This window comes from Streptomyces sp. NPDC005151 (genome assembly GCF_053599875.1).
The window spans coordinates 1-57,671 of the sequence record NZ_JBSFYR010000013.1; the positions used below are offsets into that span (position 1 = coordinate 1).

Below are 57,671 nucleotides of genomic sequence, written 5' to 3' on the forward strand. Positions count from 1 at the left end.
TCAGGTGCGGGGCGATGGCGTCCAGGGCCCGGCCCAGACGGTCGTCGTTGAGCAGCTCCGGCTCGATCCCGAAGACTTCCTCCACGGCCCACTCCCGGGCCCAGCGATCCACCCGCCACAGGGGCGCGGGCGCGGTCAGCCGGTTGGCCACCAGCGCCTCGATGACCTGGCCGTGCGTCACATGGGCGATGTCGCGGCCCGGGCACAGCCGGTCGACGGTCCCGGCCACATCAAGCCGGCGCAGAAACTCGGCAGCGACAGGCAGAGCGCCCAGACGCTTCTCCACCACGGAGGTGACCACACATTCCATGCGCGGGCGCACCGTCCGCAGCCGCGGGGACCGGGAAGACTTCGTCACACCCGGTCAACACGACCACCCCCCAACCAGACACGGCCAGGCAGCAACTCCACCCGAACCAGCCACCCGCGAAGTACCGAGCTAGTGCCGTGACCGGCAGCGTTTGCCCCATGAGGAGCGTCGTCCGGTGCGTGCGATCGCAAGGCGGCCGGAAGTCTTTGTAGCGGGGCTACCAGGGCTTGTGGCCAACGCGGCGAGCGGGCGTGCTGGGCGGTGCGACGGGGCAAAGCTGCCGGGAGAGGCACTAAAGCTTCGCTCGAATGGGTGATCCGTTTCACGCTGAGCGAGAGCGGGACTCCGCCACGTGGTGGGGCCGGTAGCATCAAGCACCGGCCCGGAGGCGCGTCCGCACCTCCCCACCGCCGGTCGACGTTTGCCGGAGGTGCCCCCATGAGCGCAGAGGCCACCAACCCAGGTGCTCCCATCCGCAGACGAGGCCGTCCCCGGATCGATCTCCGCAGGCTCGGCCGCGTCGCCGTGCTCGGACCGGTCTCCCGTGACCGGCTGCCCGACGCGATCGGCCACGTCGCCGAGGCCCACCGGGCCCACTGCCCGGACGCCGACCTCAGCATCCTCCACAAGGCCTACGTCCTGGCAGAGTCCTCCCACCGGGGGCAGATGCGCAAGAGCGGCGAGCCCTACATCACGCATCCGCTCGCGGTCACGCTGATCCTTGCCGAGCTCGGGGCCGAGACCACGACACTGACCGCTTCGCTGCTCCACGACACGGTCGAGGACACCGAGGTGACCCTCGATCAGGTGCGGGAACAATTCGGCGACGAGGTCTGCTACCTCGTCGACGGCGTCACCAAACTGGAGAAGGTCGACTACGGGGCGGCGGCCGAACCCGAGACGTTCCGCAAGATGCTGGTCGCCACCGGGGACGACGTCCGGGTCATGTCGATCAAGCTCGCCGACCGGCTGCACAACATGCGCACCCTCGGCGTGATGCGCCCGGAGAAACAGGCGAGGATCGCCAGGGTCACCCGCGACGTGCTGATCCCGCTCGCCGAACGGCTCGGGGTGCAGGCACTCAAGACCGAGCTGGAGGATCTTGTCTTCGCGATCCTCCATCCCGAGGAGTACGCACACACCCGGGCACTGATCGCCGCGGCCTCGGCATCGGAATCCGGCTCCCCGGGCGCCACCGACGACCCCCTCTCCGTCATCGCCGAGAACGTCAGAACCGTGCTGCGGGACGCCGACATCCCCGCAGAAGTCCTCATCAGGCCCCGCCATTACGTCTCCGTGCACCGCGTCAGGATCAAACGCGGAGAGCTGCGCGGCACCGACTTCGGGCGGCTGCTTGTGCTCGTCGGCGAGGACGCCGACTGCTATGCCGTCCTCGGCGAGCTCCACACCTGCTTCACCCCCGTGATCTCCGAGTTCAAGGATTTCATCGCGGCTCCCAAGTTCAACCTGTACCAGTCGCTGCACACCGCTGTCGTGGGCGCGGAGGGCGCGGTCGCGGAAGTCCTCATCCGTACCCATCGGATGCACAAGGTCGCCGAGGCGGGCGTGATCGCCCTCGGCAACCCCTACGTCGCGGACGGCACCTCCGCGCTGCCGCAGGCCGAACCCGCGGACGGCGAGCGCGCCGACCCGACCCGGCCCGGCTGGCTCTCCCGGCTCCTCGCCTGGCAGCAGTCCGCCCCCGATCCGAACACCTTCTGGACCACCCTCCGCGCCGACCTCGCCGAGGACCGGGAGATCACGGTCTTCCGCACCGATGGCGGCACCCTCGGACTCCCCGCCGGCGCCAGTTGCGTCGACGCCGCCTACGCGCAGTACGGCGACGAGGCCCACAGCTGCATCGGGGCCCGGGTCAACGGCCGGCTCGCCACGCTCTCCACCGTGCTCAGCGACGGGGACACCGTGCAGCTGCTGCTTGCCGAGGACACCGCCTCCGGCCCCTCACCTGACTGGCTCGACCACGCCCGTACGCCCGCCGCGCGCATCGCGATCACCGGGTGGCTCGACGCCCATCCGGAGGGTGCCCAGGGGACGTACGGCAGCCAGCCCGCGGGCCGGAGGCCCGAGCGGCAGCCGGCGGACCTGTCGGACGCCGGAGTCAACCGGGCCGCACGCCGCGCCGCGACCGTCGTCGTGGGCATGCCGGACGCCACCGTACGGCTCGCAGGCTGCTGCACCCCCGTACCGCCCGACGACGTCACCGGATTCACCGTGCGCGGCGGCGTCGTCACCGTGCACCGGCGAGAGTGTCCCGGGGTGGCCCGGATGCAGGCAGGGGGCCGGACGCCCGTCACGGTGGGCTGGGGCGACGCGGCGGAATGCCGGGTCACCCTGGTCGCCGAGTCCTTCGGCCGGCCAGGGCTGCTCGCCGATCTCACCGAGGCCATCGCGTCGGCGGATGCGGCGATCATCTCCGCCACCGTGGAACCGCCCAGCGAACAACGTGTTCGGCACACCTACACCCTGCAGCTCCCGGATGCCGCCGGACTGCCCGCACTGATGCGCGCGATGCGGGATGTACCGGGGGTGTATGACGTGAACCGCGCCCAGCACCCGGCCGCCGCCGTCTGAACCAGTCCTTCGCGGCGCCCAGCTGTCCCGGCGACCTCGTTCGAGTGGCGCGGCGCGTGCCGCGCCCGTACCCGTGCGGGTCGCTGATAGCCGTAGTCCATGCCGTTCATCCCCCGCCGCCTGCGGGCCGCCCTGCTGGCCACCGCATCGGCCACCCTCGTTGCCGCCACCCTGCCCTCACCCGTGCCGCTCGGCATCGGAGATTCACTCTTCCCCACCCTCGGCAACCCGGGGTACGACGTCCTCTCGTACGACATCGGGTTCACCTACCACGGCAGCAACAGCAAACCCCTGGACGCCGTCACCACGATCGACGCGCGGACCACCGAGCCACTGGACCGGATCAACCTCGACTTCACCCGCGGCGCCGTCCGTTCCGTCGCGGTCAACGGCCTGCGCGCCGACTTCGCCGTCACGGGCGAGGACCTTGTCGTCGAACCCCTTGGCACGCTGCCCGCCGGAGTGCCGCTCCGAATCACCGTCCGGCACACCAGCGACCCCAGCGGCGACCAGGACAGCGGCGGCTGGCTGCGCACCTCCGACGGCCTGGCCATGGCCAACCAGGCCGACGCCGCGCATCGGGTCTTCCCCAGCAATGACCACCCCGCCGACAAGGCCTACTTCACCTTCCGGGTGACCGCCCCCAAGGACCTGACGGTGGTGGCCAACGGCCTGCCCGCCGGCACGGTCCGGCACGGCGCCTCGACCACCTGGACGTACCGGACCGAGCACCCCATGGCCACCGAACTGGCCCAGGTCTCCATCGGGCACTCGACCGTCCGGAAGCGGACCGGGCCGCACGGATTGCCGGTTCGTGATGTGGTGCCGGCCGCGGACGCCGCCCGCCTGGAGCCCTGGCTCAGGAAGACGCCCGGACAGCTGGAATGGATGGAGCGCCAGGTCGGCCGCTACCCCTTCGAGACATACGGACTGCTGGTCGCCGACACGGAGACCGGTTTCGAGCTGGAGACCCAGACACTCACACTCTTCGAACGGACCCTGTTCACCAACAAGGCATATCCCCAGTGGTACGTCGACTCGATCATGGTTCATGAGCTGGCCCACCACTGGTTCGGCGACAGCGTCTCCCCGCAGGCCTGGTCCGATCTCTGGCTCAGCGAAGGACATGCCAGCTGGTACGAGGCCCGCTACGCGGAGGAGCACGCCAAGAAGTCGCTGGAGAACCGGATGCGCGACGCCTACACCCGGTCCGACAGCTGGCGCGCAGTCGGAGGCCCGCCCGCCCGTCCTGCCGCGCCCTCGCCGGGACAGAAGATCAGCCTCTTCCGGCCCGTGGTGTACGACGGCAGCGCGCTGGTCCTCTACGCGCTGCGACAGGAGATCGGCAAGAGCGCCTTCGACCGGCTGGAACGCCGCTGGGTGCGGGCGCACCGGGACTCCACCGCGACCACGGCGGACTTCGTCCGGCTGGCGTCAGAGATTGCGGGACGCGACCTGACCGCATTCTTCGACGGCTGGCTGTACAGCGAGAAGACCCCGCCGATGCCCGGGCATCCGGACTGGCACAGCACGCAGCCCGCCGGACACCGGTAAACCCGGGTGACGGGGCCGTCCGGGCCGTGCCACTATCGACGGGTCGCCGCGGCAGCCGGACCGGAGATTCTCCCGAGCGGGAATCTTCCGGACAGGTCACGCGTTGTGACTGACGTAACGGACTTCCATCGACGTAAGGATCCAATGACCTCCTCTTCTTCCCTCCCCCAGGACGCGCAGAATGCGCAGAGTGCCACGGAGAACGTCACCGAGAGCCTCACCGAAAGCCTTCGGGCCAACGCCCTGATGGAAGAGGACGTCGCCTGGAGCCACGAGATCGACGGAGAGCGGGACGGCGAGCAGTTCGACCGCTCCGAGCGCGCGGCACTGCGGCGTGTGGCGGGCCTCTCCACAGAGCTTGAGGACGTCACCGAGGTCGAGTACCGACAGCTGCGCCTGGAGCGTGTGGTGCTGGTCGGCGTCTGGACCTCGGGGACCGTGCAGGACGCCGAGAACTCCCTCGCGGAGCTGGCGGCGCTCGCCGAGACGGCGGGTGCTCAGGTGCTGGACGCCGTCTTCCAGCGCCGCGACAAGCCCGACCCAGCCACCTACATCGGCTCGGGCAAGGCGCTGGAGCTGCGTGACATCGTCCTCGAATCAGGAGCCGACACCGTCGTCTGCGACGGTGAGCTCAGCCCCGGCCAGCTGATCCATCTGGAAGACGTCGTCAAGGTCAAGGTGGTCGACAGGACCGCCCTGATCCTCGACATCTTCGCGCAGCACGCCAAGTCCCGAGAGGGCAAGGCGCAGGTCTCGCTGGCACAGATGCAGTACATGCTGCCGCGCCTGCGCGGTTGGGGACAGTCGCTCTCCCGTCAGATGGGCGGCGGCGGTTCCAGCGGCGGTGGCGGCATGGCCACCCGTGGTCCCGGTGAGACCAAGATCGAAACGGACCGGCGCCGGATCCGCGAGAAGATGGCGAAGATGCGCCGGGAGATCGCGGAGATGAAGACCGGCCGCGACATCAAGCGGCAGGAGCGCAAGCGCAACAAGGTGCCCTCGGTCGCCATCGCCGGTTACACCAACGCAGGCAAGTCGTCGCTGCTCAACCGGCTGACCGGGGCGGGCGTCCTGGTGGAGAACGCACTCTTCGCCACGCTCGACCCGACCGTGCGCCGGGCCGAGACGCCGAGCGGCCGGATCTACACCCTGGCCGACACCGTCGGGTTCGTTCGGCATCTGCCGCACCACCTCGTCGAGGCGTTCCGCTCCACCATGGAGGAGGTCGGCGAGTCCGACCTGATCCTGCACGTGGTGGACGGCTCGCATCCGGTTCCCGAGGAGCAGCTCGCCGCGGTGCGCGAAGTGATCCGCGAAGTGGGTGCGCTGGACGTGCCCGAGGTCGTGGTGATCAACAAGGCGGATGCGACCGACCCGCTGGTCCTCCAGCGTCTGCTGCGGAACGAGAAGTACGCCATTGCCGTCTCGGCGCGGACCGGGGCCGGCATCGACGAGCTGCTCGCGCTCATCGATGCCGAACTGCCCCGGCCGTCGGTCGAGATCGAGGCACTCGTCCCGTACACGCACGGCGGGCTCATCTCCCGGGCGCACGCCGACGGCGAAGTGATCTCCGAGGAACACACCTCGGAGGGCACTCTCCTCAAGGCGCGGGTGCACGAGGAACTGGCTGCGGAACTTGCGCCGTTCGTGCCTGTGGCGCACTGACCGCACGACACAGTACGGACCGAAGGCCCGCCCCCTCGTCGTGAGGGAGCGGGCCTTCGGGCGTGAACCGGACCGTGACTACTGGCCGACGAACTTGCCGCTCAACATGGTGAAGATCTCCTGCGCGCCCTGGCCCAGGTGGGGTCCTGCGAGCCAGCCCGAAGTCGCCGGGCCGATGGAGGTGTTGGAGACCAGCGCCAGCTTGCCGTCGGAGCCCTCGCTGAACCAGCCGCCACCGGAGGAACCGCCGGTCATGGTGCAGCCGATGCGGTACATCGTCGGGGTGCTGGGGCTGATGGAGAGCCGACCGGGACGGTCGATGCACTTGTGCATGATCAGACCGTCGTACGGGGCGGCGGCGGGGTAGCCCCAGGCGCCCATGGCGCTGATCTGCGAGATCTCGGGGGCGTCGAAGTTGACCGGCAGGGCGTTGCCCACGGTCTCCTCGAGCGACTTGGTGCCGTTCTCCGGCTTCACGTGCAGCACGGAGTAGTCGTACGGAGCGCCCTCGCCACCGGTGGGGCCGCCATGGGCGATCCACTCACCGGAGGTCGTGACCCAGTCGGCCCAGAACGCGCCGTACGGGGCGATCTCCTCGGGCCGGGCGTTCTCCAGCGCGGCGGCGGACTTGCCCTTGTCGTTGTAGGCGGGCACGAAGACGATGTTGCGGTACCAGCCGCCCTTCGAACCGGCGTGGACACAGTGTCCGGCCGTCCACACCAGGTTGGACCTGCCCGGGTTCTTCGGGTCCTTGACGACCGTGCCCGAGCAGACCATGGACCCCTCGGGGGAGTCGAAGAACACCTTGCCGACCGGGGCGGCGTGCTCGTGGTACGGCAGGTCCTCGGGCTCTGCCTTGACCGGCGCGGGCTCCGGGTCCGTGACGCCCTGGTCGCCGGAGAAGTCACTGGCCGCCATCGTCTTCGCCGGGTCCTTGGCGGACTTCATCCGCTCGGGCTTCCACAGCCCGTCGATCACCGGGTTGACGAAGTCCTTGGCCTCACGCAGCCACTTGTCCTTGTCCCAGTTCTTCCACTTCTCCGGGTCGACGCCGTGCTTCTTGAGCGTCTCGGCCAGATCGGCGGATATGCCGCCGCCGGTGTCGTTGCCACCGGCGGATTCGGCGGCGGGCTTGCCGTCCACCTTGTCCTCGCTCGGACCACATGCTGTGGCCGTCAGCGCGAGAGCGGCGACGAGGCCGGTCGCGACGAGCAGTGGTCGTATGGATCGCATGGAAAATTTCCCCCTGAAACACTGAAAATGCCATGAACATGTCACGTACATGGCAGGATCAATGGCCACCTCGAGATACAGGCCCACCCTATGACGGTCCGGCGCATGCTTTCCGCCACCGAGGCACCGGCGCATGAGGGGGCGCCCGACGGACTGCTGTCGCGCCGAGGGCCCCCTGAGTAACCGTCACCGGCAAGGCTGCCGGTATTAGTTCGTGTGCGTTACTGTCCCGTGTACTTCTTGCTGACCGCGTCGTAGACGCCCTTGGCCTCCTTGCCGAGGCGCGGCCCTGCCAGCCAGCCGGCCGTCACCGGGCCGATGGACGTGTTCGACACCAGTGCGGGCTTGCCGTCCTGGCCCGCCGCGACCCAGCCGCCACCGGAGGAGCCGCCGGTCATGGAGCACCCGATGCGGTACATCGTCGGGTCTGCCTCGGTGAGCGAGAGGCGGCCCGGCTTGTCCTTGCACTGCAGCATCTTCTGGCCGTCGTACGGCGGAGCGGCCGGGAAGCCGGTTGCCGTCATGCTGTCGATCTCCGGCACGGCCGGGGCGTTGAACTCGACAGGCAGCGCCGAACCGACCGTCTCCTCAAGGGACTTCCCGGTCGAGCCCTTCTCCGGGGCCACATGCAGAACCGCGAAGTCGTACGGGGCTCCCTGGCCACCGGTGGGGCCGCCGTCGGCGATCCACTGGTCGGACGTCTGCGCCCACTGCCCCCACCACACGCCATACGGAGCGATCTTCTCCTTGGGCGCGTTCTTCAGCTCGGCGAGCGACAGGCCGCTGTTGTTGTACGACGGCACGAAGGCGATGTTGCGGTACCAGCCGCCCTTCTTGCCCGCGTGCACACAGTGCCCGGCGGTCCACACCATGTTGGACTTTCCGGGATCGGCCGGGTCCTTCACAACGGTTGCGGAGCAGACCATGGAACCCTCGGGGCCGTCGAAGAAGAGCTTCCCCGACTCTGCGGCATTGCCGTGATACGGCGACTGCACATTCGTGGCCTGGACCGGTGCGGGCGTCGGGTCCGTCACACCCTTGTCACCCGAGATGTCGTTGTCGACCGGCTGCTCGGGCGCCTTGTCGGCATCCCGCATGCGGTCCGGGTCCCAGAGGCCCTCGATGATCGGGTTGACGAAGTCCTCGGCCTCACGCAGCCACTTGTCCTTGTCCCAGTTCTTCCACTCGCCGTTCTTCCACTTGTCGAGGTCGACTCCGTGTTCCTTGAGCCGGTCCCGCAGATCATCCGGAATGGTGATCTTGTCGTCCGAGGTCTGCCCGGCGGAGTTGCTCGGCTCGGCATTCGCACCGTCCTCGCTCGGCCCGCAGGCGGTGGCCGTGAGCGCGAGAACGGCGGTGACCGCGGCCACAGCGAGCACGGACGAGGGCGTGCGACGTGCGCTCCTCCCCGGACGTGCGGTGAGAACCGGTCGAATCGGTCGCATGCGGTGATCCCCCTGGGACTTCGTAACTCAACACTTCTGTAGTGCATTTGGGCACTGTTCCGAACGTGCCGCGCGCTCCGGTGATGGTGCCCGGAGTGTCGGCACGGCCCCCACTATGCCGGTGCCGGTGGTGACGGTATGCAGCAGGTCCACGGTTCCGTCTCCGCAAGGATCTTCCGATTTACCCGTGATCCCCTGCGCCCGGCGTCGTTGGTACGTACGAGGGACTTACGGGCAGCGTTCATCGCCGCCGTCCGTCCTTGCGGAAACGTATTGACGTGCAACGCAACTGTTACAGCGGGAGGACCAGAAGCCGTGGCCGTGACCGAACCAGCTCAGGTGGTACCACCCGCGGTGCACGAGGGAATCCTGCGCCGCCAGTCGCTGCGCGAATCGGCCGCTCGCACCTATGCGCGGTCACTGCCGATCGTGCCGGTGCGGGCCCGCGGGCTGACCATCGAAGGTGCGGACGGACGGCGCTATCTCGACTGTCTCTCCGGAGCCGGCACGCTGGCGCTCGGGCACAACCATCCGGTGGTCCTGGAAGCGATCAAGAAGGTCATCGACTCGGGTGCACCCCTCCACGTCCTCGACCTCGCGACCCCGGTCAAGGACGCGTTCACCACGGAACTGTTCGCCACGCTGCCACGGCAGTTCGCCGACAACGCCCGCATCCAGTTCTGCGGACCGGCCGGCACGGACGCCGTCGAGGCGGCCTTCAAACTGGTCCGTGCCGCGACCGGGCGCAGCGGACTCCTGGCCTTCACCGGCGCCTACCACGGGATGACGGCGGGAGCCCTTGCGGCCTCGGGCGGAGCCGAGGACGTCCGCGTGACCCGACTTCCCTTCCCGCTGCAGTACCGGTGCCCGTTCGGCATCGGTGGCGAACGCGGTGCCGACATCGCCGCCCGGTGGACCGAGAGCTTGCTGGACGATCCCAAGGGCGGAGCACCCACGCCGGCCGGAATGATCCTCGAACCGGTGCAGGGGGAGGGCGGCGTGAACCCCGCCCCCGACGGCTGGATGCGCCGGATGCGTGAGATCACCGCGTCCCGTTCCATTCCCCTGATCGCCGACGAGGTCCAGACCGGCGTCGGCCGGACCGGCGCTTTCTGGGCAGTCGAGCACAGCGGGATCACCCCTGATGTGATGGTGCTCTCGAAGGCGATCGGTGGTTCCCTCCCGCTTGCAGTGATCATTTACCGCTCCGAACTGGACACCTGGCAACCGGGCGCCCACGCCGGCACATTCCGCGGCAACCAACTCGCGATGGCCGCCGGCACGGCCACCCTCGCCTACGTGCGCGAGAACCGGCTCGCCGAGCACGCCGCGTCGCTCGGCGCCCGTATGCTCGCCCGCCTCCGCACGCTGGCCACCGACCACCCGTGCATCGGAGACGTCCGCGGACGGGGGCTGATGATCGGGGTCGAACTCGTCGACCCCGAGTCCGCCCCGCTCACCGGCGGTACCGGAGGCGCCACCGAGGCACCGCCCGATCCGGTCCTCGCCGCCGCTGTTCAGCAGGAATGCCTCCGACGCGGCCTCATCGTCGAACTCGGCGGACGCCACTCCACCGTCGTACGCCTGCTCCCTCCGCTCACACTCACCGACGAACAGGCAACGGCGGTCGTCGACCGCCTCGCCGACGCCCTGGCAGCCGCTGAACGCTCGCCGCATCGCCGAAACACGACCGGGTCGACCCACTGACCCCGGACACCCCCACAAGGAAGACCGCCGTGAACCCCACCCCCGCGCCCGCGCCCGAGGCCGACGGCGCTCCCGTCGGCCAGCAACGAGGCCAGTCCGTGCTCGTCGGCCGAGGGGCAGTCGAGCAGACGACGGTGCCGCGCCAGATGGCAGCCCTCCATGGCGAGCGGTGCACTCCGCAGACACCCCCTGCCGGCGCAGGAACGGCCGATCCTCTCGACCACCCGGACCCGCTCCGGGCCGCAGACGCATCAGGCGTCGAGAACCTGCTGCGCTGCTGGGTCCGCGAGAACGATCTGCCCCGACCCGACGGGAACGCTCTCCGTATCCCGCTTCCCGCCAGCGGCACCGCCCTGCTCGTCCCCGTCCTCTATTGGTCCGCCACGGGATGGCACCGCTTCGGCCCGCCCAACCTGGAGCACGCACCCGACGAGGCGCCGACCACCGATGCCGTCACCGTCGCCGCCCTCCTGGGCCGAGAGGCAGACTGCAACGAAGGTGCCGACATGGTGGCCAGGGTCGCCGACTCCGTACGCCGTACAGCCGGTTTCATCGCCGAGCGACGCCGCACACCCGCACCTCCCGACGCGGACCTCTTCCTCACCGCCGAGCAGTCGCTTTTGCTGGGTCACCCCCTGCACCCCAGCCCCAAGAGCCGCGAAGGCATCTCCGAGACCGAATCCCGTCTCTACTCACCCGAGTTGCACGGCTTCTTCCCGCTGCACTGGATGGCTGTGGACCGCTCCCTGCTGGCCACCGAGTCCTCCTGGACGGACGGAGGCCGCCCCGTCCCCGCCGAAGACCTCGTCGCCTCCCACGCCGACGGACTGCGCCTCCCCGCCAACGCGGCACCGATTCCGCTCCACCCCTGGCAGGCCCGGGAACTGGGCAGCCGTCCGGACGTCGCGGCCCTGCTCGAAGCCGGTCTTCTCCATGACCTGGGACCGCACGGCGAGCCCTGGCACCCCACCTCCTCCGTCCGTACCGTCCATCAGTCCGGCGCCGACGTCATGCTCAAGCTCTCCCTCGGCGTACGCATCACCAACTCCCGCCGTGAGAATCTCCGCAAGGAACTCCACCGGGGCGTGGAGGTCCACCGGCTGCTCCGCAGTGGACTCGCTGCGCAGTGGCACGCCGTCCACCCCGGCTTCGACATCGTTCGCGACCCGGCCTGGCTCGCCGTCGACACACCGGGTGGCGAACCCGTCCCCGGCCTCGACGTCATGCTGCGCCACAACCCCTTCGGCCCGTACGACGATGCGGTGTGCATCGCCGGGCTGACTTCCCCGCGCCCCTGGTCCGACCGGCCAGGCATGCAATCGCGCCTCGCCGACATCGTCTTCCGCCTCGCTGCCACCACCGGCAGAACCAAGGGAGCGGTCGCCGCCGAGTGGTTCCTGCGCTACCTCGACCGGGTCGTGCGCCCCGTGTTGTGGCTCGATGCCACAGCAGGCGTTGCCCTCGAAGCCCACCAGCAGAACACGCTGGTGCTGCTCGACGCCGCCGGCTGGCCCACCGGGGGTCGATATCGGGACAATCAAGGCTACTATTTCCGCGAATCGCATCGCCAGGCACTTGAGCAGAGGCTCCCCGGCATCGGAACCCTCAGCGACACCTTCGTCTCCGATGCGGTCACCGACGAGCGCTTTGCCTACTACTTGGGCATCAACAACATCTTCGGTCTGATCGGGGCCTTCGGCGCCGAGCATCTCGCCGATGAACGAGTGCTCATCGCCGGCCTCCGCCGGTTCCTCGGCGGTGTCATCGACCTCGGCTCCCCGCTTCCCGCGCAACTGCTGCAGAATCCGCACCTGCGGTGCAAGGCCAACATGCTGACCCGGCTCCACGGTCTCGACGAACTCGTCGGCCCCGTCGACACTCAGTCCGTCTATGTCACCATCGCCAACCCCCTGTACGCCTGAAGGAACATGACCACCGCCTGAACCACTGAACCGCTGAGAGGAGAGCGTCACCGTGCCTCCCGACGATGCGCACGCCGATGCAGGAACCGGCCCCGCCCCACAGGCTGGTTCGGGCATCGAGGACACCCTGGACCTGAAGCTCTCCGACGAGTTCCTCGTGCTGTTCGGGGAAGACACACCGGCATCAACACCGGCCACCGCCCTGTCCGGCACCTCCGACCTGCTCGACAACCCGGCCGAATGGCGACCGGTCACCACGACCGCCGGTGTGTTCCAACTCGTCCCCGTGCGACTGGACCGCGACCTGCCCGTGATCAGTCGTTGGATGAACGACCCCGCAGTCGCCACCTTCTGGGAACTCGCAGGGGACGAAGCCGTCACCGCCACCCATCTACGCCCGCAGCTCGACGGTGACGGACGCAGCGTCCCCTGCCTGGGCGTGCTCTCCGGCATTCCCATGAGCTACTGGGAGATCTACCGTGCGGACCTCGACCCACTGGCGCGCCGCTATCCCGCCCGACCACATGACACCGGAATCCACCTCCTCATCGGCGGTGTGAACAACCGCGGGCGCGGCGTCGGCACCACCCTGCTCCGGGCCGTCTCCGACCTCGTACTCGACAACCGTCCTCTCTGCGCACGCGTCGTGGCGGAACCCGACTTGCGCAACACCCCCTCCGTCTCCGCCTTCCTGAGCGCCGGCTTCCGGTTCTCCGCGGAAGTCGAACTCCCCGACAAGCGAGCCGCCCTGATGGTCCGCGACCGAGCCCACCGTGCCCAGCTGTGAACGACCTGTTGCATTACTTACACCGCTCGAAGCCCATCGGTTCCGTCCCGAGGAGTCCCCGTGCCGAACAATCCTGCGAGCCATGAAACAGCGGAGTCTCCCGCGCTGCTCAGCACTCCAGAACTGAACCGGACGGTCTGGGAACGGGCTGCCGCCCGCCTGCTCGCAAAAATGCTCGGAGAGTTCGCCTACGAGGAAGTCATCGAGCCGGTTCCCAGGGCCGCCGGGAGCGACACCTACACCCTGGCGCTGGACGACGGCGAAACCCTGAACTTCCGCGCCGGACGGGGCGTCTACGGCGGCTGGCACGTCGCCACCGACTCGATGCGGGTCAGCGACCGGAACGCCCCCGCGGGTACCGGTCAGGACGAGAGCACCGAGACCATCCCGTTCTGCGATCCGCTGCAGTTCCTTGCCCGCGCCCACCGTCTCCTCGAACTCGACGGCGCCACTCTCGGCCACCTGATCCGCGAGATCACCACCACACTCGCCGCCGACGCCCGGCTGGACCACACCGCGTTCACCGCCGCCCGGCTGGCCGAACTCGACTACGCCGAGCTCGAGGGACACCAGACCGGCCATCCGTGGCTCGTCGCCAACAAGGGGCGCCTCGGATTCTCCGCCGCCGACGCCTCCCGCTTCACGCCCGAGGCCCGTAGACCGGTCAGGCTGCCGTGGATCGCCGTGAGCACCCGGATCGCCGGCTACCGAGGCGTGACCCGCCTCGCCACTCCCGAGCAGCTGTACGCGCAGGAACTCGACGCCTCGGTCCGCGCATCATTCACCGCCGAGCTCCGCGGCCGCGGCCTCGACCCGGACTCCTACCTCTTTCTTCCCGTGCACCCCTGGCAGTGGGACGAATGGATTATTCCGCTGTTCGCCCCGGCCATCGCCGACGGTGACATCGTTCCGCTGCACACCGACGAAGACCTACGGTTGCCGCAGCAGTCCATCCGTACCTTCGCCAACCTCGGACACCCCGACCGGCACACCGTCAAACTGCCGCTGTCGATCCTCAACACGCTGGTCTGGCGGGGTCTCCCGACCGAGCGCACCCTCGCGGCACCTGCCGTCACCACCTGGGTCCAGGGCCTGCGCGACCGCGACCCCTTTCTGCGTGACACCTGTGGGGTCATCCTGCTCGGAGAGGTGGCCTCCGTTACAGTCCAGCATCCGCTCTACGACCATCTCCCCGAGACCCCGTACCAGTTCAAGGAAATCCTCGGCGCGATCTGGCGAGAACCGCTCCACCCCCGGCTCGCGCCCGGCGAGCGCGCCCGCACCCTTGCGTCGCTGCTCCACACGGATCCGCACGGCCGCGCCTTCACGGCCGAGCTCGTCGCCCGCTCGGGTCTGACCCCCTCCGCCTGGCTGACCCGGCTCTTCGCCGCACTGCTCCCGCCGCTGCTGCACTTCCTCTACCAGTACGGCACGGTCTTCTCCCCACACGGCGAGAACGCCATCGTGGTCTTCGACGGCCAGGATGTGCCCGTACGGCTGGCGATCAAGGACTTCGTCGACGATGTGAACATCAGCGCCCGGCCGCTGCCGGAGCACGCGACCATGCCGGACGACGTACGCAGCATCCTTCTCACCGAGGAGCCCGGCTTCCTCACCCAGTTCATCCACTCAGGGCTCTTCGTCGGTGTCTTCCGATTCCTGTCCAGGCTGTGCGAGGAGCAGCTGGCTGTCCCGGAGGACGAATTCTGGTCACTCGTCCGAGCCGAGATCCTGCGCCACCACACCCGCTTTCCCGAGCTCAAGGACCGCTTCGAGATGTTCGACATGCTGACGCCGCGCATCGAACGCCTCTGTCTCAACCGCAACCGCCTGTATCGCGACGGCTACCGCGACCGGCCCGAGCGCCCCCACGCCGTCGTCCACGGCACGGTTCCCAACCCACTCCACGCCTCCGCATGAGTCCTGGAGTGATCCCCGTTGTCAGTGGTGCACCGTAGGCTGGTCACGCTATGACAAAGCCATCTCTCCCCGAGCTCCTGCACGCCGCCGTGACCGCCGTCGGCGGTACGGAACGAACTGGTCAGGCCTCCATGGCCGAGGCCGTTGCCGAGGCTGTCGACGACAATTCCCATCTGCTGGTCCAGGCCGGTACCGGCACGGGCAAGTCTCTCGGTTACCTGGTGCCCGCGCTGGCGCACGGGGAGCACGTCGTGGTCGCCACGGCCACCCTGGCGCTGCAGCGCCAGCTCGTGGAGCGCGACCTTCCGCGTACGGTCGACGCCCTGCATCCGCTGCTGCGCCGTAGACCCCAGTTCGCGATGCTCAAGGGGCGCTCGAACTATCTCTGTCTGCACCGGCTCCACGAAGGTGTCCCGCAGGAAGAGGAAGAGGGACTCTTCGACCAGTTCGAGGCCGCGGCTCCGTCGAGCAAGCTCGGCCAGGATCTGCTGCGGCTGCGGGACTGGTCGGACGAGACCGAGACCGGAGACCGCGACGACCTCACCCCCGGCGTCTCCGACCGGGCCTGGGCGCAGGTCTCCGTCTCCTCCCGGGAGTGCCTGGGTGCCAGTAAGTGCGCGTACGGCGCGGAGTGCTTCGCGGAGATGGCCCGCGAGCGCGCCAAGCTCGCCGATGTCGTCGTCACCAACCACGCGCTCCTCGCCATCGACGCGATCGAGGGGGCCCCGGTGCTCCCGCAGCATGAAGTGCTGATCGTCGACGAGGCCCATGAGCTGGTTTCCAGGGTCACCGGAGTGGCCACCGGAGAACTCACCCCCGGGCAGGTGAACCGGGCCGTGCGCCGCGCGGCGAAGCTGGTCAACGAGAAGGCCGCCGATGCCCTGCAGACCGCGGCGGAAGGGTTCGAGCGGGTGATGGAGCTGGCGCTCCCCGGCCGTCTGGAAGAGGTCCCGGAGGACCTCGGCTACGCGCTGATGGCGCTCCGCGACGCTGCTCGCACCGTGATCACGGCCCTGGGGTCCACCCGGGACAAGTCCGTCCAGGACGAGGATGCCGTCCGCAAGCAGGCGATGGCCTCCGTGGAGACGATCCACGGCGTCGCCGAGCGCATCACCCAGGGGTCCGAGTACGACGTCGTCTGGTACGAGCGCCATGACCGCTTCGGCGCGTCCGTGCGCGTCGCCCCGCTCTCCGTCTCCGGCCTCCTGCGCGAGAAGCTCTTCGCGGACCGTTCCGTCGTCCTCACCTCCGCCACGCTCAAGCTCGGCGGAGACTTCAACGGTGTGGGCGCGTCCCTGGGCCTGGCCCCCGAGGGCACCGCGGGCGACGACATCCCACAGTGGAAGGGGCTCGACGTCGGCTCGCCCTTCGACTACCCGAAGCAGGGCATCCTGTACGTCGCCAAGCACCTGGCCACGCCCGGCCGGGAGGGTTCGCGCACCGACATGCTGGACGAGCTTGCCGAACTGGTGGAGGCCGCCGGCGGGCGCACGCTCGGGCTTTTCTCCTCCATGAGGGCCGCCCAGGCCGCCGCGGAGGAGCTGCGTGGCCGGCTCGACAAGCCGATCCTGCTGCAGGGCGAGGAGACGCTGGGTGAGCTGATCAAGAACTTCGCGACCGACCCCGAGACCTGCCTCTTCGGCACCCTCTCGCTCTGGCAGGGCGTCGATGTCCCGGGAGCGAGCTGCCAGTTGGTGATCATGGACAGGATCCCGTTCCCCCGTCCCGACGACCCGCTGATGAGCGCGCGCCAGAAGGCCGTCGAGGAGGCGGGGGGCAACGGGTTCATGGCCGTCGCGGCGACCCATGCCGCACTGCTGATGGCCCAGGGCGCCGGTCGTCTGGTCAGAGCCACGGGCGACAAGGGTGTGGTCGCGGTGCTCGACCCGAGGCTGGCCAATGCCCGGTACGGCAGCTATCTCCGGGCCTCGCTTCCCGACTTCTGGTACACGACGGACCGCAACCAGGCCCGCCGCTCACTCGCGGCGATCGACGCCGTCGCCAAGGCCGACGGGCGGTGATCCGGAAGCCCGCCCGGGCCCCTGTTCATCCTTGAGCGGTCGGCTGCGTCAGCCGCACGGACAGGGCCCCGGGACCGGCGCAGCGGATCCCGGGGCCCTGTCGGAACAGGTGTCTCTTCACACCCGCCGCAGCACCGCCACGACCTTGCCGAGGATGGTTGCCTCATCGCCAGGAATCGGCTGGTACGCGGAGTTGTGCGGGAGCAGCCATACATGGCCGTCCTCCCGCTTGAAGCGCTTGACTGTGGCCTCGCCGTCCAGCATCGCGGCCACGATGTCGCCGTTCTCCGCTACGGGCTGACGGCGGACGGTGACCCAGTCGCCGTCACAGATCGCCGCCTCGATCATCGAGTCGCCGACGACCTTCAGAACGAACAGCTCGCCGTCCCCGACCAGCTGGCGGGGGAGCGGAAAGACGTCCTCGACCGATTCCTCGGCGAGGATCGGGCCACCGGCTGCGATCCGCCCGACGAGCGGTACGTACGATGCCGCGGGCTTGCCAGTTGTATCGGTCGGCTGCGTACTGGGCTGATCCGAACCACGGACCTCGTACGCCCGGGGACGGTGCGGGTCGCGGCGCAGGAAGCCCTTGCGCTCCAGGGCCATCAGCTGATGGGCGACGGAGGACGTGCTGGACAGGCCCACCGCCTGACCGATCTCCCGCATCGATGGCGGGTATCCCCGGCGTTGCACGGAGTCCCGGATGACCTCGATCACGCGCCGTTGGCGGTCCGTGAGCCCCGAGCTGTCTGCTCGGATGCCTGGAGGTCGGCCGGGGAGCGAGCGTGCCGGTCGTGCCGGCTCTGGCCCCTCCGTGTTCGTGACTGAGTCATTCATGGCATGCACCGGCTGGAGTCGGCTCTGGGAGCGGTCCTGGGCAGTGATGGTGGCACTGTCTGCGGTGGTGGTCACGTCGGCCCCTCTCGAATGGTCTCCCTAGCTGGACAACGGTAGTAGCTTTCGAAAGGTTGCGCCAAACACACGTTCGAGTGAAAAACGGATAAAAGTCTGTGCCCTGTTTACTGCTGGGTGTATGAGCGAGGTTCGGGTGGGTTTCCGACGGTGTTCCGGCCCAGGCCCGGGCCGCTTTGCGGCGTTCCGATGCGACCGGCAATTCGGAGCATTACGGTAGCCTTCGGGGCCGCGCCGCTGCCACGCAGGGTGGTCTTCCGGCGGCCGTTCGGGTCAGACGCCGGGCGCCCCGCGATCCGTGCGCCCGGGAGTGTCCCGTAACCTCGTGGGCGGCCGCACGTTGCCTGCGGGCCGCCCGGGATGCGTGACACGCGCTAGGGCCAAATGCGCAACCAAACCCAAGATCTAGTGGTTGGATCGTTCCAGCTACCCAGAAGTTGTGGTCTCCGGTCGATCCGGCCGTGGCCATCGCCTATGCTTGTGGCTGCTTCGAAGGGTCCCCAACAGGGCCTGAAGAGGCTATTCAGTCGTGCCGTGAAGGAGGGTTCGGAGCTATGCACTGCCCCTTCTGCAGGCACCCTGACAGCCGGGTCGTCGACAGTCGCACCACCGACGACGGCACGTCGATCCGTCGGCGCCGTCAGTGCCCCGACTGCTCCCGCCGTTTCACCACGGTGGAGACCTGCTCGCTGATGGTGGTGAAGCGCAGCGGGGTGACCGAACCCTTCAGTCGCACCAAGGTCATCTCCGGCGTGCGCAAGGCGTGCCAGGGGCGGCCGGTCACCGAAGACGCCCTCGCCAAGCTCGGGCAGCGGGTCGAGGAGGCGGTGCGCGCCACCGGAAGCGCCGAGCTGACCACCCACGACGTGGGTCTGGCCATTCTTGGCCCCTTGCAGGAACTCGACCTTGTCGCGTACCTGCGCTTCGCGTCCGTGTACCGGGCGTTCGACACACTTGAAGACTTCGAGGCCGCGATCGTGGAACTCCGCGAGCGACGGTCTCCCGTGGAGGGATGCGGGACCGGCGGGACTCTTGAGGTTCCCGTTCCCGCCGTCGCCGCCGACTGAGTGACACCAGCTGATCGACACAGGGCTGTGAGATCAGCGGCAGGGCGGCTGCAGGAACCTGCTCCGGGCGCTGTGCGCGGCATCCGAAGCATCAGACACACACTGTGCCCCGGGAAGTTCTGGGCACTTCAGGGCGTTTTTGCCCACATATGGGAGGCGGCATGACAGAGACGGCGAGCGGCCCGGCACGAGGTTCCCGAGCCAAGGGATCCAAGTCGACTGCGACGAAGCAGGGCCTGCGTATCGAGCGCATCCACACCACCCCCGGCGTGCATCCGTACGACGAGGTGGCGTGGGAGCGCCGTGACGTCGTCATGACCAACTGGCGCGACGGCTCGATCAACTTCGAGCAGCGTGGCGTCGAGTTCCCCGACTTCTGGTCGGTGAACGCGGTCAACATCGTCACCAGCAAGTACTTCCGCGGCGCTGTCGGCACGCCGCAGCGCGAGACCGGTCTGCGACAGCTCATCGACCGGATCGTGAAGACGTACCGGAAGGCGGGCGAGGACTACAACTACTTCGCCTCTCCGGCCGACGCCGAGATCTTCGAGCACGAGCTGGCGTACGCCCTCCTGCACCAGATCTTCAGCTTCAACTCGCCGGTCTGGTTCAACGTCGGCACGCCCCAGCCGCAGCAGGTCTCCGCCTGCTTCATCCTGGCCGTCGACGACTCCATGGAGTCGATCCTCGACTGGTACAAGGAAGAGGGCATGATCTTCAAGGGCGGCTCCGGCGCCGGCCTGAACCTCTCCCGTATCCGCTCCTCCAAGGAGCTGCTGTCCTCCGGTGGCAACGCCTCCGGTCCTGTCTCCTTCATGCGTGGCGCCGACGCGTCCGCCGGAACGATCAAGTCCGGTGGCGCCACCCGCCGTGCGGCCAAGATGGTCATTCTCGATGTCGACCACCCCGACATCGAGAACTTCATCGAGACCAAGGTCAAGGAGGAGGAGAAGATCCGCGCCCTGCGCGACGCGGGCTTCGACATGGACCTGGGCGGCGACGACATCACGTCCGTCCAGTACCAGAACGCCAACAACTCGGTCCGCGTGAACGACGAGTTCATGAAGGCCGTCGAGACCGGCGGGAAGTTCGGGCTGCGCGCCCGGATGACCGGTGACGTCATCGAAGAGGTCGAGGCCAAGTCCCTCTTCCGCAAGATGGCCGAGGCCGCCTGGGCCTGCGCCGACCCGGGTATCCAGTACGACGACACGATCAACCAGTGGCACACCTGCCCCGAGTCCGGCCGGATCAACGGCTCGAACCCGTGCAGCGAGTACATGCACCTGGACAACACGTCGTGCAACCTGGCCTCGCTGAACCTGATGAAGTTCCTCAAGGACGACGGCAAGGGCAACCAGTCCTTCGAGTCCGAGCGCTTCGCCAAGGTCGTCGAGCTCGTCATCACCGCGATGGACATCTCCATCTGCTTCGCCGACTTCCCGACCCAGAAGATCGGCGAGAACACCCGCGCCTTCCGTCAGCTGGGTATCGGCTACGCGAACCTCGGCGCCCTGCTGATGGCGACCGGCCACGCGTACGACAGCGAGGGCGGCCGCGCCCTCGCCGGGGCCATCACCTCGCTGATGACCGGCACCTCGTACAAGCGCTCCGCCGAGCTCGCCGCGGTCGTCGGCCCGTACGACGGCTATGCCCGCAACGCCGAGCCGCACCAGCGCGTCATGGAGCAGCACGCCGACGCCAACGCCGCGGCCGTCCACATGGACGACCTGGACAACCCGATCTGGGCCGCCGCCACGGAGGCCTGGCAGGACGTCATCCGCCTCGGCGCGAAGAACGGTTTCCGCAACGCACAGGCCTCGGTCATCGCGCCCACCGGCACCATCGGTCTCGCGATGTCCTGCGACACCACCGGCCTCGAGCCCGACCTCGCCCTGGTCAAGTTCAAGAAGCTGGTCGGCGGCGGCTCGATGCAGATCGTCAACGGCACCGTTCCGCAGGCTCTGCGCCGCCTGGGCTACCAGGAGGAGCAGATCGAGGCGATCGTCGCCCACATCGCCGAGCACGGCAATGTGATCGACGCCCCCGGTCTGAAGGCCGAGCACTACGAGGTCTTCGACTGCGCGATGGGCGAGCGTTCCATCTCCGCGATGGGTCACGTGCGCATGATGGCGGCCATCCAGCCGTGGATCTCCGGCGCGCTCTCCAAGACGGTGAACCTGCCGGAGACGGCCACCGTCGAGGACGTCGAGGAGGTCTACTTCGAGGCGTGGAAGATGGGCGTCAAGGCGCTCGCCGTCTATCGCGACAATTGCAAGGTCGGCCAGCCCCTCTCCGCGAAGACCAAGGAGAAGGAAAAGTCCGCAGCGGACGCAGTCACGGCCAAGGCCGAGGAGACCATCCGTACCGCGGTCGAGAAGGTCGTCGAGTACCGCCCGGTCCGCAAGCGTCTCCCCAAGGGCCGTCCCGGCATCACCACCTCCTTCACGGTGGGCGGCGCCGAGGGCTACATGACCGCCAATTCCTACCCGGACGACGGTCTCGGTGAGGTCTTCCTGAAGATGTCCAAGCAGGGTTCCACCCTCGCCGGCATGATGGACGCCTTCTCCATCGCGGTCTCGGTCGGTCTGCAGTACGGCGTCCCGCTGGAGACGTACGTCTCGAAGTTCACCAACATGCGCTTCGAGCCGGCCGGCATGACGGACGACCCGGATGTGCGGATGGCGCAGTCGATCGTCGACTACATCTTCCGCCGCCTGGCGCTGGACTTTCTGCCCTTCGAGACCCGCTCGGCACTCGGCATCCACTCGGCCGAGGAGCGTCAGCGTCACCTCGACACCGGTTCGTACGAGCCGTCTCTCGAGGACGACGAGCTGGACGTCGAGGGCCTGGCTCAGTCCGCCCCGCTCCGGACGGAGCCGCTGAAGGCGGTGGCCGCTCCGCAGGAGGCGGAGATGCCCGCTCCGAGGACGGCACACACCTCGGCGGAGCTCGTCGAGATGCAGCTGGGCATCAGCGCGGACGCGCCGCTCTGCTTCTCCTGCGGTACGAAGATGCAGCGCGCCGGGTCCTGCTACATCTGCGAGGGCTGCGGCTCGACCAGCGGCTGCAGCTGATCCAGAGCCCCGTAGGGGCATGAAGCACCGGTCAGGGCGGTGGAGTCGGTCTCTCGGCTCCGCCGCCCTCGGCGTCTGTCCTGCCGGGGCTCAAGGTGTCAGGTGCCCGGCTTGTGGTTTCCCATGATCGCGGCGTACGAACCGGGGGCGCCGTCGAAGCCCCGGACCGTTCCGTGGAACGTCCAGACGCCCGATCCGTCCCGGACGAACTCGGCCACGGTTGCCGCCGTGGCGGTGGCGACCCCGGAGAAGTCTTCCTCCGCCAGGTTCGTGTAGCCCTCGCGAATCTGCACGCCGGTATTGGCTATGTCGCCGAACGTCTTCCGGCCGTCGCGCTGCTGAATGACCACTCCGACCACGACCCGGGTGTACGCGGTCGACAGCCTCTCCAGTTCCAGAGTCATCACCTCGTCGAAACCGAGACCCTGGCCGGTCCTGCTGTCGCGGTTCAGCGTGATGGTGCCGTCCGGCGAGCGGCTGTCGAAGTGCACGAGATACGAGGGGCTGCCGGACGGTTCGTCCGCCGGGTAGGTCGCCGCGATGATGTCGAGGTCGTGAGCGGGCGCACCCGGCGGACTCGGGTCCCACTTGAGCCTGATCTCGACCTTCTCGATGTCCTTGTTGGGAGTGCTCATCGGGCTCCCCTCCTTGCTGCTGGGCCGTCGGACCGGTCGTGTCACCCGATCATGTCCGTAACTCTCCCTGGAGCCAACCGGCTTGGGCGCGGGCGGCGGAATCGGGCCATTGTTGTTCCCGGCGCCGTTCAGTGCGGGATGCGGCGCGGTGGACGCTCAGGATGTCCGTACCGCCGTCGACGAGGACGACCGCATCGATGTCGTACCGCTCGATCAGCGCCCGGTAGGCGGCGCGCAGCGGCTGCACTCCCACCCGGGTGAAGGCGTGCACGGTGCTCGGGTAGTGGTGCAGATCGAGCCACTGGGCGAGGGTGCGTTCCGGGAAGTACGCCTGGTGGAGGGCCGTTTGGGGGGTGATCACGGCCACGTCCGGTGCCAGCCACGCATCGAGGGGGAGTCCTTCGAGTGCGCTGAACGACAGATTGGCGAGCAGGACGTCCTTGCCCTGATGGAGCAGGGAGAGCGCCACCGGCAGGCCCGCGTAGATGTCGAAGCCGCCACCCGCCCCGGCTACGAGGATGCGCTCGGCCGATTCGAGACGCGCGAACAGAGGGTTGGTGTGGAAGGCCGTCAATGGGGATCATTCTCCGGTCCGGGTTGACCGGTTCGGGCGCACTCCGGCAGAGCGTGACCCGCGCCACCTTCGGCGCCTTACGATAGCGCGGTGCTGGTCAAGTGGATTCGCTGCACCGTGATGGATCGTCGTGGTTTCGAGCGGGGGCAGCGAAAGTGGGCGGGGCTGCTCGGTGAGCCGGGGTTCAGGGGACAGGGGGGCGGATGGAGTCGGGGGCGACCGGAGGTTGCCCATGTGTTCGCGTTCTGGGAGAACCGGGTCTTCTACGACTCCTTCATGGCGCGTGCGCATGACCAGTTGGCTGCGACGCAGTCCGGAACGTACAGCGACATCCAGGTCAAACTGTTCGAATGCCGCTTCGACGTGAAGACCGGCTTCGAGCCGCATTTCACTGATGCGGACGTGGTCAGAGTGGCACACAGCACCGTGCATGAGGACCGCGTGGAGCATTTCGCTCTGATGCAGCAGCGGGTGTGGAATCCGGCGATGGCCGGATCGCCCGGAATGCTGCGCGGTGTGTTCGGCGAAGCGCCGGGGCACGAGTTCCTCGTGTTGTCGATGTGGCAGTCGAGCGCTGAGCGAGGCAAGTACCGGCCGGGGAGCGTCGAACGGCTTTCGCAACGGGCGCAGACCGAGGACGATGTGGCGGCTCTGGCGGGGGACGTCGTGCAGCTCGAGCCCTCCTGGACCGTCTGAGCCGACGGCACCCGGGCCCTTGCGCTCGTGATCAGCCAGGTCCTGCCACGGTGCGGCGTGCCGGGGCGGCAGCCGGGGCTGCGTCGGCGGGCCGGTCGGCGATGTCTCCGGGCAACGGGCTGTTCCGTGTCCAGGACCTGCGGGTACCCGGCGGATCGCTCTCCGTGGGGCAGCGCAGGCGGCTCGCGCTCGCCCGTCTGTCGGCCCGCGGATCTGCCGCTCGACGAGCCCGTGAACCACGTGGTGCTCGGGCCGATGCGGGAGCTGGAGAAAAGCCCTGGAGCTGCGGCCGTGGTGCTGGTGGTCTCCCACACCGGCTCTGCGGCGCCGTTTCACCGGCGGCATACCGCGGAGGGGTCCGGACAGCTGCTCGAATGAGCTGGAACCGATCTAGGGTCTGTACATGGCACGACCGCAGCGCATTGTCCTCGTCCGGCACGGCGAGTCCGAGGGCAATGCCGATGACACGGTGTACGAGCGTGAGCCCGACCATGCATTGCGGCTCACCGCGACGGGTTTGCGGCAGGCCAGGGAGACAGGGGCACAGCTGCGCGAACTCTTCGGCAGGGAGCGGGTCAGTGTGTACGTCTCGCCCTACCGCCGCACGCACGAGACCTTCAGGTCCTTCGGCCTCGACCTGGAGCGGGTGCGGGTGCGGGAGGAGCCACGGCTGCGTGAACAGGACTGGGGAAACTGGCAGGACCGCGAGGACGTAAGACTGCAGAAGGCGTACCGGGATGCCTATGGGCACTTCTTCTACCGCTTCGCGCAGGGGGAGTCCGGCGCCGATGTGTACGACCGGGTCGGAGCATTTCTGGAGAGCCTGCACCGGAGCTTCGAAGCCCCCGACCATCCGCCCAACGTTCTCCTGGTCACCCATGGACTGACGATGCGGTTGTTCTGCATGCGCTGGTTCCACTGGTCGGTGGCCGAATTCGAGTCACTGTCCAATCCCGGCAACGGGGAGAAGCGGACGCTGATACTCGGCGAGGACGGGCGCTACACACTTGACCGGCCGTTCGAGCGCTGGCGGACCCCTGAGCCTTACGGCATCACCGGATAGAGTGGAAGGGCGATGACCGCTGACTCCGCTACCGCCTCACGCTTCGAGCGCGCCCTGGCCAGCCTGCGCGGGCTGGCCGTAGGAGACGCCCTTGGCTCCCAGTTCTTTGTGCCCGTCAACTATCCGCTCCTGAAACAGCGCACATTGCCGCCCGGACCCTGGCAATGGACCGATGACACGGAGATGGCGTGCTCGGTCCTGGCCGTGCTCGTCGGGCACGACCGTATCGACCAGGACGCGCTCGCCCACTCCTTCGCCGACCATCACGACTTCGACCGGGGATACGGCCCCGCCGTGAACCGGATGCTCCGACTGATCCGGGAGGGCGGCGACTGGCGCGAGCTGGCGTCGGCGCTTTTCAACGGTCAGGGCTCCTGGGGCAACGGCTCAGCGATGCGCATCGCACCCGTCGGCGCCTGGTACGCGGACGACCCCGAGCAGGCCACGCACCAGGCCGAGATCTCCTCGTACACCACGCATCAGCACCGGGAAGCCGTCGTGGGCGCGATGGCCGTGGCGGCGGCCGCCTCGCTCGCAGCCGCGCCCGGGGGGCCACCGACGCCTGAGAATCTCCTCGACGGGGTGGTCGCGCTCGTACCGCGCAGCGCGGTGGGCGCCGGGCTCCGCCGGGCCCGCGACATGCTCGACTACAGCGATGCCGGGACTGTGGCCGCGGTTCTGGGCAACGGCCGCCGTACCAGTGCACATGACACGGTGCCGTTCGCTCTCTGGTCTGCGGCGCGGAGCCTCGGCGACTTCGAGAAGGCGTTCTGGGTGACCGCTCAGGCCGGTGGGGACGTGGACACGACCTGCGCGATCGTCGGTGGGGTCGTCGCGGCGGGCAAGGCGGGCGCACCGCCGGCCGACTGGTCGGCGCAGGCGGAAGAGCTGCCGGACTGGCTTCCCCGCCCGGGCCGCAGCTGAGACGGGCCGACTGTCACGGTACTGACACATCCCTGCCGCGGGTGGCTGCGAGCGGCAGCAGGGGGGCTAACCTTTCGGCCACGCCGCCCTCGATGATCATCATGACGGGCGTGTGCCGAATGAGATGCCGGGCTGCTCGCACTGTTCAGCTGCCGTGTGAGCGGACCTCGGTGGGGAGGGGCCCCATGCCCGATCACGCGTCAGAATCAGCCGTCCAGCCAGAGGCGCCCGAGCCGCCTCGTACGTCGGAACCGTCTCGCGCGATGGAGTCGGAGCCGGAGGGGGAGCCGACGCAGCGACCGGAACCGTCCGAGGTGCCGGAGTCCCGGGACGCCGTTCCGCAGGCGCCGAGGGTTCCGGCGTACGCGCAACAAGGGTGGCAACCGCAGCAGCCCAACCCATGGCAGAGCAGTCGGCAGACAGCCGATACGCTCGCGCGGCTGCGCCCGGCCCGCCCGGCCGCCATCCGTAACGCCACGCTCTGGGCGGCCGCCGCTACCGCGCTCCTCAGCGCGTTGTTGCTCGGTGACGGACTCGGCCCGAACCTGCTGATCGTGGCAGTCCCCGCCGCACTCGCGGCCTACTTCGCCGCGCAGGCAGCGGGTCGTCGACTCCGGTCCTGGTCCGCAGTCTGGGCGGTCGGCGGCCTTGCTCTGCTCGCGGTCCCGGCGCTCAGGGACGCGGGCTGGCCGGTCTTCCTCGCCGTTGTGTCGGCCGTCGCGCTGGGCTCGCTGACGCTGCACGGCAGCCGCAGCTGGCTCGGCGTGTTCCTCGGTTCGGTGGGTCTCTTTTCCTCCGTGGCCGGGGGACTGTGGTGGGGAGTGGGTGGTGTTCGCGACCGTATGACCGGTTCCCGCGGTCGGTGGGGTGTCGTGTTCCGTTCCACTGTGGTGGCGATCGGCCTGCTCATCGTCTTCGGAGCGCTCTTCGCCAGCGCAGATGCCGCGTTCGCCGATGTGCTCGGAAACCTGATCCCCGAGGTGTCGCTGGGCGATGCCCCGTGGCGGTTCTTCCTGTTCGTGGTTGGTCTGGTCGGTGCGCTCACCGCCGCATACACCGCCGCCGCCCCGGTGCGCTGGGACGACGTCACCGTGCGCGACGGGAAGCCCCGCGGGCGCCTGGAATGGGCGCTGCCGCTCATCGTGCTGAATCTGCTCTTCGCCGTCTTCATCGCCATCCAGCTCACCGTGCTGCTCGGCGGGTACGACAAGGTGATGACCGAGACCGATCTCAGCTACTCCGCATACGCCCGCCACGGCTTCTGGCAGCTGCTGTGGGCCACCCTGCTCACCCTTCTGGTCATCGCGCTCGCGCTGCGCTGGGCACCGCGTGGGCACTCGCGAGACCGCACGCTTGTACGGACCGTCCTCGGCGCGCTCTGCCTCCTCACTCTCGTGGTGGTCGCCTCGGCGCTGCGGCGCATGGACCTGTACGTCGACGCCTACGGCCTGACCCGGCTGCGCATATCCGTGGCTGCGGTGGAACTCTGGCTGGGTGTGGTGCTCGTCCTGATCATGGCGGCGGGCGTGTTCGGCGCCCGTATGCTGCCGCGCGCCGTGGCGGCGAGCGCCGCCGCTGCCGTGCTCACATTCGGTCTGGTCTCGCCCGACGGGCTGATCGCGGAACAGAACGTGCAGCGTTACCGCAGCCATCACACCATTGACATCGACTACCTCCGGGGACTCTCGGCCGACGCCGTACCGGCACTCGACAGGCTTCACGAACCGCTGCGATCCTGTGCCCTCAACGAGATCCAGCACACGCTCCGTGCATCCGATGCACCGTGGTACGCCACCAGTTGGGGCGAGGCGCGGGCACGCGACATTCTGGAGAAGCGGAGCGCGAATGCTCTTGTGACGGACTGCCGGGGGCAGGGGAGCGAAGGAGACAGCGAGCGCAACGGTTACGAGGGCGACGACTCGTACGACCCGTACTGACCCCTACCCGCCCCGCCTCGCACTCACGCTGCATTGCGTCGCACGCACGCACGGTGCAGGGGCTCGGTCCGAGTCGTACCGGGCGGTCCGGACAGGTGTAGGACGCACCCTTCGCGGAACGTCCTGCACCTGCGCCGACGGGCGCTTTCTCGCCGGTATGCCCTGCTGATCGAGCGCCTGTGGCGACACGCGTCGTGCTGCGTTACGCGGCAGGTCCCCCTGCGGAGGCCTTGCCGCTCAGCGCGTCCAAGTCGCTCTTGCGCACCCGGATCACCAGCACCGCAGTCAGCAGGGCGACGGCCACCATCGCCACCGCTGCCGTGAAGGCAGTCGAAATGCCCTGGGTGAGCACTTCGTGTCCCCATGGTGTGGGCAGTTCGTGCGACTTGGCGAACGTCGCCTTCTGCTCCGGTGTCGCCCGCGCCATGAACGACGGATTCTGCTTCTCCGCCCCATTGCGGCTCGCTGTGCCGAAGACGGTGACCAGGATGGAGAGGCCCAGCGAACCACCCACCTGCTGGCTGGCATTGAGCAGTCCGGACGCCGCGCCCGCCCCGCGAGCGGTTCGCGCACGAGGAGCGGGCGCGGGTCGCGGAGGTGCGGCAGGCCGTCGCGGAGGGCGAAGCCCCGTAGACCGTGCCCTGGCGGAAAGGGGTGGGCCCCCGGTGCCGTGCGACGGCACCGGGGGCCCACCCCCTCTCCTCCTGCCGGAGGGGACTATCCGAAGGCCAGCTTCTCCATCCAGCCCGAGCTGATGACGGTCTTCGCCGCCGGGTTGGTGTTGGTGGTCGACGGGAGGTAGATGCTCATGTGCCCGTCGGCCACGAAGCGGGCCCAGAAGTCCGGGATCCCGTCCTTGTTGATGTCCGGGATGCCGATCACCTGGTCGATGGTGGCCTTGGTCCAGCCGGTGCCGAATTGGACGTCGACTCCGTCGGCCGAGTTCACGGCCACCTTCAGTGAGTCCAGGTCGACGCTGCCGGCCACCGCACCGGGCTTGCCGTGGCGGACGTACATGTTGCCGTTGTCGACGTTGCGCCAGAGCAGGTCGGGCACGTTGTCCTTGTCCATGTCGGCGAGGTTGACGATGTCACGCCCGGTGCCCCAGGCGGCGCCCTCCATCAGCGTGGCGCTCTGGAAGGTGCCGCCGGAGTAGCCCGAGAGCACCCAGAAGGCGGTGCCGGCGCGCAGGGCGAGGTCGGGGTGCTTGTCGCCCGTGATGTCGCCGACGGCCTTGAGCTGGGTCCAGGTGGACGGGGCCGGTGCGTTCGAGGGCAGCCGGATCTTGATCCGGCTGTCCACGTTGAACGAGCCGTAGCCGTCGCCCGGGTAGAGCCAGAAGCCGCCGTCCGGGGTGACCGCGAAGAGGTCCGTCGTCCCGTCGCCCGGGTAGGCGTCCTGGTAGTGCGCGATCAGCGCCGCCTTCTTGGACACCGGGTCGTACCAGTGGCCCGGCGGGTTCAGCACCGAGTTGCCGTCGGCCCCGATCTTGTACGACGAGGCCAGCTGGCTGTACAGCTCGCCGCCCTCCTGGCCCGGATAGGTGCGCAGGGTTCCCGCGGCGTCGATGACGAGCAGGTCGGGGATGCCGTCGCCGCCGGTGTCACCCGGGCTGTCGGCAGCCTCCTTCGGCGGGACGTACGTCGTGTAGTCGGTGCGCGCGCTCGCGTTGCCGACGCTGTCGTAGGCATACACCTGGAGGGTGTTCGGGCCCGCGTTCAGCGGCTTGAGGGCCGCCACGGTGGCCACGCCGCTGGCGTTGGCGGTGACGGTGACGGGGCTTACCCCGCCCCACGCGTACGTGAACTTCGTGGCGCCCGGCGACTCGAAGGTGATCGGACCGGTGCCGCCGAAGTTCACCGTCGCCCAGGTCGCGCCGTCCGAGGTGGCGCGCAGGAACACGTCACTGGTGACGATGGGTTGGGACGGGCCGCTCGGGTCGACCGTGATGCGGCACGGCTCGGTGCCCGGCGGGTAGACGGTGGAGTCCGCGCCCACCGCGTCCCGGGCCATCACGTCCCAGGAGAGCGTGGTGTTGGTGGTGATGTCCTTCAGCAGAGGGTCGGTGACCGGGATGGGCAGCGAGGCCACACCGCTGGAGTTGGTGGTCACGAAGGTGCCGGCCGGCACGGTGCCGCCGGTCTTCCAGATGCGGAAGCGCAGCGACTTCAGGTTGCTGTCGGCGTCCTTGGCGGTCGCCGACAGGGTGATGTTGGTCTTGCCGATCGTCACACCGGCGCCGGGGCCGGGCGTGCAGGCGCCACCGGGGTTGGAGGTGCCGGCGGTGGGCTCGGACGGCTTGCGGTTGTAGGTGGACTCGATCTGCGCCGTGGTCGCCTTGAACTTGCGCCAGGTCTGGGTGTCCGTCTCGGTCGTGGCCTGCATGCCCACGGTGATGTTCGACCAGCCCTTGTCGGTCGCGGTCTGGGCGGTGGACGTGAAGTCGAAGGACTCGTACTCGTCCGGGCAGAGGGACGAGGACCAGCCGTGCGCGAAGGACTTCTTCTCGATCACCGATGACCAGCTCGGCTGGGCCTTCCACGTGGTGCCGGACGAGATCGCGCCGGTGAGCCAGAACTCGAACTGACGCTTGTCGCAGGACCACGAGTGGTTGTTGAGAACCTTGAAGGTCGCCTTGGAGACCGTGGCGCCCTTGATCGAGCTGTCCCAGTTCATCCGCCAGAACGAGCGGGCGAGGCCGCCGGTGTCCTTCTCGTAGCCGACGCGGGCGTCGGAGGTGCCGTTGGAGAAGTTGGTGCCGTTGTAGAAGCTGGTGGTCGGGTACGGCCTGTAGGCCACCGTCCACGCGGCCCAGCCCGGGTTGAGCGGCGGGTCGACGAACAGCGGATAGCTCACGCCCTCCCGGTCGGCCAGGCCGGTCGCGGCGAGACCGAGGCCGAGCCGGGCGGAGGAGGTGTTCTCGCCGGCCAGGGTGATCGGCAGCGGCGCGGACTTGGCGCCCGGCTCGATGCCGGTGAGGCCGGAGAGCTTCAGGACGTCGGCGCTGGTGGCGACCGAGGTGTGGTTCGGGGTGCCTTCGGGCAGCTCGGGGTCACGGCCGCTGGAGTCCCAGGCGAACGGCGTCGGGATCGTGCCGATCTCCTTGCCGCCCGCGCCGGCCTTGTCGAGGACCTGGACCCGGCTGGCCGTCTTGTCCTGCCGGAAGACGGCGGTGTCGGAGCGCAGCCCGTACGTGACGGTCTTCAGCGCCTCCTGCCGCGCGGCCTCGGGGGACTTGACGATGAGGACCTGCGCCAGGCCGCCCTCCTCGCGGGTGACGAGCAGCAGGTCGACGCCCGGCAGCACCTCGGAGTAGAGGGCGCGCGGGCCGTCGAGCACCGGCTCGGGCAGCGCGCCCGGCCAGGTGTACGCGACCGTGTGGCCGTCGAGGTCGATCTCGGCGAGCACCGTCTCGCCCGGGGCCTCGGCGCGCGTGAACGAGCGGTCGGCACGCGCCGGATGGGCGCTGCCGCTCGCGAAGCGCACCGGGACGACGGGGTTGACGGGTGCGATGCCGAGGCCGTGCGGGGCCTTCGGCGTCCGCTTGAGGGTGTTGTCGACCGGGGCCCAGTGGCCCTCGGCGTTCTTCGCCCGGACCGGCGTGGCGTTGGTCCGGGTGCGCAGCTGGCCGTCGGGCAGCGCCCAGGTCAGCGAGGTGGCCGTGGTGGCCGTGTCGATCAGGACCTGCTTGCCGGAGCGAACGGCCAGGGCCACGGCGGTGGCCTCGTCGCGCGGGCCGGTCGAGGCGCGGGTGGCGTCGGCGTTGCCGCCGGACGCGGTGGGCGGGGTGCTGCCGCCCGGCTGCCACCAGGGCAGCAGCGCGGCGATCAGGGCGGCCAGGACGAGGCCGAGGGTCAGGGACAGCCGCGTGCGCGTGCGCACGAATGGGCTGAGATATCGGGGCGGCGCGGTCACGGCGGTCTACTCCCGTGGGAACCAATCGGATTGAGGACAGCACAGACAGCCCCGTCGGCAGGCCGCGAGGCGGAAGGCGCGCACACGATGACACACCCGGGGACCGGCGTCCATGTGTAAAGAGTTTATAAACTCGTTACTCTTCGATGGAAACGATTTGACCGAGTGTTAATTGTGTCCGGTTCAGGGCTTTTATGGATTCTTATTGAGTTTCATCCGGTGAATCATCCACAAACCTCTGATGAGGCGTCAGTTGTGGCACCGTGATCCACTTTGCACCGTGGCGGAGATCACTGGAACCCGTTTCCGGACCCTCCCGGTGACCTTGAAATGTGGTCCGTCCATGACAGAGAGTGCGCACGCACGCGCCTGAGCCAGGCGTGTGCCTTTTGGTGTTTCCGCACCTCGTCCGTTGTCTGAATTGCCAGGGTGGGAGTCGACGCGTATGCGTGCTTCAGGTCCGCTGTCATGGCTGGGGCGAGGACGCCCAGCCCTGACGGAGTCACAACGAAGGCGCCGGCGGCGAAGCCGCACGGCGACCGTCCTCCTTTTGTCCTCGACATTGACCGTGACCAGCCTGGGCGGTCAGGCGCTGGCCATCCCCGGTCCCGGCATGAACCGCGAGAAGGACCTCTCCAAGGTCGAGCTGCCGGAGCTGCCCAAGAGCACCGAACTCCCCGGCGACGAGACGGCCCAGAAGACGCTGACGCTGGCGCCTGAGGTTCCGATCGAGAGTTATACGCCGGCGAACATCACTCCGTGGGTCGACGGCAGTGGTAGCGCGAAGATCGAGTCGACGACCGCGCCTGGTGCCACGGTGCCGGTGACGAATGAGACGAACAATCTGCCGATTGCCATCGGTGTGCCCGAGGGCGGCGATGCCTCGGCCCTCGCCGGCAACTGGACTGTGGGGCTGGCTCCGCAGGCCACGTCGCAGGACGCGGGTGTGTCGGGTCTGGTCATGAAGGTGACCCCGCCGGCGACGGTCGACCCGGCCGCCGAGGTGACGCTGACGGTCGACACGACCGGTTTCGCGGATCTGTATGGTCCGCAGGCGGCTCACCGTTTCGGTCTGATGCTGCTGCCGGAGTGCGTGTATTCCTCGCCGACGGAGGGTGACTGCGCGGACGACGCGGGTGTCACGACGATGTCCGTGTCCGAGGGGGACAAGGACGTCAAGAACGGCAAGGCCCACTTCCAGCGGCTGAGTTCCTCGGTCAAGGTCGTCGCGGCGAAGGACGCGCCGACCAAGTCGAAGGCCGCGAAGAAGGCGAGCACCCGCACCCTCGTCACCGGCACGGTCCCGGTCGCCGGCCTGCTCGGCGAGGACTTCGCCTCGGCCGGCCAGGCCACCAAGGCGTCCTACGAGACCGGGGTGCGGCCCGTCGCCAACACGACCGGCGGCGCCGCGCTCGGCATGCTCGACACCGGCTCCTCGGTGCAGGGCGACTTCACGGCCTCCCCGCTGCTGTCGTCCGGCGCCTGGTCGGCGGGTTCTTCGTCGGGTGCGTTCACGTACTCGTACGACGTGCAGGTCCCCGAGACCGCCGGCGGCCTGATGCCGAAGGTCAACCTGGCGTACTCCTCCCAGTCGGTCGACGGCCGGACCTCCTCGTCGAACAACCAGGCGTCGTGGATCGGTGACGGCTGGGACTACAACGCGGGCTCCATCACCCGTACGTACGTCAACTGCCGCGAGGACTCCAAGAAGGACGGTGCGAACAACAAGACGCACCGCACCGCGGACCTGTGCTGGGGCTCGGACAACGCGACCCTCTCGCTCGGCGGCATGACCACCGAGCTGGTCTGGGACGCCACGAAGGGCCCGAACGGCAGCGACGGCAAGCCCGTCGGCCAGTGGTTCACCGCCAACGGCGACGGCTCCAAGATCGAGCGGATCACCGGCAAGGCCACCGGCAACAATGCGAAGGACGGTGAGTACTGGGTCGTCACCACCAAGGACGGCACCAAGTACCACTTCGGTCTGAACAAGCTGCCAGGCTGGTCCGACAAGGGCACCCCGGACATCACCGCGGACGACGACCCGACCACCGACTCGGTGCTCACGGTCCCGGTCTACGGCAACCACCCGGGCGAGGACTGCTACAAGGGTCCGACCACCGACGACTGGAAGAACTCCTGGTGCACCCAGGGCTGGCGCTGGGGCCTCGACTACGTCGAGGACGTCCACGGCAACGCCATGTCGCTGTGGTGGAACAAGGACCAGAACTACTACGCCCGGAACTTCAACTTCAAGGCCCCGGTCGTCTACGACCGCGACGGCTACCTGTCGCACATTTACTACGGCCAGCGCAAGGACAGCATCTTCACCGCCACGGCCCCGGCCCGCGTCGGCTTCACCGTCGCCGAGCGCTGCTACGCCGTGGGCGACGTCACCTGCATCGAGGACAATTTCAAGTCCAAGGACCCGGGCAAGTACCGGCCCTGGTTCGACACCCCGGCCGACCTGCGCTGTGAAGCCAAGAAGAAGTGCTGGAACGCCGGCCCGTCCTTCTGGACCCGCAAGCGCCTCGACAAGATCCAGACCTCGGCCCAGCGGCGCACCGACACCACCGTCCGCCAGGTCGTCGACCAGTACCAGCTCAAGCAGTCCTTCGCCGAGCTGAAGACCGGCGCGAACACCGCCCTGTGGCTGGAGTCCGTCCAGCGCACCGGCTACGCCCGCAAGGGCTCCACCGACGACAGCATCATGCTCAACTCGGTGCGGTTCGAGCCGAACACCGAGGACATGCCCAACCGCGTCGAGGCGGTCCACCCGTCGCGTCCGGGCTTCTCCCGGCTGCGCATCGCGCGTGTCGTCAACGAGTATGGCGGCGAGACCGTCGTCAACTACAAGCCGATCGAGGGCGACTGCCTCAATGGTCCGCTTCCGGGCAAGGCCGACAAGGCGGCACTGAAGGCCAACGACCGGCTGTGCTACCCGTCGTTCTGGAACCCGGACCCCGAGGTCGAGGACATCGACTGGTTCCACAAGTACGTCGTGGACTCCATCGAGGAACTGCCCAACATCGAGGGCAACTTCACGACCCGGACCTCCTACGAGTACGAGAACCCGGCCTGGAAATTCGCCGACGCCGAGTTCACCAAGAAGTCCACGCGCACGTATTCGCAGTTCGCCGGCTTCGAGCAGACCACGGTGATCACCGGCCCGAAGAAGTCCGCCGCGGACAGCGGCGAGGGCTCCACCCCCGGCGAGGACACCCCGGGCCCCGACAGCCCGCGCTCCAAGTCCGTCACCCGCTACTTCCGCGGCATGGGCGACACCGTTCCGGTCAAGGACATCACCGGTGCCGAGATCGCCAAGGACCGCGAGGCGTTCGCCGGCCGGATCGCCGAGGAGCTCACGTACACCGACTCCACCAAGGCCGACAAGGACTGGCTGTCCCGCTCGATCACCAAGCCCGAGGCCACCGAGCTGGCCAAGCGCGACCGTGACGACGGCCTGGACCCGCTCAAGGCGTGGCGGGTCACGGAGCCCGAGGAGATCGCCTACACCAAGGCGTCCGGCAAGAACAAGGACGACAAGGACGACAAGGGCAACGTCGGCCGCACCCTGCGCTCGGTGAAGACCACGACGGCGTACGACGCGACGTACGGTCTGCCCGAGCTCGTGGAGTCGCTGGGCGACACCGAGAAGACCGGCGACGAGTCCTGCACCAAGCTGGAGTATTTGCACCAGACCACCAAGAACCTCATCGGCCTGTCCAAGCAGGTCCTGGTCTCGCCGACGACCTGTGAGAACGCCAAGTGGACCGACCTGTCCACGCTCAGCGGCGCCACCCGCACCGCGTACGACGGCACGGCCTACGGCACCGCACTCGGAGCGAACAGCCGCGGTCTGGCCACCGAGTCGTGGTCGCTCAACGGCGCCGGCACCGGCTTCGAGACCAACGGCACCACGGGCTTCGACGAGGTCGGCCGGGTGATCCGGGCGACCAGCCCGGAACAGCTGAAGCAGCCGAGCCCGAAGTCCTCCACGATCACCTACGACCCGCCCCAGGGCCAGGTGTTCAAGGTCACCACGACCAACGTCTCCGGCCACAGCCAGATCCAGGAGCTGGAGCCGGGCCGCGCGGTCACCCTCAAGACGACCGACGTCAACAACTTCGTCAGTGAGGCCGTGTACGACCCGCTGGGTCGTCTGGCCGAGGCGTGGGCCCCGGGCCGTACCCCTGGCAGCGGCGTCCCGGACTTCCGCGCGGTCTACACGGTCCCGAAGGAGGAGACCGACCCCAAGGACCCGAAGACCAAGATCCGCAAGCCTCCGTACGTCACCACTTACGCGCGTGGCTACGAGGACCGGATCGAGACCTCCGTCACCCTCTACGACGGCCTCGGCCGTGAGCGCCAGACGCAGGAGGAGTCGGACAACGGCTCCGGCTGGCTGATCACCGACACGCTGTACGACAGCGCCGGTGAGGTCTACCAGACCAACAACGCCTATCTGACCCAGGAGGCCACGCCGGGCGAACTCTTCACCCCGGTCTCCGACACGGTCGTTCCCAACATCACCCGCTACACCTACGACGGCCTCGGCCGCGTGGTCAAGGAGACCCCGTACCTCAAGTGGGTCGACCCGAAGACCAAGGAGTCCTACTCCCAGCCGTACGAGGACCGGGCCACGAAGTACGAGTACGGCGAGGACTGGTCGAAGGTCGTCCAGCCGCAGGGTGACTCGTCCTACACGGTCTTCACCGACGCGCTGGGCCGCACGGTCCGCACGGACACCGTCAATCCGGCGGCGCCCGGCGGGTTCACGTCGACGAGCTACGACTACGACGCGCACGGCCGGATGGAGAAGGCGACCGCCTCCGCCGACAAGACGCACCCGTGGACCTGGACGTACGACCACCAGGGCAACCTGCTGACAGCGACCGACCCGGACGCGGGCGCGACCTCTACGGAGTACGACGCCTTCGGCCGCGTTCTGACCCTCACGAACGCCCGTGGCACCAAGGTCTGGAGCGGCTACGACGAGCTGTCGCGGCCGAAGCAGCAGCGCCTGAACAACGCCACCGGAACCGTGCTGGCCGACTACACGTACGACACCGTCCCGGGCGGCAAGGGCATGCCCGCGACCGCCACGCGCTACACCGACGGTCTGGCGTACACCCAGAAGGTCAACGGCTACACCAAGGACTACGCGCCGACCTCGACCACGCTGTCCCTGCCGCAGTCGATCGTCGACACGTGGGGCTTCAAGAAGGACTACACCTACAGCTACACGTATTCCGACAACGGAATGCTGGACGAGACCACGCTTCCCGAGGCGGGCAAGTTCGCCTCAGAGAAGCTGGTCGTCCGCTACAACAAGCAGGGTCTGCCGCTCTCGATCTCCGGCAAGAACTGGTACGGCTCCGAGACGGTCTACGACCCGTACGGCCAGGTCATGCGCTCCACCCTGGGCGCCCAGCCCTACCGGGTGTGGACGCAGAACGCGTTCGACGAGTCCAGCGGCGCGCTCACGGAGCAGTCGGTCTACCGGGAGAAGGGCGGCGCCGACGCGGACAAGTCCGTGGTCGGTGGCAACCTGGTCTCGAACCGGGGCTACACCTACGACCCGGCCGGCAACGTCACCTCGATCCAGGAGAAGTCCACCGGGATCGAGGAGCGCCAGTGCTTCGTCTACGACCCGGTGGGTCAGCTCAAGTCGGCCTGGACCTCCAAGGACCAGACCAACTGCACCAACCCGAAGAACACCGACGGCACGCTCAACGTGGCGTCGGGCAAGGACAGCTCCGGCTACTGGCAGGAGTACGAGTACGACCTTCTCGGCAACCGCACCAAGCTGACCGAGAAGGACCTGGCCGGCAACACGGCCAAGGACGCGATCACCGACTACGCGTACGGCAAGAACACCGCGAAGGACCAGCCGCACACCCTGACCAAGGTCACCAAGAAGTACACGACCCCCGCGGGGGCGCAGGTCACGGCCGAGGCCACGCGACTGTACGAGCTGACCGGCGAGACCAAGTCGATCACCTCGGTCCAGAACGGTGACAAGCAGGATCTGACCTGGACCTGGGACGGCAAGGTCGAGCGGATCACCGGTTCGGGCTCCGGAGGCAAGACCCCGTACGTGGGTCTCGGCCAAAAGTGCATCGACCTCAAGTCCGGTCTCGCCGCGGCGGGTCAGCCGGTCCAGCTCTACCAGTGCAACGGCACGGTGGCGCAGGCCTGGCACTTCGACCCGGCCCCGGGCACGGCCTCGGCTCCGCAGGCGAACCCGGACCTCGGCACCCTGAAGATGTACGACACCTGGTGCCTGCAGCCGGCCGCCAACACCCCCGGTTCCGCGGTCCAGCTCCAGAAGTGCGACGGCGGCAGCGCCCAGCAGCTGAAGCGCAACGCCTCGGGTCAGCTGACCCACGTCGACTCCAACCTGTGCCTCGCGGTGCAGGGCGCGGCGAACGCGAGCGGCACCGCGATCGTGCTCACCACCTGTGACGCGGCCCGGGCCGCCCAGCAGTGGCTGCCGCAGAACGACACCCGGCACATCTACGGCCCCGACGGCGGACGTCTGCTGACCATCCAGGGCAAGCAGGCCACGCTGAATCTCGGTGAGGCGCAGGTCACCGTCCAGCAGGGCGGCGTCCTCGTCCGTACCGAGCGCACCTACGCGGCCCCCGGCGGCGCGATCATGCGTTACGCCAACGGCGCGGGCGGGGAGGCGCTCACCGCGCTCGCCTCGGACCACCAGGGTTCCGCGTACGCGGAGGTCGCGCTCACCAGCGGCATGCCGGTCCGGGTACGCAAGCAGGATCCGTTCGGCAACCAGCGCGGCGCCGACACGGTGGGGCAGAACTTCCAGAACAGCAACGGATTCCTGGGCAAGTCCCGCGACGACGCCTCCGGCTTCCAGCCGCTGGGCGCCCGTCTCTACGATCCGACGGTCGGACGTTTCCTGTCCGCCGACCCGGTGCTCGACCTGAACGACCCGCAGCAGGCCAACGGGTACGTCTACGCCCACAACAACCCGGCCACGTACTCGGACCCGACGGGTCTGGCCATCAGCCTGACCGCCTCGGAGCAGGCCGCGGCCCTCGCGGGCGCGGGTCTGTCGGCGGCCCAGGTCGCGCAGGCGCAGGCGATGCAGGGCAAGTCCCTCACCTCCGTCATCCTCGCGGTCGCGTGGGAGACGCTGAAGGACTTCATCGGCATCAACGACGCCATGGCCTGCTTCGGCGGTGACATGTGGTCCTGCGTGAGCATCGCGGTCGACGCGATCCCGTGGGCGAAGCTCGGCAAGATCCCGGCGGTCATCAAGGCCGTCAACCGCACGATCGACGCCATCAAGGCGTTCAAGGTCGCCAAGAAGGCCGCCGAGGCCGTCCTCAAGGCAGCCAAGGCCGCCGAAGCGGCAGCGCTACGGGCCAAGAAGCTCGCCATCGAGAAGGCCAAGAAGGAGGCCGCGCAACGAGCGAAGAAGAAGGCCGCCGAGGCCGCCAAGAGAAGAGCCGACGCGGCTGCCGCCGCGAAGCGGAAGACGGGCAATCCCGCCCAGAAGCAGGCCCAGGCCAAGGCCGCTCCGAAAGCCTCCTCCCACAGCACAGGCGGCGGCAAGAGCAGCGCGGGCAAGGGCGGCGGCAGCAAGAGCTCCGGCGGAGGCGGCGGCGGCAGCTCCGGTGGATCCGCCCGCAGCAAGGGCGGATCGAGCGGCTCCGGCGGCGCCGGCAAGGTGGAGGAAGGCGGCACCTGCAACAGCTTCGTGCCCGGCACGAAGGTGCTGATGGCCGACGGCTCCACCAAGCCGATCGAGAAGGTCAAGGCCGGCGACAAGGTCGTCGCCACCGACCCGACGACCGGCCAGACCCGGATCGAGACGGTCACCGCCGAGATCAAGGGCCAGGGCCTCAAGCACCTGGTCAAGATCACGATCGACGTCGACGGCAAGGCCGGCTCGAAGACGGCCCAGGTCACCGCGACCGACGGCCACCCGATCTGGGTGCCCGAGCTGCGTGAGTGGGTCAAGGCCACCGACCTCGAGTCCGGCCAGTGGCTGCAGACCAGCGCCGGCACCCGTGTCCAGATCACCGCGATCCAGCGCTGGACGGTCCTCGCCGAGGCGGTTCACAACCTCACCGTCTCCGACATCCACACGTACTACGTCCTGGCGGGGACCGCGCCGGTCCTGGTGCACAACTGCGAGGGCGGCGGCGGAGATGATTCCGTTGCTCATTACGCCCTTGGTCGGCGTGAAAATGGTCTGAAGGACTTCGCCAAGTCCATTGAAGCCGAGCACTTCCTCGGTTCGCCGGATGCCACGTGGAAACAGGATGTTCTCAATGCGATTGGCCAGGTGAAGGCAGGCGAAGCACGACTGTCCTTCCTGCTCGACGGTCTCGCAGGCGCGAGTCAGGGGCCCGCGAAGGCTCTGAAGATCGCACTGGAGACGCCCGAAAAGCAGCGCATGTGGACACAGTGGGAATTGATCCAGGTCAATGAAGCCGGTCTCATGGGACAGGTAGACTTCTATCGAATGAGTCGACGTACCGAAACATGGGCAAGGGTCAAGTTCAAGTGACGTACCAATTGGTGGAGGGGAATCTCCCGCTGACTCTGCAGGGCACGTTCAAGCCGTGGGCTATTGGAGTAGGCCACAGCAAGATCCTGCTTCGCGGATTGTCGGGGGGCGAGGAGGGGGATGCCCCTCGGGTCTTCGACGTCTTGTTCCAGGACGTCTCCCGAATCTCGCTGGCTGATCGGTACGCAGGCCTCAGCCTGTCGGACGCGGGCCCGGAAGCCTTGCGCGCCGAAGAGTGGAGGGCCGGGCGTAGCTGGGGAGAGAGCGCACTCTTCCGAGTCTCCGAAGACCATCCGTACGATTACGTCGTTGCGGGGCATGTCTTCTGGGCTGAAGTTTTCGTTCCCGCCACGGATCCGAGCCCGCTGATGCAGGAATTCCCCATTCCTGGATCGATCAAGGATGACCAGGTCTTCCGAGTGAGAGCGGATCGGTAGCCCCCATCACGTCGAAGCCCTGTCAGGCTCTGCCTGGCAGGGCTTCGGCGCGTCCGGGGCCGCTCGGCTAGCCCCAACGCCGTGTAGATGGCTCGTGACTGGATAGCTGCTCCCCGCTCGGAGGCATGTGTGATCGCCGGTTGGTGGGACCGGTGAAGATCAGATGGTGGCGGGCGTCCAGGGTCTGCCGCGCATGGCTTGGTCGAGGACATCGAGCATGTTCTGGCCGTGCCGGTCGGCGGTGGCCAGGTAGGTGCGGATGGCCGCGAAGTCTTGGGCTCCGAGCAGGGTTCGCAGACTCCCGGACACCTTGATCCGCAGCTTCGCCATCCTGATCGTCTGCTCGGCCGGGTTGTTGTCGAAGGGCAGCCGCAGGTTGTGGACCCAGCGCAGGTAGTCGTCCCAGCGGTTGTACAGCCGCTTGAACAGCGCGTTGTGCTTGCACTCGGTCTTCGATGCGCGTGCTGTGGTGGCCTTGATCCCGTCACGGACCGCCGTCCGCAACGCTTTGAGCTCCCCGGTGCTGAGCCGGTCCGCGATCCGCTCAGCACCCGCGGTGCGGGCTGCGTCGGCGGCCTTCTTCAGCGCCAGCAGCGCGTCGATGGCCCGGTAGGCAGCGCAGCGGGCCTGTTCGGACCCGCATTCGGTGACCGCGACCAGCTCGCGCAGGGCATGAGCTGAGCACAAGGCGTGGGTGGCCTCGGTGTAGGTGTCGTACGGGGCCCAGGCGTCGTGCATGGCCACCCCGCGGAACGCGGGCAGGATCCCAGCGGCATCGGTCGCTTCGGTCCCGCGCCGCCGGTGCACGCTCAGGTGCACGAACATCCCGGTGGAGGCGGAGTGCAGCCAGTGCAGGCAGCCGGCCGTGCGGAATCCGGTCTCGTCGAAGAAGGCCAGCGGCGCCCGTGCCACCTGCTCGGCGACCGCGCGGCCGAAGGTGTCCAGGGTCCTGGCGCACCGGCGGACCCAGCTTGCCACGGTGGCCACCGCGACCGGAGCGCCGAACAGATCGGCCAGCGCGCGGGCGGTGCGGTCCTTGGACAGGAACTGGTGAAAGTCGGTTCAGGGCGCGGTGCAGGTCTTGCGACCTGCCCGTTTCCCTGAACCGCTTCCCGAACCCGCCGTGCGGCTCACACCGCAACGGGCTCTCCACAAGTCCCGCTGTGGACTCACTCGTTGAGTATCATCCTGTCGCCGTCCAGGGGTTGGGGATCACTGCGCCCCGATACCGGTAGCGGGTTGTGCCCATCTGCCCGGGGTCGAACAGCGTCCGGTCTTCCCCGGTCGGCCATCCTCGGTGGTCGCAGAAGCGACGGTAGAGGTCCTTCCAGGTGATCCGGCGGTGTTTTCGGCGCAGCCATCGGATGACTTGCTCGCGCGCATAGTGCGCCAGGTATCCGAAGGTCGCGCTGGATACGCCGGGTTGGAAGAAGACGCACCAGCCCCGCAGCATCTGGTTGAGACGGATGAGCAGGGCGTCCAGTGGCTGGCTCGTGTCCATCTCCCGGCACCACGCCTTGGCCTTGGCCATCACGGCCCTCAGGGCCTTGCGTGAGGGATAGGTGTAGACGTAGGTCCGGGTGGTGCCCCGTTTTCGGTGGCGCTGGATGTGCCACCCGAGGAAGTCCAACCCGTCGTCGATATGGGTGATCAGGGTCTTCTCCTGCGAGAGGTGCAGGCCCATCCGGGTGGACAGGACCTCTGCGATCTCCTCCCGCAGCGCCTTCGCGTCGGCTCTGGTGCCCGAGATCATCAGGCACCAGTCGTCGGCGAAACGGACCAGCCTGTAGTTCGGCAGTTCGTTACGGCGGCGTTTGCCACGCTCCCAACTGCTGGACGCGGGACCTCCCGGACCCCGGGCGATGTGCTCGTCCAGGACTGCCAGGGCCACGTTGCTCAGGAGCGGCGACAAGATCGAACCCTGTGGGGTTCCAGCGTTGTTCTCCCGCAGCACGCGGTCCTCACCGAGGATGCCCGCCTTGAGAAACGCCTTCACCAGTGCCAACACGCGTTTGTCTCCGACTCGCCTGCGCACCCGGTCCATCAGGGCCGGATGCGAGATTTCGTCGAAGCAGGCCTGGATGTCTCCCTCAACGATCCACTCGTATGAGCGGGAGGAGAGGTAGCGCACCTCGGCCACCGCGTCATGGACCCGACGCATCGGGCGGAACCCGTACGAACACGGGAGGAACTCCGCCTCGAACACCGGCTCCAGCACCAGCTTCACGGACGCCTGGACCACCCGGTCGCGAATCGTTGCGATCCCCAGGCGGCGCAGCTTGCCGTTCGCCTTGGGAATCATCCGCTCCCGCACCGGCTGGGGTTGGAAACTGCGATCCCTCAGCGAGGCCCGCAGTCCGTCGAGGAACTCCTCGACGCCCGTCCCCGTGGCGATCGACACCGCTGTGCGGCCGTCCACCCCGGCAGTCCTGGCACCCTTGTTGCCCCGCACCCGATCCCACGCGACCAGAAGGAACGCGGGATCAGCGACAAGGTTGTGAAGATCATCGAACCTGCGATGAGGATCATCGCGAGCCCAGCGGTGCAGCTTCGTCTGGATCCCCAGTACCCGGACCTCCGCCCCGAACAGGGCAGACTCCAGCTCGTCGGTATTCACCGGCGACAACCTCCCAGCTTTCCAGTCCTTCGGCCACTGACCTGCTGTCCCCCTTCGCCATGCACGCACCTCTCGTGCGCTCGGACTACTACGAGGACTCCGCCCCATCCCACGGCCCTCAGTCGGCAACGGACCTGCCCGCTTCCCGGACCGGCTGTCCGAGCCGCGGGCGACCGCGGATGGTTCCGACGTTCACCACGCCTCGATCGGCCAGGGCGGTGCCCAGCTCTGCCCCGACAGCATCGCCACACCTACGCCGCAGACCTTCGGCATGGCCTCCCCACCGACCACGGAACTCGGCTTCGGAGTTGACCAACGCCTCACGACGTCGCTCACGCGCTGCACACCGGCCCAGATCCACCAGGTTCGAGCCGGCACCTGCGTTACGGGACTTCAACCACTGGTTTGCTTCCGCTGCACCTTCTGGCCTCGCTCGCCGGGCCCGGACCGTCTGGCAGTGCCGATCCGTCCCGGCTTTGTCAGGGCTGCTTCCCGCCCTCCCCGGCGTTCCCCGGATCAGACTGCCCTCAGCTTCGATCAGGCCGCTGCGACGGCCCAACGGCAGGGTCCTTCCACCCCCGCTCGAAGACGTAATGCTTCGTCGCGCACCCCGTGCATCAGATACACCCCGACGGCGGCCAGCCGGGGCCCGTACTGCACCGGGGCGGCGACCTGGGCCGGAGCGGCAGCCCGGGCCTTCTTCCCGCAGGCACACCGTATCGAGAGCAGTCGGTGCTCGGTGACCTGCAGCCGTATCTCCTCGGGCAGGTCGAAGACCTGGCGACGCTCCACCCCGACCACGGGCGCGTCCAAGAGGTCGGCCCCGCAGCCAGTGCACGGGCCGGGTCGGTGGGTAAAGGTCTCGTCCGGGGTCTCGACCTGGCGCAACGTGGCACCCGGCTGCCCCTTGGGGCGGCCCGGGCCACGCCCGGACTTCCCACGCAGCGACTTCGGGGCGGGTTTGGCCAGACCGTCCGAGGACGGGGGCTTCGAGGAGTTCGTGGAGTTCTGGCCCAGCCGGGCTTCCAGGTCCGCGATCCGGGCCCGCGCTTGGGCCAGCTCACTCCTCAACTCAACTACCAGCACCGCGAGTTCCTCGTAGCTGGGAAACGGCGCGGCCTGGGACACGAGACCCAATAATCACGAAAATGCGCTCCGAGATCAACTCGACCGCGGGTGACCAGCTATCCAGTCACGATGGCTCCAGCGGGCTCCTGTCATGGGTCTGGTGTGGTCAGGATGTCGATGCTGGTGGTGGCCTTGTAGCTGGTCCGGCCGATGCTGGTGGTGGCCTTGTAGCTGGTCCGGTCGATGGTGCCTTTGGCGTTGTACTTGGAGATCGCGCGTTTGACGACGCGGGGTCGGGTTACTCCAGTGGTAGATCGTGATCATGCTGGTGCTGCCGCCTGGCGGTGGTTGAACCGTTCCGGGTTCGGTGGAGACTCTAGATTGTGGCTGTGGCCTGCTGTTTTTGGTTGTTCTGGTAGTGGGTGGTTTCGTATTCGGCGGGTGGGGCGTGGCCGATCTCACCGTGGAGTCGGCGGTGGTTGTACCAATCGACGTACTCAGCGGTGGCCAACTCGACTTCGCTCAGGGCTTTCCAGGGCCGCTGCGGCTTGATGAGCTCGGTTTTGTAGAGACCGATGGTCGACTGGTGGCGGAGGCGCTGCGGGCGGCGTTGCCCGCGATCGGTGAGGCGCCCGACTGCGGCAGCATTCGCGAAGATCTCTACCAGCTGGGCCGACGGCTGCGCGACGCCATGCTCTCCACGCCCGGAACCGCACTGCTTTCCGTGCTTCACGAGTGCGACTCGAGCGCCTCCGGACGCTTCCAGGCCGTGATCTTCCAAGGCGTGATCCAGCCGTCCACCGAGCTCTTTCGGAAGGTCGTGAGCCGGGGTGTCGAGCGGGGTGACGTCCGTTCCGATGCGACGAGCGACCTGACCCTGGACGTGATCCCCGCGATGATGATGTACCGCAGCAAGGTGTGCGGCAGCGAATGACCGGATGCGTACCTCGCCGAATTGATCGATCAGATCATGGTGCCGCTGCTCCGGCCTGCCGGCAGCTGAACGCAACCGGTGGCAGCCGGACCGTGAGCGTTCCGTCGGAGTGACGCCACGGGCCGCACGACGGTCCGGCGCCCCGGGGTGTTCGTGGCGTCTCTGTCGGCGTACGCTGACTGGCGCCATGCCGTACGAACCACCCACGCACACCGTCGAGCGCTCACTGCGCGCTACCACTGGTGCCAAGACCGTCGCCGGTGTCGACGAGGTCGGACGCGGAGCGTGGGCGGGACCGGTCACCGTGTGCGCGGCTGTCACCGGCCTCCGCAAGCCCCCCGCCGGACTCACCGACTCCAAGCTGATCAGCCCGAAGCGCCGTGCCGAGCTGGCGCCGCTGCTTCAGGACTGGGTCACGGCCTACGGCCTCGGTGACGCCTCCCCCCAGGAGATCGACGAGCTCGGGATGACCGCGGCTCTGCGCCTCGCCGCCGTACGCGCCCTCGAAGCGCTGCCCGTGCGCCCCGACGCAGTGATCCTCGACGGCAAACACGACTACCTGGGAAAGCCCTGGACGGTCCGAACCGTCATCAAGGGCGACCAGTCCTGCATCGCGGTCGCGGCCGCCTCGGTGATCGCGAAGGTCCACAGGGACACGATGATGGCCGAACTGGGCGCGGAATCGGGGGAGTACGCCGCTTTCGCGTTCGATGCGAACGCCGGCTACCCGTCCCCCGTGCACAGGGCCGCTCTGGAGGCGCTGGGGCCCACGCCCCTGCACCGCCTCTCGTGGTCCTACCTCGACGCGCTGCCCAGGTGGCAGCACCTGAAGAAGATCCGCATCTCCGCCGAGGCGGCTGCACTGGAAAGCGGGGGCCAACTCGGCTTCGACTTCTGATCGCGCATTTGTGCCCACCCGCCGACGCCCTCTGCGTCGGCGTTTGATAGACAACCACCCATGCCTCTCATCCCCGAGGAGCCTCAGATTCACGAGAGCGCCCAGGGTCCCCGCGTCACTCCGGCCGCAGGCCGCACCGCGCCGACCCCCCGTCCCGTACCCGGCCCGCGTTCCGCGGCCACACCGCGCCCCGGTCGTCCGGGTCCTGGCCCCGCGAGGCCCGCGCCCCCGGCGCAGCGCCCGCATCCCACCTCCGGTCAGCCTCAGACGGCCCGGTCGGAGAATCGTTCCGCGCCGCAGTTCCAGCTGATCCCGGCCTCGGCCGACAGTGCGCTCGGCGCCGCCGACGAGGCCGTCGATCTGCTGCTCGACTCCGGACGCGCACCGGGCGACATCCTGCTGCTCACCACCGGTGAGCAGCACCCGTGGGCGGTGCACGAACTCTCCTTCGGAGAAGCCGCCTACTGGGCCCAGCACGATGCGGGCGACGACGTCTTCTTCGCCGGTGCCGTGGCCACGGACCGGGTGAAGGCCCGCCCCGTGGTGATCGTCGCGGTCAACGGTGATGTCGATGACGCCACTGCCCGTGTGCTGCCTCTCGCGAGGGAGCGTGCCGGAGCGCTGCTGGTCGTCTGCGGTGACCCGCAGCGGATCAACGCCGTGCTCGGCGCCGGCGTCTGAGCCGAACGAGGCGTACGGCCGTGGCGACCCGGCTGCCCGACGGGGCGGCCGGGCCCACGACCCGGGTCAGCGGGCCGCGGTAAGTCGCAGTGCCTCCGCCGCACCGCCGCCGGTGCGCAGCGGGAACGGATCATGCTCGGCAACCGTGTCGGCGAGAGCCGCAGGCGTCGATATGGAGTTGGGCCGACGGCCGCCCCGGCCCTCGCCCAGCACCTGCCACCCGCCACGCGTCAGCGTGATGTACGCGCCGCACCGCAGGCCGTGCAGCGTGCAGGCATCCCGCAGACCCCACATCCACGCCCCGTCCACCTCCGTCCACCGTTCGTCGCCCTCGCGGCAGTAGAGCAGCACTGCGGTGCGGACGGGTGTGCGGCGGCGCAGATCGTGCGGGATGACCCGGCGCAAATGCGCCAGCAGTGCGTTTCGGAACTCCCAGCCGTCCGCGGAGACGGAGCGACGGGTGAACGAGGCGCTGGCCGTGAGGCGTTCCTCATGGTCGAGTACGGCGACGACAGCGGTCTCCGGGGTCGGCCGGTGCCGGGTATGCAGGCCGCTGACCACCTCGCGCGGGCTGCGCAGCAACGGTATGCCCGCGGCGGCCCACTCGGCCGGTTCGAGCATTCTGGCAAGGCGGTTGGCGGAGTCGGCGGACACCGAGGACGCCGACATCGAAGTGGCTGCGGACGGAGCGAATCCGAAGGTCACGATCCTCCCTTCGCATACGCGCCCACGGTGCGGGCAGGGTTGGGTGGGGCGCACCGCGGCACAGCCCTTCCGGGCCGCGAAAGGACCGTGCGGGGAGCGAGTTCAATTCTTCCTGGCGTATCGGCAGGCGGCAACGAGCAATTGGCGCGGCTGGCGGAAATCGGCTGGAATGACACGGATATCCCTGCCCAAACCGTGGACGGATGACGCCCCTGTCACGCCTGAACGGCGAGGACCAGCGGAAACACCCCCTCCGCACCGGCCCTGCGCAGCAGCCGCGCTGCCACGGCGAGCGTCCAGCCGGTGTCCGAGAGATCGTCGACGAGTAGCACCGGCCCCCCTGCCGACGCCAATGCCTCGGCCAGTTCCGGCTCCACGACGAGCGCCTCATGCAGAGCACGCACCCGCTGCGCGCTGTTGGTCTGCGACATCCGTACCCCGTCCGCCCCGGAGGCGTAGGCGACGCTGCCGAGCAGCGGCATGCGGCCGACCGCGGCGATCCGGCCGGCGAGCGACTGGATCAGCTGCGGCCTGCTGTGCGAGGCGACCGTGACGACCCCCACAGGCCGCGGTACGGCGTCGGCTGCGCCGGACGCCCAGCCCCCGGATCCCTTGGCCCAGTCGGCCAGCACCGTCACCACCGCGTTCGCCACATCGTCCGGAACCGGTGCGTCAGGTGTCTGCGACGCCAGCATCGGGCGCAGGCGGTTGCCCCAGCCGATGTCGGAGAGACGGCCGAGCGCCCGCCCGGAGAAGGAGAGTTCTCCCGCCGGGATACGGCCCTTGAGGTCGACGCCCACCGCCGCGAGACCGGTCGGCCACATCTTGCGGGGTTCCACTTCGACACCGGGCCTGCCGAGTTCGCCCCGTGCTGTGTCCAGGGCGGCCGTCGATACCTGGTCGTCGAAGCGCGCCCCTGCGCAGTTGTCACAGCGTCCGCATGCCGTCGCTTCCTCGTCGTCCAGTTGACGACGCAGGAATTCCATCCGGCAGCCGGTCGTCGTCGCATAGTCGCGCATCGCCTGCTGCTCGGCCGAGCGCTGGCGTGCCACCCAGGCATACCGCTCGGAGTCGTAGTTCCAGGGCTCTCCCGTGGCGGTCCAGCCGCCCTTCACCCGCTTGACCGCGCCATCGACGTCGAGCACCTTCAGCATGGTCTCCAACCGTGTGCGCCGAAGGTCGACCAGCGGTTCCAGAGCAGGCAGCGAGAGCGGCCGGCCGGCCTGGGCGAGCGCATCGATCGTGCGTCGGACCTGCTCCTCCGGAGGGAAGGCGACCGAGGTGAAGTACTGCCAGATCGCCTCGTCCTCCTTGCCCGGGAGCAGCAGTACCTCGGCGTGCTCGACGCCCCGGCCCGCGCGGCCCACCTGCTGGTAGTAGGCGATGGGGGAGGAGGGAGAGCCGAGGTGCACGACGAAGCCGAGGTCGGGTTTGTCGAATCCCATGCCGAGCGCGGACGTTGCGACGAGAGCCTTGACCCGGTTGGCCAGGAGGTCGTCCTCCGCCTGCTGCCGGTCGGCGTTCTCGGTGCGGCCCGTGTAGGACGCAACGGTGTGTCCGCACTGGCGCAGATACGCCGTGATCTCCTCAGCGGCCGCGACCGTGAGCGTGTAGATGATCCCCGAGCCGGGCAGCTCCTTGAGGCGATCGCCCAGCCAGGCCAGCCGGTGCGCGGCGTTCGGCAGTTGCACTACGCCGAGGCTGAGACTCTCGCGGTCCAGCGGCCCACGCAGCACCAGCGCGTCCGTACCCGCCCCGGTGCCGAGCTGCTCCGCGACATCCGCCGTCACCCGCGCGTTCGCGGTGGCGGTCGTCGCGAGCACGGGTACCCCTGCGGGTAGATCGGCGAGCATGGTCCGCAGCCGTCTGTAGTCGGGCCGGAAGTCGTGGCCCCAGTCGGAGATGCAGTGCGCCTCGTCGACCACGAGCAGCCCGGTGGCGGCGGCGAGGCGGGGCAGGACCTGGTCCCGGAAGTCGGGATTGTTGAGCCTTTCGGGGCTGACCAGCAGCACATCCACCTCGCCCGCGGCCACCTCGGCCTGGACGGTGTCCCACTCCTCGGTATTGGACGAGTTGATCGTGCGGGCGGTGATGCCGGCCCGGGCCGCGGCCGCGACCTGGTTGCGCATCAGCGCGAGCAGCGGAGAGACGATCACGGTCGGGCCGCTGCCCTGCGCCCGCAGGAGCGAGGTCGCGACGAAATACACGGCGGACTTGCCCCAGCCGGTCCGCTGGACGACCAGCGCTCTGCGCTTGTCCGCGACGAGCGCCTCGATGGCCCGCCACTGGTCCTCGCGCAGCCGGGCAGTGCCAGTGGTGTCCCCGACGAGTCGGGCCAGTACGGAATCGGCCGAAGCCCTGAGCTCTGCGCGGTCTGCGTTGGTCATGCCCCCATGCAACCCGATGGCTATGACAAACGGCGAACGACCCCGCGGCCCTGTGGACAACTTATCCACAGGGGGTCGCGAAATTCTGCTGCCCGCGGGACGGTCATGCCATGAACAAGCACCACGAATCCACCGGACCGGCCGACGAGCAGCAGATCACTCTGCGCGGGCCTGCCGAACTCGCCGATGCCCTTCCGTATCTCATGGGCTTCTATCCGAACGACAGCGTGGTCATGGTCGCTCTGCACGGCGGCCGGGGCCGCTTCGGCGGGCGGCTCAGGCTCGGAATTCCGCAGTCGCCGCAGGAATGGCCGCACGTCGCCGAGCAGCTCGCCGAGTGCCTGGTCAAGGGGAGCGAGCGACGCGGTGAGCACCCTGATGCGATCGTCGTATTCCTTTGCCAGGATCCTGCCGACGGGGAGACTCCGGGCCAGACGATGGAGAGGCTGCGGCCGCTGGCCCAGCGTCTGCGCACGGCCTGCGGGGCTCTCGATGTACCCGTCCTCGAAGCGCTCTGCATCTCCGGCGGACGCTACTGGTCCTACTGCTGTTTGGACGCGCGCTGTTGCCCGAGCGAAGGCAACGGCTTGTCCCTGCCGGGCACTTCGGTGATGGCGGCCGCCGCCACTTACGCGGGTATTCAGGTCCGGGGATCTCTGAGGGAGATGGAAGCCAGACTGGCGCCTCTGAAGACCTCGGCCGTGGCAGAGCAACCGCAGGCTCTCGACTCGGCCGGCGCTGCACTGGTGCCGAGGATCCTCGACGAGGAGGGACGCAAGGAAGTGGCTCGCGAGACCCTCGGGCTCGCGCGCGTCCTGATGAAACGCCTCCGGGAGGCGCCGACGACCGCGCCCTCCGCGGCCGACAGCCAGGACGACTCGCTGATCAGCAATGACGAGGCCGCCGCGGTGATCCTCGGTCTCCAGGACCGGGAGACCCGGGACAAGGCCGCGGAATGGATGGAAGGGCCCGAAGCCCAATCCGCCCTGCGGCTGTGGCGGGCGCTCTCACGCCGTTGCGTCGGACCGTACGAGGAACACGCTGCTGCGCCGCTCACCCTGGTCGGCTGGGTCTCCTGGTCGACAGGCGACGAGCCGGGCGCCCGGGTCGCACTGGGGCTGGCCCTCCGGGTGGACCCCGACTACACCTTCGCTCAACTGCTCCATCAGGCGTGCAACGAAGGACTCGATCCGGAGGCTCTGCGCCGCTGCCTGCGCGGGGAGAGCAGCGAGCAGAAGGAACGCGGTCACCATCGTGCCGCGCGAGTCGTCCAGCCCCGCACAGTACGCCCGTCGGCGGTGAGGCGGAACAAGACGCAGCCCGGCCCGGCCCGGCCAAGGGCGGTCGCGCGACGCCGTGACCGTGAGCCGCGGGCCCACGGTCACGGCGGGGCCGGGGGCGGCCGATGACCATGGATACCGATCGCCCGGCGTCGGGCAGGGGAGCGGGGGCGCGGCGCAGGGCATCGAGTTGAGCGGGCACAGACAGCGAGACCGACAAGAGCGACGAGGGGGAGCCGCCGGTGGGCAGCTTCTGCGCACCGGAACACAACGGCCTCCGGGGTGCTGCCGTGGCGTACCCCGGAGAACGACTCTCATCGCGCGGGCGGCGAGCCGACCAGTTTCTGGGGCCGGGCTAGATGAAGATCATGACGAAGGGAGTGTTTATCGTCAGGCAGACGACTATGATCACGGCATGCCGCCCTACGACCCGTCGACCTTCCCGCCCTTCGCTGTCACCGTCGACCTGGTTGTGCTCACCGTGCGCGGTCATGCGCTCTGTGCGCTGGTGGTTCGCCGCGGCGAGTCCCCGTTCCAGGGCAGGTGGGCACTTCCCGGTGGCTTCGTCAGAGCCGATGAGGACCTCGGAGCCGCTGCGGCGCGTGAGCTTGTCGAGGAAACCGGACTGTGCGCGCAGGACCCGGTGACTCCAGCAGTCGGCAATGGTGCCCATCTCGAACAGCTCGCCACCTACGGCGACCCCAAGCGCGACCCCCGGATGCGGGTCGTCAGCGTGGCTCACCTCGCACTCGCCCCCGACCTGCCCGCTCCCCGCGCGGGCGGCGACGCGAACAGTGCACGATGGGTACCCGTCGAGGATCTGCTCGGGCCGGAGGGCGGTTTCGGCCGCGAGGGTGAACAGTACGCCCCGCTCGCCTTCGATCATGCACAGATCCTTGGCGACGGCGTCGAGCGGGCACGTTCCAAGATCGAGTATTCCTCGCTGGCCACCGCTTTCTGTCCGCCTGCGTTCACGGTCGGAGAGCTGCGCCGGGTGTACGAAGCGGTCTGGGGGGTGGTTCTGGACCCGCGGAACTTCCATCGCAAGGTGACGGGCACCCCCGGCTTCCTGGTGCCTGCCGGCGGAACGACCACCCGCCAGGGCGGGCGCCCCGCCCAGCTCTTCCGGGCCGGCGCGGCCACCGTGCTCAATCCGCCGATGCTGAGGCCCGAGGTCTGACCTCGCGGAGCGCCCGCAGGACCGATGATGCGCTAAAAGTCCGATATGCCGGGTTATCGTGCTGCGGTATTCGCCCTGCCGCCGAGCGGTCTCACCTCCCGCGAGAGAAGCGATGCTCCAGGCCATCGGACTCACCAGCGCCCCCCACCGCGGCCGGCCGCCCGCCGTGGACGACCTCACCTTCGAAGCCGGACCCGGCCGTGTCACGGCACTCCTCGGCGCCCCCGGTTCCGGCAAGACCGCAGCCCTCCGTCTGATGCTCGAAATCGAGTCAGGTCGCGGTGTCACCTACTTCCGTGGCAGGCCGCTGCACCGCATCCCGCATCCCGCCCGTGAAGTGGGAGTGCTCCTCGGGGACGTGCCCGGCCATCCCGTCCGCACCGTCCGTGGCCAGCTGCGCATGCTCAGCGCCGCAGCGGGCGTACCCGCCTCCCGGGCCGACGAGCTGCTCGACACCGTCGGCCTCGCCGGGCTCGGCGATCAGCGCATCGGAGCGCTCTCGCTCGGCATGGACCGCAGGCTGGGCCTCGCGTCGGCGCTGCTCGGAGACCCCCATGCGCTGATCCTCGACGAACCCGGAGAGGGGCTCTCGCCACGCGAGAACGCTTGGTTGCACGGGTTCCTGCGTGCCCATGCCGCGCAGGGAGGAACGGTCCTCTACACCACCTGTGACCCCAAGGAGGCGGCGCGCGCGGCCGACCACGTGGTCACCGTCGACGCCGGACGGCTGGTCTCCGACCAGGACGTCGTCGACTTCTCGCGTACCCGTCTGCGTCCCCGCGTCGCAGTCCGGACTCCGCACGCCGCACGGCTCGCCGCAGTCGTGAGCCGTGAGGCGCGCGCCGCCCGGCGTTCCGTCGAGGTGGTCACCGAAGCAGGCAGCCGCCTCTCGGTGTACGGCAGCACGTGCGCGGAGATCGGCGACACGGCATTCCGCCACGGTGTACCCGTTCACCAACTCGCCGACGAGATCGCCGACACCGGCCCCGCAACGGCCATCGCTCCCGAAGCGGAGGCTGCATCGCCGGGGCGGGCGTCACCCGCGTCAGGCCCGGAGGCGGCACCGGCGCAACCGGAGCCGACTGCCTCCGAGCCGGAAGCTGTGCCGCAGACGGCATCGCCCGTCCCGGGTCCGGAACACGCGCCGTCGATCCGCCGGCAGCCGGCTCGTGGTCCGCACCGGCCGCTCCGCTACGAACTGCGCCGTCTCTTCGGCGTCAGGACAACAACGTTGATCATGGCGGCGGTTCTGGTCGTCTCGGTCGGGCTCTCCGTCCTTCTCGCCCGCACCGGCCATGCCCCGCTGCCGAACGTGCTTGCAGCTTGGCCCACGGCGCTGCCCCTGCCGCCCGCTGCTGTCGGCGCCGGACTGCTCGGCGCGCTCTCCTTCGGCGACGAGTTCCGCTACCCCGCGCTTGCGGCTGGCCGCGGCACCGTCCCCCGCCGCCTCGGTCTGCTCCTGGCCAAGCTGGCGGTCTCCGCGGGCGTCGCGCTGCTCCTCGCTCTGATCGTTGTGGCGGCCTCCGCCGAGGCACTCCGTCTCGTGTACGGAGGCGACTTGGTCAGCGTTCCGTCGAGTACAGCTTTTCTCGCAGTGAGTTGGGTGGGCCTGAACGTGGGCTGTGCCTGGGCGGGTCTGCTGGCCGCCGGAATCTTCCGAGTGACAGCCGCCGGAGTTGCCGCAGTGCTCGCTGTGCCCGCGCTCGTCGTTCCGCTCGTCCGGAGAGCACTGTCGGGGCCGGCCAGCCATTCGGTACTCGGGCTTCCCGGCAGGCTCCGTGAACTGGCTTGGGTGCAGTGGCCGGACGGGATGGACTCCTGGGTGATGACGGGGGTGCGCGTGATCGCGCACCCCGTGGGGGCGGCGCTGTCGTTGTCGCTCTCGGTTCTCATCTGCGCGTATGTGTTCACCAGCCTTCGCGGCAGGGTCCGTTGGTGATCACGGAGCGCGGACACCCGGTCACGAGGCCTGCAATTCCCTTGAAGGTGCCCGTTTTATACAGATAAGGCGTCAATTGGGGGGTGGGTGCCGATCACCCTTTCGTGTGCTTTTCACCAAAGACCTCAAGGGGCGGGCGAGCCGCGCCGACAAAGGATGCGTGAGTACCCTTGCGCACACCATGATGACCGCCGCCCGCTCCGTCGATTCCGGCCTCGCCGGCTCGGGTGAACTCGACCGCTACCCCTATACGGAGGCGCCGGCCGGCGAGCGCGCCGCCATCCGTTCGTGGGACGGCACCGATGCAGAGCTGGGGCGGGCGAGCCGGCGGGGTTCGGCCAGCCGCGGCCGTGGCCTCCACGGACAGCTCGTTCAGCAGCTCGGTCAGATGATCGTCTCTGGTGATCTGGGCGCCGATCGCCCGCTTGTGCCGGAGGAGATCGGCCAGCGTTTCGAGGTCTCCCGCACCGTCGTACGTGAGTCTCTGCGCGTTCTTGAGGCCAAGGGCCTGGTCAGCGCCCGGCCCAATGTGGGTACCCGGGTCCGTCCGGTCAGCGACTGGAATCTGCTGGATCCCGACATCATCGAATGGCGAGCCTTCGGTCCGCAGCGCGACGACCAGCGTCGTGAGCTGGGTGAGCTCCGCTGGACGATCGAACCGCTCGCCGCTCGCCTCGCCGCCGGTCACGGCCGTGAGGACATTCAGCAGCGGCTCGGTGACATGGTCGAGATCATGGGGCACGCGCTCGCGCAGAGCGACATGATCACTTACTCGCGGGCCGACGCCGAGTTCCATGCCCTGCTGATCCAGGCCGCCGGCAACCGTATGCTCGAACATCTCGCCGGCATCGTCTCGGCCGCCCTCCAGGTCTCGGGTGGTCCGGTCACCGGCTGTGACCGCCCCGGCGAGGCGTCCCTCGGTCACCACGTCCGGATCGTCGACGCCCTTGCGACCGGCGACGCGGCGGGTGCCGAGGCGGCCATGCGTCAATTGCTTGTCGTCCACCCCGAGGTGGAGCGGGTGGTGCCGGCGCCGCGCGAGCACTGACCGCGGTACGGCCAGGGTGTACGAACCATGTGTCGCCGGACCCTCGCGGTCCGGCGGCTCAATTGTTGAAGGATGTCGCTCTTGGTCGCATTCGCCGCGAATGGGGTGTGACTCGGGCCACGCGGATTGGGCGTAACACTCCTTGAGGTGGTGCGATGACTTAAGAGGTGACCGCCGCGGAAGGAATACAGCAGCCATTGACGGCGCTGTGCAGTTCTGAGGCCAAACCCGCGCCGTCGGTACATTTCCAGCCCGACGGTCGTCGGTTCCAGCCCTCTCCCGGGCTGGGCCGGAAGCCGTTTTCCATCGTTCCGAGAGGTTGTTCGTGTCGGCCAGCACATCCCGTACGCTCCCGCCGGAGATCGCCGAGTCCGAGTCTGTGATGGCGCTCATCGAGCGGGGAAAGGCTGATGGGCAGATCGCCGGCGATGACGTGCGTCGGGCCTTCGAGGCTGACCAGATTCCGCCAACCCAGTGGAAGAATGTTCTGCGCAGCCTCAACCAGATCCTCGAGGAAGAGGGTGTGACGCTGATGGTCAGTGCCGCGGAGTCGCCGAAGCGCGCCCGCAAGAGCGTCGCAGCGAAGAGCCCGGTCAAGCGCACCGCCACCAAGACTGTCGCGGCCAAGACGACCGTGACGAGGACCGTCGCGGCCACCGCCGCCCCGGCGGCCGAGACCGTGGACGTGGTGGCTGACGACGCTGCCGCGGCCAGCCCTGCGAAGAAGGCGGCAGCCAAGAAGACGGCTGCCAAGAAGACCGCCGTGAAGAAGACGGCGGCCAAGAAGACTGCAACGAAGAAGGCCGGCAAGAAGGACGCCGACGAGCTCCTCGACGGCGACGAGGCTGTCGAGGAAGTGCAGGTCGGCAAGGGCGACGAGGAGGAGGGCGAGGGCGAGAACAAGGGATTCGTCCTCTCCGACGACGACGAGGACGACGCGCCCGCCCAGCAGGTCGCCGTCGCAGGCGCCACGGCCGACCCGGTCAAGGACTACCTGAAGCAGATCGGCAAGGTCCCGCTCCTCAACGCCGAGCAGGAGGTCGAACTCGCCAAGCGCATCGAAGCGGGCCTGTTCGCCGAGGACAAACTGGCGAACTCCGACAAGCTCGCACCGAAGCTCAAGCGCGAGCTGGAGATCATTGCCGAGGACGGGCGCCGCGCCAAGAACCACCTGCTGGAGGCCAACCTCCGCCTCGTGGTCTCGCTGGCCAAGCGTTACACCGGCCGCGGCATGCTCTTCCTGGACCTGATCCAGGAGGGCAACCTCGGTCTGATCCGCGCGGTCGAGAAGTTCGACTACACCAAGGGCTACAAGTTCTCCACGTATGCCACCTGGTGGATCCGTCAGGCGATCACCCGCGCCATGGCCGACCAGGCTCGCACCATCCGTATCCCGGTGCACATGGTCGAGGTCATCAACAAGCTCGCGCGTGTGCAGCGTCAGATGCTCCAGGACCTGGGCCGTGAGCCCACCCCGGAGGAGCTGGCCAAGGAGCTCGACATGACCCCCGAGAAGGTCATCGAGGTCCAGAAGTACGGTCGTGAGCCGATCTCCCTCCACACGCCGCTGGGTGAGGACGGGGACAGTGAGTTCGGTGACCTGATCGAGGACTCCGAGGCGGTCGTCCCGGCCGACGCGGTCAGCTTCACGCTCCTCCAGGAGCAGCTGCACTCGGTGCTCGACACCCTCTCCGAGCGTGAGGCCGGCGTGGTCTCGATGCGATTCGGTCTCACCGACGGTCAGCCGAAGACCCTCGACGAGATCGGCAAGGTCTACGGCGTGACGCGTGAGCGCATCCGCCAGATCGAGTCGAAGACCATGTCGAAGCTGCGCCACCCGTCGCGTTCGCAGGTGCTGCGCGACTACCTCGACTGAGTCGCGGGAGTAGGCAGGCCGAGGGCCCGGTTCCGAGGAACCGGGCCCTCGCCGCATGTGCGGGTGCGGTTGCCGACATGGCGGATGACTCTGAGTGGGCATGATCCACCGCAGAGTCAGGAG

General features: G+C 68.6%; 35 protein-coding genes and 2 pseudogenes. 23 read left to right on the forward strand and 14 right to left on the reverse strand.

Annotated features, from left to right (window positions below; translation table 11 throughout):
* Positions 1–310, reverse strand: a 310-nt coding sequence (locus ACWD6R_RS10085; protein ID WP_451818276.1) for a DUF4277 domain-containing protein, incomplete at its 3' end; no start/stop codon positions are given.
* Positions 311–748: 438 nt separating this feature from the next.
* On the opposite strand from ACWD6R_RS10085, the gene ACWD6R_RS10090 reads away from it, so the two are divergent.
* The 3 genes from ACWD6R_RS10090 to hflX all read left to right on the forward strand — a co-directional run bounded on the left by ACWD6R_RS10090 (position 749) and on the right by hflX (position 6,121).
* Positions 749–2,902 carry a RelA/SpoT family protein gene (locus ACWD6R_RS10090; RefSeq protein WP_451818277.1) on the forward strand — a complete coding sequence of 718 codons (2,154 nt, stop codon included), beginning with the start codon at positions 749–751 and terminating at the stop codon, positions 2,900–2,902.
* Positions 2,903–3,001: 99 nt separating this feature from the next.
* Positions 3,002–4,456, forward strand: coding sequence for a M1 family metallopeptidase (locus ACWD6R_RS10095; protein WP_451818278.1), 1,455 nt, complete (start codon positions 3,002–3,004; stop codon positions 4,454–4,456).
* Between the two features lie 144 nt (positions 4,457–4,600).
* Positions 4,601–6,121 (forward strand): GTPase HflX, encoded by a 1,521-nt coding sequence (gene hflX / locus ACWD6R_RS10100; protein ID WP_451818279.1) that lies wholly within the window; start codon positions 4,601–4,603, stop codon positions 6,119–6,121.
* 78 nt (positions 6,122–6,199) lie between these two features.
* Here hflX and ACWD6R_RS10105 read toward each other — a convergent pair whose 3' ends face one another.
* Together ACWD6R_RS10105 and ACWD6R_RS10110 are read right to left on the reverse strand one after the other, a co-directional pair.
* Entirely contained in the window at positions 6,200–7,354 is a 1,155-nt protein-coding gene (locus ACWD6R_RS10105; protein ID WP_451818280.1) for a trypsin-like serine peptidase, read from the reverse strand.
* Between the two features lie 221 nt (positions 7,355–7,575).
* Positions 7,576–8,799, reverse strand: a complete 1,224-nt coding sequence (locus tag ACWD6R_RS10110) for a trypsin-like serine peptidase (RefSeq protein ID WP_451818281.1) — start codon at positions 8,797–8,799, stop codon at positions 7,576–7,578.
* Positions 8,800–9,114: 315 nt separating this feature from the next.
* Here ACWD6R_RS10110 and ACWD6R_RS10115 point away from each other — a divergent pair, with 315 nt between their 5' ends.
* From ACWD6R_RS10115 to ACWD6R_RS10135, 5 genes are read left to right on the forward strand one after another with little or no spacing between them, the layout of a single operon-like run.
* On the forward strand, positions 9,115–10,506 hold the full coding sequence (locus tag ACWD6R_RS10115; protein ID WP_451818282.1) for a diaminobutyrate--2-oxoglutarate transaminase family protein: 1,392 nt from the start codon (positions 9,115–9,117) through the stop codon (positions 10,504–10,506).
* 29 nt (positions 10,507–10,535) lie between these two features.
* On the forward strand, positions 10,536–12,428 hold the full coding sequence (locus tag ACWD6R_RS10120; RefSeq protein ID WP_451818283.1) for an IucA/IucC family protein: 1,893 nt from the start codon (positions 10,536–10,538) through the stop codon (positions 12,426–12,428).
* Positions 12,429–12,480: 52 nt separating this feature from the next.
* The gene (locus ACWD6R_RS10125; RefSeq protein WP_451818284.1) at positions 12,481–13,215 is read left to right on the forward strand and encodes a GNAT family N-acetyltransferase; all 735 of its coding nucleotides are present in this window, start codon (positions 12,481–12,483) and stop codon (positions 13,213–13,215) included.
* A 60-nt stretch (positions 13,216–13,275) separates the two neighbouring features.
* Entirely contained in the window at positions 13,276–15,135 is a 1,860-nt protein-coding gene (locus tag ACWD6R_RS10130; RefSeq protein WP_451818285.1) for an IucA/IucC family protein, read from the forward strand.
* Between the two features lie 50 nt (positions 15,136–15,185).
* Positions 15,186–17,156 (forward strand): ATP-dependent DNA helicase, encoded by a 1,971-nt coding sequence (locus tag ACWD6R_RS10135; protein ID WP_451818286.1) that lies wholly within the window; start codon positions 15,186–15,188, stop codon positions 17,154–17,156.
* A 117-nt stretch (positions 17,157–17,273) separates the two neighbouring features.
* On the opposite strand, the gene lexA is transcribed toward ACWD6R_RS10135, so the two are convergent.
* Positions 17,274–18,068, reverse strand: a complete 795-nt coding sequence (gene lexA, locus ACWD6R_RS10140; RefSeq protein ID WP_266980763.1) for a transcriptional repressor LexA — start codon at positions 18,066–18,068, stop codon at positions 17,274–17,276.
* A 554-nt stretch (positions 18,069–18,622) separates the two neighbouring features.
* Here lexA and nrdR point away from each other — a divergent pair.
* Positions 18,623–19,135, forward strand: coding sequence for a transcriptional regulator NrdR (gene nrdR / locus ACWD6R_RS10145; RefSeq protein WP_266980761.1), 513 nt, complete (start codon positions 18,623–18,625; stop codon positions 19,133–19,135).
* Between the two features lie 161 nt (positions 19,136–19,296).
* Entirely contained in the window at positions 19,297–22,209 is a 2,913-nt protein-coding gene (locus ACWD6R_RS10150; protein WP_451818287.1) for a vitamin B12-dependent ribonucleotide reductase, read from the forward strand.
* Positions 22,210–22,307: 98 nt separating this feature from the next.
* On the opposite strand, the gene ACWD6R_RS10155 is transcribed toward ACWD6R_RS10150, so the two are convergent.
* Entirely contained in the window at positions 22,308–22,844 is a 537-nt protein-coding gene (locus ACWD6R_RS10155; protein WP_451818288.1) for a TerD family protein, read from the reverse strand.
* A gap of 157 nt (positions 22,845–23,001) precedes the next feature.
* Positions 23,002–23,418 (reverse strand): annotated as a pseudogene (locus ACWD6R_RS10160) (DUF1152 domain-containing protein); the annotation flags it as partial.
* A gap of 90 nt (positions 23,419–23,508) precedes the next feature.
* Between ACWD6R_RS10160 and ACWD6R_RS10165 the strand changes: the two are divergent.
* From ACWD6R_RS10165 to ACWD6R_RS10180, 4 genes are all read left to right on the forward strand, one after another.
* Positions 23,509–24,114 carry a YdbC family protein gene (locus tag ACWD6R_RS10165; protein WP_451818289.1) on the forward strand — a complete coding sequence of 202 codons (606 nt, stop codon included), beginning with the start codon at positions 23,509–23,511 and terminating at the stop codon, positions 24,112–24,114.
* Positions 24,115–24,517: 403 nt separating this feature from the next.
* Entirely contained in the window at positions 24,518–25,177 is a 660-nt protein-coding gene (locus tag ACWD6R_RS10170) for a histidine phosphatase family protein (protein WP_037701328.1), read from the forward strand.
* Positions 25,178–25,189: 12 nt separating this feature from the next.
* Positions 25,190–26,101, forward strand: a complete 912-nt coding sequence (locus ACWD6R_RS10175; protein WP_451818290.1) for an ADP-ribosylglycohydrolase family protein — start codon at positions 25,190–25,192, stop codon at positions 26,099–26,101.
* Positions 26,102–26,286: 185 nt separating this feature from the next.
* Positions 26,287–28,038 (forward strand): DUF4153 domain-containing protein, encoded by a 1,752-nt coding sequence (locus tag ACWD6R_RS10180; RefSeq protein WP_451818291.1) that lies wholly within the window; start codon positions 26,287–26,289, stop codon positions 28,036–28,038.
* 202 nt (positions 28,039–28,240) lie between these two features.
* Here ACWD6R_RS10180 and ACWD6R_RS10185 read toward each other — a convergent pair.
* Both ACWD6R_RS10185 and ACWD6R_RS10190 read right to left on the reverse strand, forming a co-directional pair.
* Positions 28,241–28,591 (reverse strand): annotated as a pseudogene (locus ACWD6R_RS10185) (MFS transporter); the annotation flags it as partial.
* Positions 28,592–28,755: 164 nt separating this feature from the next.
* Positions 28,756–31,920, reverse strand: a complete 3,165-nt coding sequence (locus tag ACWD6R_RS10190; RefSeq protein ID WP_451818292.1) for a DNRLRE domain-containing protein — start codon at positions 31,918–31,920, stop codon at positions 28,756–28,758.
* A gap of 646 nt (positions 31,921–32,566) precedes the next feature.
* Between ACWD6R_RS10190 and ACWD6R_RS10195 the strand changes: the two genes are divergently transcribed.
* Positions 32,567–40,498 carry a ricin-type beta-trefoil lectin domain protein gene (locus tag ACWD6R_RS10195; RefSeq protein ID WP_451818343.1) on the forward strand — a complete coding sequence of 2,644 codons (7,932 nt, stop codon included), beginning with the start codon at positions 32,567–32,569 and terminating at the stop codon, positions 40,496–40,498.
* A 596-nt stretch (positions 40,499–41,094) separates the two neighbouring features.
* Here the strand turns inward: ACWD6R_RS10195 and tnpC are convergent.
* The 4 genes from tnpC to ACWD6R_RS10215 all read right to left on the reverse strand — a co-directional run bounded on the left by tnpC (position 41,095) and on the right by ACWD6R_RS10215 (position 45,173).
* On the reverse strand, positions 41,095–41,979 hold the full coding sequence (tnpC, locus tag ACWD6R_RS10200) for an IS66 family transposase (protein ID WP_451818344.1): 885 nt from the start codon (positions 41,977–41,979) through the stop codon (positions 41,095–41,097).
* Positions 41,980–42,118: 139 nt separating this feature from the next.
* Positions 42,119–43,552, reverse strand: a complete 1,434-nt coding sequence (gene ltrA / locus ACWD6R_RS10205) for a group II intron reverse transcriptase/maturase (protein WP_451818293.1) — start codon at positions 43,550–43,552, stop codon at positions 42,119–42,121.
* 537 nt (positions 43,553–44,089) lie between these two features.
* The gene (locus tag ACWD6R_RS10210) at positions 44,090–44,680 is read right to left on the reverse strand and encodes a DUF6444 domain-containing protein (RefSeq protein ID WP_451818294.1); all 591 of its coding nucleotides are present in this window, start codon (positions 44,678–44,680) and stop codon (positions 44,090–44,092) included.
* A gap of 316 nt (positions 44,681–44,996) precedes the next feature.
* Positions 44,997–45,173: an IS3 family transposase gene (locus tag ACWD6R_RS10215; RefSeq protein ID WP_451818345.1), complete on the reverse strand. Its 177-nt coding sequence runs from the start codon at positions 45,171–45,173 to the stop codon at positions 44,997–44,999.
* On the opposite strand from ACWD6R_RS10215, the gene ACWD6R_RS10220 reads away from it, so the two are divergent.
* From ACWD6R_RS10220 to ACWD6R_RS10230, 3 genes are all read left to right on the forward strand, one after another.
* The gene (locus ACWD6R_RS10220; protein WP_451818346.1) at positions 45,096–45,554 is read left to right on the forward strand and encodes a TetR-like C-terminal domain-containing protein; all 459 of its coding nucleotides are present in this window, start codon (positions 45,096–45,098) and stop codon (positions 45,552–45,554) included. The genes ACWD6R_RS10215 and ACWD6R_RS10220 overlap by 78 nt on opposite strands.
* 187 nt (positions 45,555–45,741) lie before the next feature.
* Positions 45,742–46,452 (forward strand): ribonuclease HII, encoded by a 711-nt coding sequence (locus ACWD6R_RS10225; protein ID WP_366688945.1) that lies wholly within the window; start codon positions 45,742–45,744, stop codon positions 46,450–46,452.
* A gap of 60 nt (positions 46,453–46,512) precedes the next feature.
* A complete protein-coding gene (locus ACWD6R_RS10230; RefSeq protein ID WP_451818295.1) occupies positions 46,513–47,133 on the forward strand; it encodes a hypothetical protein in 621 nt (206 codons plus the stop codon).
* 66 nt (positions 47,134–47,199) lie between these two features.
* On the opposite strand, the gene ACWD6R_RS10235 is transcribed toward ACWD6R_RS10230, so the two are convergent.
* The gene (locus tag ACWD6R_RS10235; RefSeq protein ID WP_451818296.1) at positions 47,200–47,838 is read right to left on the reverse strand and encodes a hypothetical protein; all 639 of its coding nucleotides are present in this window, start codon (positions 47,836–47,838) and stop codon (positions 47,200–47,202) included.
* A 215-nt stretch (positions 47,839–48,053) separates the two neighbouring features.
* A complete protein-coding gene (locus ACWD6R_RS10240; RefSeq protein WP_451818297.1) occupies positions 48,054–50,225 on the reverse strand; it encodes a RecQ family ATP-dependent DNA helicase in 2,172 nt (723 codons plus the stop codon).
* A gap of 110 nt (positions 50,226–50,335) precedes the next feature.
* Here ACWD6R_RS10240 and ACWD6R_RS10245 point away from each other — a divergent pair, with 110 nt between their 5' ends.
* From ACWD6R_RS10245 to ACWD6R_RS10265, 5 genes are all read left to right on the forward strand, one after another.
* Positions 50,336–51,634 carry a DUF4192 domain-containing protein gene (locus tag ACWD6R_RS10245; protein ID WP_451818298.1) on the forward strand — a complete coding sequence of 433 codons (1,299 nt, stop codon included), beginning with the start codon at positions 50,336–50,338 and terminating at the stop codon, positions 51,632–51,634.
* Between the two features lie 286 nt (positions 51,635–51,920).
* Positions 51,921–52,685, forward strand: coding sequence for an NUDIX hydrolase (locus ACWD6R_RS10250; protein ID WP_451818299.1), 765 nt, complete (start codon positions 51,921–51,923; stop codon positions 52,683–52,685).
* Between the two features lie 112 nt (positions 52,686–52,797).
* A complete protein-coding gene (locus ACWD6R_RS10255; protein WP_451818300.1) occupies positions 52,798–54,624 on the forward strand; it encodes an ATP-binding cassette domain-containing protein in 1,827 nt (608 codons plus the stop codon).
* A gap of 181 nt (positions 54,625–54,805) precedes the next feature.
* Positions 54,806–55,672 (forward strand): FadR/GntR family transcriptional regulator, encoded by an 867-nt coding sequence (locus ACWD6R_RS10260; RefSeq protein WP_451818347.1) that lies wholly within the window; start codon positions 54,806–54,808, stop codon positions 55,670–55,672.
* A 325-nt stretch (positions 55,673–55,997) separates the two neighbouring features.
* The gene (locus tag ACWD6R_RS10265; RefSeq protein WP_451818301.1) at positions 55,998–57,548 is read left to right on the forward strand and encodes an RNA polymerase sigma factor; all 1,551 of its coding nucleotides are present in this window, start codon (positions 55,998–56,000) and stop codon (positions 57,546–57,548) included.
* Positions 57,549–57,671 lie beyond the last annotated feature (123 nt).

Coding starts and splice junctions, on each gene's coding strand:
- ACWD6R_RS10195 (WP_451818343.1), top strand. CDS start 32,567: ATGAACCGCGAGAAGGACCTCTCCAAGGTCGAGCTGCCGGAGCTGCCC.
- nrdR (WP_266980761.1), top strand. CDS start 18,623: ATGCACTGCCCCTTCTGCAGGCACCCTGACAGCCGGGTCGTCGACAGT.
- ACWD6R_RS10155 (WP_451818288.1), bottom strand. CDS start 22,844: ATGAGCACTCCCAACAAGGACATCGAGAAGGTCGAGATCAGGCTCAAG.
- ACWD6R_RS10225 (WP_366688945.1), top strand. CDS start 45,742: ATGCCGTACGAACCACCCACGCACACCGTCGAGCGCTCACTGCGCGCT.
- ACWD6R_RS10175 (WP_451818290.1), top strand. CDS start 25,190: ATGACCGCTGACTCCGCTACCGCCTCACGCTTCGAGCGCGCCCTGGCC.
- ACWD6R_RS10135 (WP_451818286.1), top strand. CDS start 15,186: ATGACAAAGCCATCTCTCCCCGAGCTCCTGCACGCCGCCGTGACCGCC.
- ACWD6R_RS10240 (WP_451818297.1), bottom strand. CDS start 50,225: ATGACCAACGCAGACCGCGCAGAGCTCAGGGCTTCGGCCGATTCCGTA.
- ACWD6R_RS10105 (WP_451818280.1), bottom strand. CDS start 7,354: ATGCGATCCATACGACCACTGCTCGTCGCGACCGGCCTCGTCGCCGCT.
- ACWD6R_RS10255 (WP_451818300.1), top strand. CDS start 52,798: ATGCTCCAGGCCATCGGACTCACCAGCGCCCCCCACCGCGGCCGGCCG.
- ACWD6R_RS10170 (WP_037701328.1), top strand. CDS start 24,518: ATGGCACGACCGCAGCGCATTGTCCTCGTCCGGCACGGCGAGTCCGAG.
- ACWD6R_RS10110 (WP_451818281.1), bottom strand. CDS start 8,799: ATGCGACCGATTCGACCGGTTCTCACCGCACGTCCGGGGAGGAGCGCA.
- ACWD6R_RS10250 (WP_451818299.1), top strand. CDS start 51,921: ATGCCGCCCTACGACCCGTCGACCTTCCCGCCCTTCGCTGTCACCGTC.
- ACWD6R_RS10150 (WP_451818287.1), top strand. CDS start 19,297: ATGACAGAGACGGCGAGCGGCCCGGCACGAGGTTCCCGAGCCAAGGGA.
- ACWD6R_RS10095 (WP_451818278.1), top strand. CDS start 3,002: ATGCCGTTCATCCCCCGCCGCCTGCGGGCCGCCCTGCTGGCCACCGCA.
- ACWD6R_RS10245 (WP_451818298.1), top strand. CDS start 50,336: ATGAACAAGCACCACGAATCCACCGGACCGGCCGACGAGCAGCAGATC.
- ACWD6R_RS10090 (WP_451818277.1), top strand. CDS start 749: ATGAGCGCAGAGGCCACCAACCCAGGTGCTCCCATCCGCAGACGAGGC.
- ACWD6R_RS10230 (WP_451818295.1), top strand. CDS start 46,513: ATGCCTCTCATCCCCGAGGAGCCTCAGATTCACGAGAGCGCCCAGGGT.
- hflX (WP_451818279.1), top strand. CDS start 4,601: ATGACCTCCTCTTCTTCCCTCCCCCAGGACGCGCAGAATGCGCAGAGT.
- ACWD6R_RS10260 (WP_451818347.1), top strand. CDS start 54,806: ATGATGACCGCCGCCCGCTCCGTCGATTCCGGCCTCGCCGGCTCGGGT.
- ACWD6R_RS10180 (WP_451818291.1), top strand. CDS start 26,287: ATGCCCGATCACGCGTCAGAATCAGCCGTCCAGCCAGAGGCGCCCGAG.